This is a genomic window from Gemella sp. 27098_8_149, assembly GCF_041433745.1.
Classification (GTDB): Bacteria; Bacillota; Bacilli; order Staphylococcales; family Gemellaceae; genus Gemella.
Genome location: NZ_JAPWCB010000001.1, coordinates 115151 through 172821 on the forward strand (window position 1 = coordinate 115151; position 57671 = coordinate 172821).

Annotated in this window: 51 protein-coding genes and 2 tRNA genes (2 of these 53 running past the window's edge); 5 read left to right on the forward strand and 48 right to left on the reverse strand. The window is 31.4% G+C overall.

Features of this window, described 5'->3' with window-relative positions; translation table 11 throughout:
* The 10 genes from tkt to O3801_RS00615 all read right to left on the reverse strand — a co-directional run.
* Positions 1 to 180, reverse strand: partial view of a transketolase gene (tkt, locus tag O3801_RS00570; protein WP_371453528.1) — the beginning only. The gene continues 1797 nt to the left of window position 1, outside the view; only the first 180 of its 1977 coding nucleotides appear in the window; the start codon lies at positions 178 to 180; the stop codon falls past the left edge of the window.
* A gap of 16 nt (positions 181 to 196) precedes the next feature.
* Positions 197 to 793, reverse strand: a complete 597-nt coding sequence (gene recR, locus O3801_RS00575) for a recombination mediator RecR (protein WP_294682772.1) — start codon at positions 791 to 793, stop codon at positions 197 to 199.
* A gap of 1 nt (position 794) precedes the next feature.
* Positions 795 to 1112, reverse strand: coding sequence for a YbaB/EbfC family nucleoid-associated protein (locus O3801_RS00580; protein WP_003144870.1), 318 nt, complete (start codon positions 1110 to 1112; stop codon positions 795 to 797).
* Between the two features lie 114 nt (positions 1113 to 1226).
* Positions 1227 to 2936: a DNA polymerase III subunit gamma/tau gene (gene dnaX / locus O3801_RS00585; protein WP_371453530.1), complete on the reverse strand. Its 1710-nt coding sequence runs from the start codon at positions 2934 to 2936 to the stop codon at positions 1227 to 1229.
* A gap of 112 nt (positions 2937 to 3048) precedes the next feature.
* A complete protein-coding gene (locus O3801_RS00590) occupies positions 3049 to 3369 on the reverse strand; it encodes a hypothetical protein (RefSeq protein WP_371453532.1) in 321 nt (106 codons plus the stop codon).
* Positions 3370 to 3526: 157 nt separating this feature from the next.
* Complete coding sequence (locus tag O3801_RS00595; RefSeq protein ID WP_371453534.1) at positions 3527 to 4606, reverse strand: ABC transporter substrate-binding protein; 1080 nt, start codon at positions 4604 to 4606, stop codon at positions 3527 to 3529.
* A gap of 1 nt (position 4607) precedes the next feature.
* Complete coding sequence (locus O3801_RS00600; protein WP_371453537.1) at positions 4608 to 5408, reverse strand: ABC transporter permease; 801 nt, start codon at positions 5406 to 5408, stop codon at positions 4608 to 4610.
* Positions 5408 to 6226 carry an ABC transporter permease gene (locus O3801_RS00605; RefSeq protein WP_294682784.1) on the reverse strand — a complete coding sequence of 273 codons (819 nt, stop codon included), beginning with the start codon at positions 6224 to 6226 and terminating at the stop codon, positions 5408 to 5410. Before O3801_RS00605 ends, O3801_RS00600 begins: the two co-directional genes overlap by 1 nt.
* 3 nt (positions 6227 to 6229) lie before the next feature.
* Positions 6230 to 7318, reverse strand: a complete 1089-nt coding sequence (locus O3801_RS00610; RefSeq protein WP_003144999.1) for an ABC transporter ATP-binding protein — start codon at positions 7316 to 7318, stop codon at positions 6230 to 6232.
* Between the two features lie 10 nt (positions 7319 to 7328).
* Complete coding sequence (locus O3801_RS00615) at positions 7329 to 7874, reverse strand: helix-turn-helix domain-containing protein (RefSeq protein ID WP_294682788.1); 546 nt, start codon at positions 7872 to 7874, stop codon at positions 7329 to 7331.
* Positions 7875 to 8303: 429 nt separating this feature from the next.
* Here O3801_RS00615 and O3801_RS00620 point away from each other — a divergent pair, with 429 nt between their 5' ends.
* Entirely contained in the window at positions 8304 to 9059 is a 756-nt protein-coding gene (locus O3801_RS00620; RefSeq protein WP_371453540.1) for an RluA family pseudouridine synthase, read from the forward strand.
* Positions 9060 to 9111: 52 nt separating this feature from the next.
* Here O3801_RS00620 and O3801_RS00625 read toward each other — a convergent pair whose 3' ends face one another.
* The 6 genes from O3801_RS00625 to rpsB form a co-directional block, all read right to left on the reverse strand.
* Positions 9112 to 9357 carry a YneF family protein gene (locus O3801_RS00625; RefSeq protein ID WP_371453542.1) on the reverse strand — a complete coding sequence of 82 codons (246 nt, stop codon included), beginning with the start codon at positions 9355 to 9357 and terminating at the stop codon, positions 9112 to 9114.
* Between the two features lie 2 nt (positions 9358 to 9359).
* Positions 9360 to 9569, reverse strand: coding sequence for a DUF896 domain-containing protein (locus tag O3801_RS00630; RefSeq protein ID WP_048801953.1), 210 nt, complete (start codon positions 9567 to 9569; stop codon positions 9360 to 9362).
* 4 nt (positions 9570 to 9573) lie between these two features.
* Positions 9574 to 10131: a ribosome recycling factor gene (gene frr / locus O3801_RS00635; protein ID WP_294682796.1), complete on the reverse strand. Its 558-nt coding sequence runs from the start codon at positions 10129 to 10131 to the stop codon at positions 9574 to 9576.
* A gap of 24 nt (positions 10132 to 10155) precedes the next feature.
* Positions 10156 to 10869: a UMP kinase gene (gene pyrH / locus O3801_RS00640; protein ID WP_371453545.1), complete on the reverse strand. Its 714-nt coding sequence runs from the start codon at positions 10867 to 10869 to the stop codon at positions 10156 to 10158.
* 119 nt (positions 10870 to 10988) lie between these two features.
* Positions 10989 to 11876 carry a translation elongation factor Ts gene (gene tsf, locus O3801_RS00645; protein ID WP_371453547.1) on the reverse strand — a complete coding sequence of 296 codons (888 nt, stop codon included), beginning with the start codon at positions 11874 to 11876 and terminating at the stop codon, positions 10989 to 10991.
* Positions 11877 to 11933: 57 nt separating this feature from the next.
* Entirely contained in the window at positions 11934 to 12668 is a 735-nt protein-coding gene (gene rpsB, locus O3801_RS00650) for a 30S ribosomal protein S2 (protein ID WP_294682802.1), read from the reverse strand.
* 380 nt (positions 12669 to 13048) lie between these two features.
* On the opposite strand from rpsB, the gene O3801_RS00655 reads away from it, so the two are divergent.
* From O3801_RS00655 to O3801_RS00665, 3 genes are all read left to right on the forward strand, one after another.
* On the forward strand, positions 13049 to 14104 hold the full coding sequence (locus tag O3801_RS00655) for a metal ABC transporter solute-binding protein, Zn/Mn family (protein WP_294682804.1): 1056 nt from the start codon (positions 13049 to 13051) through the stop codon (positions 14102 to 14104).
* 125 nt (positions 14105 to 14229) lie between these two features.
* The gene (locus O3801_RS00660; RefSeq protein WP_294682806.1) at positions 14230 to 14940 is read left to right on the forward strand and encodes a metal ABC transporter ATP-binding protein; all 711 of its coding nucleotides are present in this window, start codon (positions 14230 to 14232) and stop codon (positions 14938 to 14940) included.
* Complete coding sequence (locus tag O3801_RS00665; RefSeq protein ID WP_294682808.1) at positions 14933 to 15727, forward strand: metal ABC transporter permease; 795 nt, start codon at positions 14933 to 14935, stop codon at positions 15725 to 15727. The genes O3801_RS00660 and O3801_RS00665 overlap by 8 nt, the downstream gene beginning before the upstream one ends.
* Before the next feature lie 126 nt (positions 15728 to 15853).
* Here the strand turns inward: O3801_RS00665 and O3801_RS00670 are convergent, their stop codons facing one another.
* The gene (locus O3801_RS00670) at positions 15854 to 17548 is read right to left on the reverse strand and encodes a septation ring formation regulator EzrA (protein WP_003145160.1); all 1695 of its coding nucleotides are present in this window, start codon (positions 17546 to 17548) and stop codon (positions 15854 to 15856) included.
* 317 nt (positions 17549 to 17865) lie between these two features.
* On the opposite strand from O3801_RS00670, the gene O3801_RS00675 reads away from it, so the two are divergent.
* The gene (locus tag O3801_RS00675; protein WP_371453551.1) at positions 17866 to 18333 is read left to right on the forward strand and encodes a GAF domain-containing protein; all 468 of its coding nucleotides are present in this window, start codon (positions 17866 to 17868) and stop codon (positions 18331 to 18333) included.
* Between the two features lie 50 nt (positions 18334 to 18383).
* Here O3801_RS00675 and O3801_RS00680 read toward each other — a convergent pair whose 3' ends face one another.
* The 31 genes from O3801_RS00680 to secA all read right to left on the reverse strand — a co-directional run.
* A complete protein-coding gene (locus tag O3801_RS00680) occupies positions 18384 to 19982 on the reverse strand; it encodes an ABC-F family ATP-binding cassette domain-containing protein (protein ID WP_003144861.1) in 1599 nt (532 codons plus the stop codon).
* Between the two features lie 246 nt (positions 19983 to 20228).
* Entirely contained in the window at positions 20229 to 20588 is a 360-nt protein-coding gene (gene rbfA / locus O3801_RS00685) for a 30S ribosome-binding factor RbfA (protein ID WP_003144962.1), read from the reverse strand.
* 12 nt (positions 20589 to 20600) lie between these two features.
* Positions 20601 to 22655 carry a translation initiation factor IF-2 gene (gene infB / locus O3801_RS00690; protein WP_371453554.1) on the reverse strand — a complete coding sequence of 685 codons (2055 nt, stop codon included), beginning with the start codon at positions 22653 to 22655 and terminating at the stop codon, positions 20601 to 20603.
* Complete coding sequence (locus tag O3801_RS00695) at positions 22655 to 22966, reverse strand: L7Ae/L30e/S12e/Gadd45 family ribosomal protein (protein WP_371453556.1); 312 nt, start codon at positions 22964 to 22966, stop codon at positions 22655 to 22657. Before O3801_RS00695 ends, infB begins: the two co-directional genes overlap by 1 nt.
* Entirely contained in the window at positions 22966 to 23253 is a 288-nt protein-coding gene (rnpM, locus tag O3801_RS00700; protein WP_003145486.1) for an RNase P modulator RnpM, read from the reverse strand. Before rnpM ends, O3801_RS00695 begins: the two co-directional genes overlap by 1 nt.
* A 13-nt stretch (positions 23254 to 23266) precedes the next feature.
* Positions 23267 to 24298 carry a transcription termination factor NusA gene (nusA, locus tag O3801_RS00705; RefSeq protein WP_371453558.1) on the reverse strand — a complete coding sequence of 344 codons (1032 nt, stop codon included), beginning with the start codon at positions 24296 to 24298 and terminating at the stop codon, positions 23267 to 23269.
* Positions 24299 to 24318: 20 nt separating this feature from the next.
* Complete coding sequence (gene rimP / locus O3801_RS00710; RefSeq protein WP_003145277.1) at positions 24319 to 24783, reverse strand: ribosome maturation factor RimP; 465 nt, start codon at positions 24781 to 24783, stop codon at positions 24319 to 24321.
* Between the two features lie 134 nt (positions 24784 to 24917).
* Positions 24918 to 25301: a lactoylglutathione lyase gene (gene gloA, locus O3801_RS00715; RefSeq protein WP_294683412.1), complete on the reverse strand. Its 384-nt coding sequence runs from the start codon at positions 25299 to 25301 to the stop codon at positions 24918 to 24920.
* A 21-nt stretch (positions 25302 to 25322) separates the two neighbouring features.
* Positions 25323 to 26180, reverse strand: a complete 858-nt coding sequence (locus O3801_RS00720; RefSeq protein WP_294683411.1) for a DegV family protein — start codon at positions 26178 to 26180, stop codon at positions 25323 to 25325.
* A gap of 37 nt (positions 26181 to 26217) precedes the next feature.
* Complete coding sequence (gene nusG / locus O3801_RS00725; protein WP_003144927.1) at positions 26218 to 26763, reverse strand: transcription termination/antitermination protein NusG; 546 nt, start codon at positions 26761 to 26763, stop codon at positions 26218 to 26220.
* Positions 26764 to 26774: 11 nt separating this feature from the next.
* Positions 26775 to 26948 carry a preprotein translocase subunit SecE gene (gene secE / locus O3801_RS00730; RefSeq protein WP_003145602.1) on the reverse strand — a complete coding sequence of 58 codons (174 nt, stop codon included), beginning with the start codon at positions 26946 to 26948 and terminating at the stop codon, positions 26775 to 26777.
* A gap of 181 nt (positions 26949 to 27129) precedes the next feature.
* Positions 27130 to 27981, reverse strand: a complete 852-nt coding sequence (locus tag O3801_RS00735; protein WP_294683410.1) for a bifunctional 5,10-methylenetetrahydrofolate dehydrogenase/5,10-methenyltetrahydrofolate cyclohydrolase — start codon at positions 27979 to 27981, stop codon at positions 27130 to 27132.
* Positions 27965 to 28588, reverse strand: coding sequence for a glycerol-3-phosphate 1-O-acyltransferase PlsY (gene plsY / locus O3801_RS00740; protein WP_060914772.1), 624 nt, complete (start codon positions 28586 to 28588; stop codon positions 27965 to 27967). The genes O3801_RS00735 and plsY overlap by 17 nt, the downstream gene beginning before the upstream one ends.
* 7 nt (positions 28589 to 28595) lie before the next feature.
* Positions 28596 to 30989: a phenylalanine--tRNA ligase subunit beta gene (pheT, locus tag O3801_RS00745; protein ID WP_294683409.1), complete on the reverse strand. Its 2394-nt coding sequence runs from the start codon at positions 30987 to 30989 to the stop codon at positions 28596 to 28598.
* A gap of 12 nt (positions 30990 to 31001) precedes the next feature.
* Positions 31002 to 32024 carry a phenylalanine--tRNA ligase subunit alpha gene (gene pheS / locus O3801_RS00750; RefSeq protein ID WP_294683408.1) on the reverse strand — a complete coding sequence of 341 codons (1023 nt, stop codon included), beginning with the start codon at positions 32022 to 32024 and terminating at the stop codon, positions 31002 to 31004.
* Positions 32025 to 32505: 481 nt separating this feature from the next.
* A complete protein-coding gene (gene ptsP / locus O3801_RS00755) occupies positions 32506 to 34218 on the reverse strand; it encodes a phosphoenolpyruvate--protein phosphotransferase (RefSeq protein WP_371453562.1) in 1713 nt (570 codons plus the stop codon).
* 1 nt (position 34219) lies between these two features.
* Positions 34220 to 34483, reverse strand: a complete 264-nt coding sequence (locus tag O3801_RS00760) for a phosphocarrier protein HPr (RefSeq protein WP_003145399.1) — start codon at positions 34481 to 34483, stop codon at positions 34220 to 34222.
* 335 nt (positions 34484 to 34818) lie between these two features.
* Positions 34819 to 35583: an epoxyqueuosine reductase QueH gene (locus O3801_RS00765; RefSeq protein WP_294683406.1), complete on the reverse strand. Its 765-nt coding sequence runs from the start codon at positions 35581 to 35583 to the stop codon at positions 34819 to 34821.
* Positions 35584 to 35771: 188 nt separating this feature from the next.
* On the reverse strand, positions 35772 to 36773 hold the full coding sequence (ruvB, locus tag O3801_RS00770) for a Holliday junction branch migration DNA helicase RuvB (protein WP_371453564.1): 1002 nt from the start codon (positions 36771 to 36773) through the stop codon (positions 35772 to 35774).
* Positions 36774 to 36788: 15 nt separating this feature from the next.
* Positions 36789 to 37373, reverse strand: a complete 585-nt coding sequence (ruvA, locus tag O3801_RS00775; RefSeq protein WP_371453566.1) for a Holliday junction branch migration protein RuvA — start codon at positions 37371 to 37373, stop codon at positions 36789 to 36791.
* Between the two features lie 135 nt (positions 37374 to 37508).
* Complete coding sequence (locus O3801_RS00780) at positions 37509 to 38396, reverse strand: phosphate/phosphite/phosphonate ABC transporter substrate-binding protein (protein ID WP_371453568.1); 888 nt, start codon at positions 38394 to 38396, stop codon at positions 37509 to 37511.
* A 241-nt stretch (positions 38397 to 38637) separates the two neighbouring features.
* Positions 38638 to 38711: transfer RNA gene (locus O3801_RS00785), tRNA-Cys, on the reverse strand.
* A gap of 19 nt (positions 38712 to 38730) precedes the next feature.
* Positions 38731 to 38806: transfer RNA gene (locus tag O3801_RS00790), tRNA-His, on the reverse strand.
* A gap of 125 nt (positions 38807 to 38931) precedes the next feature.
* Entirely contained in the window at positions 38932 to 44118 is a 5187-nt protein-coding gene (locus O3801_RS00795; RefSeq protein ID WP_371453570.1) for a S8 family serine peptidase, read from the reverse strand.
* 138 nt (positions 44119 to 44256) lie between these two features.
* A complete protein-coding gene (gene gloA2, locus O3801_RS00800; protein ID WP_371453572.1) occupies positions 44257 to 44640 on the reverse strand; it encodes an SMU1112c/YaeR family gloxylase I-like metalloprotein in 384 nt (127 codons plus the stop codon).
* A gap of 1 nt (position 44641) precedes the next feature.
* On the reverse strand, positions 44642 to 45397 hold the full coding sequence (locus tag O3801_RS00805; protein WP_294681916.1) for a copper homeostasis protein CutC: 756 nt from the start codon (positions 45395 to 45397) through the stop codon (positions 44642 to 44644).
* A 165-nt stretch (positions 45398 to 45562) separates the two neighbouring features.
* Positions 45563 to 51928: a ZmpA/ZmpB/ZmpC family metallo-endopeptidase gene (locus O3801_RS00810; RefSeq protein ID WP_371453574.1), complete on the reverse strand. Its 6366-nt coding sequence runs from the start codon at positions 51926 to 51928 to the stop codon at positions 45563 to 45565.
* Positions 51929 to 52197: 269 nt separating this feature from the next.
* Positions 52198 to 53937, reverse strand: a complete 1740-nt coding sequence (locus O3801_RS00815; protein WP_371453576.1) for an ABC transporter ATP-binding protein — start codon at positions 53935 to 53937, stop codon at positions 52198 to 52200.
* Complete coding sequence (locus tag O3801_RS00820) at positions 53924 to 55684, reverse strand: ABC transporter ATP-binding protein (RefSeq protein ID WP_371453578.1); 1761 nt, start codon at positions 55682 to 55684, stop codon at positions 53924 to 53926. Before O3801_RS00820 ends, O3801_RS00815 begins: the two co-directional genes overlap by 14 nt.
* Positions 55685 to 56431, reverse strand: coding sequence for an NAD-dependent protein deacylase (locus O3801_RS00825; RefSeq protein ID WP_371453580.1), 747 nt, complete (start codon positions 56429 to 56431; stop codon positions 55685 to 55687).
* An 82-nt stretch (positions 56432 to 56513) separates the two neighbouring features.
* On the reverse strand, positions 56514 to 57671 hold the end of the coding sequence (gene secA / locus O3801_RS00830; protein ID WP_371451574.1) for a preprotein translocase subunit SecA. The gene runs 1407 nt beyond the window's last position; the window shows 1158 of its 2565 coding nt (coding positions 1408-2565); its start codon lies beyond the right edge, outside the window; the stop codon is at positions 56514 to 56516.

Consider the following 57671-nt stretch of genomic DNA (forward strand, 5'->3'; position numbering starts at 1 on the left):
TAATACGAATCTATCTCTGTTTATCCAATCTGTTTTCTTAGGGTTTACTCTTAAATGTTTAGTAAATAAAGAATAAGCCATCGGTGCAGCACCCATTACTACTCCAGGGTGTCCTGATTTTGCTTTATTAATCGCATCAACACCTAAAACTTTTATCGCGTTAACTGATTTTTGTGACATAAAATGTCCTCCTAAATTATAATTCTATTCTGCCAGATATAGCTCTCGATAAAGTAACCTCATCCACGTATTCGATATCACTACCGAAAGAAATACCTTGAGCTATTCTAGTAACTCTTATATCTGTATTTTTTAAATATCTCGAAATAAAACTTGCTGTTCCTTCACCTTCAGGAGATGAATTTGTAGCAAGAATTATCTCTTTTACTGTTTCATCTTGTGCTCTTTCAAAAAGGGATTTTATATTAATATCTAACGGACCAATTCCATCCATCGGCGAAATTAACCCATCAAGCACATGATATACTCCCCTATATTGTTGCATATTCTCCATAGCAACTAGGTCATTATCATTGGCAACTACACAAATAGTCGACTTATCTCTACCAGGATCCGAACAAATATCACATACATGTTCTTCACTAAGTCTTCCACACACTTCACAATTAGTTAATTTTTCCTTAAGATTTACTAAACTGTCTGCAAAGTTTTTAATATCATTATCATTCATTTTTAAAGTGTGAAAAGCCAATCTTACAGCTGTCTTCTTCCCTATTCCTGGTAATAGAGAATAACTTTCTATTAAATCTAAAATTGGTTTTGGATATTGCATCTTATAGACCTGGGATACTTAATCCGTTTGTAAATTTACCTAATGTTTCTTCTTTTAGTTTAGTTGATTTTTCTAATGCATCATTTACTGCTGTTAACACTAAATCTTGAAGCATTTCGATATCTTCTGGATCAACTACTTCTTCTTTAATTTTAATATCTAAAATTTTACCATCACCATTAGCAATAGCAGTAACCATACCACCTGATACAGTTCCTTCAACTGTTTGATCTTTTAATCCTTCTTGGGCCTCTAGCATATCTTTTTGCATTTTTTGCATCTTTCTCATCATTTGTTGCATATTTCCCATTCCGCGCATAATATTTCCTCCTAATGTCTAATTATATTATAATTCTATTTAAAATTTCACAACTTGTCAATAATTTGCAATTCATTTCAAATTATTTCATTTTATTACATAGATATTTTCATCCTATTCAGTTTCTATAATAATATCACCAAATAATTCATCTATTTTTGTTAAGTTTTTTTCTTCAACTTCATCTTTCTCTTCATGTACTTCTTGTACTGGATTATCTAGTTCATCTTTTAGTATTTCATATTGATGATCTTGTATTGTATATATTTCATACTCAACACCAATAACTCGCTTAAATAAACTCTCTAAATATTTTTTATATTTAGAATTTGGAGCCATCTTAACCATATTATCCATTTCATTAAAGACTAATAAACCACCTTCTTTTGAAGACGCTATAAGTTTACATGATTTAAATAACTCTCTCATAGTATTTACTTCTGGATTATTTGTATTCAAACTCTCATTAATTATTTTTATAAATACATTAGATGCATAGTTTGTAAGATTAGGATTTGAATCCTGTATAAGTTTGATAATCTTACTTTTATCTTTTATTATTACTTCTTTAATTTCTTCTTTTGGTGTATTATCTACACCTGTATTTTGAAGTGTATTACTATTTGTACTATTTCGGATACTGTTAGTTTGAGATAGTTCCGTAATATTTTTTAGTTCTGTTCTTAATTGGAATAGCTTGTCTTCTAATAGTTTTACTCTGTTTTCTAACTCAATATTTCTTGTACTAGCCACAGAATTTTGTATACTATTGTTAGCTGAGTTATTTTGATCTGTACCTTCTTCTTTAGAACATATTTTCACTATACAGATTTGCATATAACTCATATATTCAGTTGAAAATCTAATGTGCTGTTCTGTTTGAGATAAGTACTCGATTATTTTATAGAAATAATCGAAATCTACACTATCTATTTCCGTTGAAATTTTTTCAACATTATAACCAGTATGCTTAGTATCTTTTAAATTTTTATATACTACAATATCTCTAGTTACATTTATTAAATCATTAAGTAGTAACTTAGTATCTTTGGCTTGAGCTACAAATTCATTATATTTTAATAGTGATTTTGTAACATCTCCCTGTAATAAACCTCTATAAAATTCTAGTATATCATCTTCGCTTATTGATGAAGTCACTTCTAATATATGATTCAAAGTTATCTCTTCAGCATAATTAGAAACTTGATCTAAAATACTAATCGCATCTCTTAACCCACCTTTTGCTAGTGTAGCAATTTTCTCTATCGCAGCTTCTTCAATAACTAAATTTTCTTCTTTTGCAATGTATTTTAATCTATCAATTAATTGTTCTTGAGATAAATTTTTAAATTCAAATCTCTGGCATCTTGATAAAATAGTTGCAGGTATTTTATGAATTTCAGTAGTAGCAAGTATAAAGATTACATGTGCTGGTGGTTCCTCTAGCGTTTTTAATAATGCATTAAACGCAGCAGTCGTAAGCATATGTACTTCATCTATGATATAGACTTTATATTTACCTTCAGTTGGTAGAAATTTAATAGCTTCTTTTATATCACGAACTTCATCAACACCATTGTTACTAGCTGCATCTATTTCAATTATGTCAACATTTTCTTTCTGATATATTTCATTACCATTAACCTCATTAGCAAATATCTTCGCTATAGAGGTTTTACCAGTTCCTCTTGATCCATAAAATAAATAGGCGTGACTTATTTGATCTTTGTCAATCGCATTTCTCAACACAGAAACTATATGATTTTGACCAACTATATCATTAAACGTTTGTGGTCGATATTTCCTATATAATGCTTGAAACATACAAACCTCCTAAATTATTTTAACCTATTAATTATACCATATTTTCGACAGTACTAATAGTAAAAGATAGCAGAGCAGACACATTATTAATAAAGTACACTACTCTATATTTTTACAAAACAACAAAATATATTCCCACAAGAAAACAAATTATACTCACTATCTGTAATATTCTCCCAGTTATTTTGCTGTCCTTTGCATACTTTTCAATATTTTCTGGCAACTTCGCTTCTTCATAACTTATGCTGATACCACTAATTAAATGAGCATTATCTCCTCTTAAAATGTATTTTGCTATAATAAATAATACGGCTGCAATATAAAACATTATAAGAGCTCCAGCATACTCTATATACTCACTAGGTAGAAAGATAGACGATATAATTAAGATTTCACAAGGTAACATCAGCAAAACTGCTGTACTTGTTTTCATAGTAATGCACCCCTTTTTGTACTTCACTTAGCTATTTTTTTTCAATTATATTATACATTAACAAAACAACGATGGTCAAAACTTACAAAAAAACTCTCCTCACTGAAATTTCTGTCAGTAAAGAGAGTCATTATTAATTCGATAATCTCGTTTTATTTTATTTTCTATTGTTAATTTTGAATTTTAAGAATAGATCGTTGTAGAATTGAATCATTTTTGGATCTAAGTCTTCATATACTTCAGCTCTATTTCCAAAGCTTTCTAAATCAGGATAGAATTGTTCGTCACTTGTTGTTTCTTCTGATAACAATTCTTTAGCTTTAGCATTAGGAGTTGCATAGCCGATAAATTCAGAGTTTTTCGCTGCATTTTCTGGTTTTAACATAAAATTAATAAATTTATATGCTGCATCTTCATTTTTAGAAGTTTTTGGTATTACTATATTGTCAAACCATAGGTTAGTACCTTCTTTAGGTAATGCATAAACCATATTTTCATTTTCTTCCATAATTGATTTAGCATCTCCCGAGAAAACTACCGATACCCATGCTTCATTGTTAATCATAAGCATTTTCTTCTCATCAGAGTTAATTGCTTTAATATTTGGGTGAAGTAGTTCTAATTTTCTTTCCGCTAAATTTAAATCTACTTCATTAGTATCATTTACCGAATTCCCTTCTGATTGAAGAGCAATTCCCATCATTTCACGTGCACCATCTATTAGTAATATATTATTTTCTAAGCGTGCATCCCAAAGGTCATTCCATTTTTCAAATTTAAGATCTTCTGGAACTTTAGTTTTATCATAAAGTATACCTAAAGTACCCCAGAAATAAGGAATTGAGTATTCATTATTTGGATCGAAACTTTTATTTCTAAATTGTTCTTCAATATTATCAAAACCTTCAATTTTACTGTGATCTAATTTCTTAAGTAGATTCAACTTCTTCATCTTTTTAATCATATAATCAGATGGTATTACAATATCGTACGGCGTAGAACCTGCTTGAATTTTTGTAAGCATTGCCTCATTAGAGTCAAATGTTTCATATACTACTGAAATCCCAGTTTCTTCTTCAAACTTTTTAATTAAATCTGGATCAATATATTCTCCCCAGTTGAAAATTGTTAAAGTTTGTTTATCACCACTATTTGAACTATCTATGAAATTGCGACTATAAAGTAAACCTAAACAAATAACTAAGATTGAAATTGCTGAAATAAGTAATTTTTTCATATTATCTTACCTCCCTTTTTAATTTACTAGTATTGATTACATAATAAATTAATACCGCTACAACAACAAAGATAGTTAAAACTGTAGATAAAGCATTAATCTGTAAGTTTATTCCTTGTCGAGCCATTGAGTAAATTTCAACAGAAAGTGTTTGGAATCCATTACCTGTAACAAAGAATGTTACTGCAAAGTCATCTAATGAATAAGTTAATCCCATAAAGAATCCTGCCCAAATCCCTGGTGTAATATAAGGAATTACAATCTTACTTAGTACTTGAGGATAAGTTGCTCCAAGGTCAATTGCTGCATCCACCATAGTTCTAGGCATTTCATATAGTTTAGGTAATACCATTAAAACAACAATAGGTATACTAAATGCGATATGTGATAATAATACAGACCAGAATCCTTGAATAGTGTCTAACCCTGTGTACTTAGAAATAAACGTAAACATTAATAAGAATGAACATCCAATGATAACGTCAGGACTTACAATAAGAATATTATTCCCTACTAAGAAAGAATTTTTCTGCTTATTTGATTTTAAAGAATATATACCTAATGCACCCAATGTTCCAAAAATAGCAGAAAATAATCCACAAAGTAATGCAACAACAATCGTGTTAATTACAATAACCATCATACGTGTATTTTTAAATAAATCAACATAATGTTTCCAAGAAAATCCTTCGAAATCGATCATTGTCTTACCTGAGTTAAATGAGTAGTATGCTAAGTAAATTAGAGGTATGTATAATATTGCAAAGATAACCCCTAAATATATTTTTGAAGTTAATTTCATTATTTTCTACCTCCAAAATTAGTTTTGTCTTTAGTATTTGTAAGAACCATTATAATCCCCATTACTACTATTAAGAATACTGCGATTGTTGAACCTACTCCCCAGTTTTGAGTAACTAAGAAATGTTCTTCAATAGCTGTTCCTAAGTTGATAATTTTGTTCCCAGCAACAAGTCGAGTAATCATGAATAATGACAGAGCTGGAATAAATGTTACCTGAATACCTGTTTTAACACCATTTATACTTAATGGTAATATTATTTTTAAGAATGTAGTTTTAAAATCTGCACCTAGATCATAAGACGCTTCTATTAAGTTCTTATTCATACCAGAAACCGAGTTATAAATAGGTAATAACATAAATGGTAAGAATATGTAACTTGATACAAAAATAAAACTAAATGAATTAAATAGTAAACTTTGAGAACCTATACCAATATACTCTAAGAAACTATTAATTGTTCCATATTCACCAAATAATCCTAAGAACGCATAAGTTTTTAATAAGATATTAATCCACGTTGGTAAGATAATTAATAGAAGTAATAATTCTTTATGTTTACTTTTATTAATAGCAAATGCTAATGGATAACTAATTACTAAACATATAAGTGTAATTAAAAACGCATACCAGAAACTATATAATGTCATTAATACATATGTGCTACTAAAAAATATCTTATAATTTTCAAGTGTAAAATTACCATCAATATCTCTAAATGAATGATAGAAGATAAGTAATATTGGAAATACTACAAAAAGTAACATCCACATTACATATGGAATCATAAAAAATGAACGTGTTTTTCTATTAAACATTTTTTATTCCTCCTCTTCATATGATTCAAGACGAGCATCAAATTCTTCTTCAGTTTCTCCAGGCACCATGATATGAATTGCTTCAGGATCAAAGTTTAAACTTACAGCTGCACCTGGTTTTGCTTGTTTTGTAGAGTGGACAATCCATTCATTGTATTGATCATCTAAACAACAGATTTCATAGTGAACTCCTCTAAATAACTGAGTATCTACTACTACGCTGATTTTACCTTTATCAGCACTTGTTATCTCTAAGTCCTCTGGACGAATAACTACTTCTACACGTTTATTTTTATCTAAACCAGCATCCACACATTCATACTGTTTACCATAGATTTCAACTAAATAGTCATCTAACATAACAGCATTAACAATATTAGATTCACCAATGAAATCAGCAACAAAACGGTTTACTGGCTCATCATAAATATCAGTTGGTGTCCCACTTTGTTCAATTTTCCCATGATTCATTACGAAGATATAGTCACTCATTGCTAGTGCTTCTTCTTGATCGTGAGTTACATAGATAAACGTAATTCCTGTTTGTTGTTGCAGTTCACGAAGTTCATATTGCATCTCTTGACGAAGTTTTAAATCAAGCGCTGAAAGTGATTCATCTAGCAGGATAATTTCAGGTTCATTAACAATTGCACGAGCTATAGCGACACGTTGTTTTTGTCCACCACTCATCTCACTTATATCACGATTTTCAAAACCAGCTAAGTTAACTTGCTTAAGAGCTTTTTTTACTTTTTTATTAATTACTTCTTTCTTTTCGTTTTTAATTTTTAATCCGAAAGCAACATTTTCAAATACATTCATGTGTGGGAATAATGCATAATCCTGGAACACAGTATTTACATGTCTCTTATTCGCAGGTAAATCATTCACTACTTTATCATCAAGTAGTACATCACCTGATGTTGGACTTAAAAATCCACCAATTAATTTTAAAATTGTACTTTTACCACATCCACTTGGTCCAAGTAATGTATAGAATTTTCCTTTTTCTATTTCTAAATCAATATTCTTTAATACATGTGTATTACCAAAAGACATTGATACATTTTTAAATTCAACAATATTTGCCATTATTTTCTCCTTATAAATACGAATTAGTCGCTACAATTAACACTTCACATTCTTCATCAAAAGGATTTGATATTCTATGTTCTGACGTAGCTAAAAAATAAAAACTTTCATGAGTAGAAGCTATAAACTCCTCATCACCTAATCTTAATTTACATTTTCCCTTCAGTACATAGCATAATGTTTCTGATTCAGAAGGATCAAATGTTTTATAGTTACTATTTTTATCAAGTTTCAATATAAGTGATTCCATCTCTTTCTCATTTGATTCTGGAACCAACCATGTAAGTTTATATCCTTCATCAGTTTCTTCATAACTAGTTTGATCTTCTAATGAATAATATACTTTCTGACTAGTACTCTCCTTATCAAAAAAATCTTTAGGAGCACATCCAAGAACTTGGAGTATATTAAAAAAAGTTTCCATTGATGGCGATGCTAAATCACGCTCAACTTGAGATATATACCCCTTACTAAGATCAGTACGTTCACCTAATTCTTCTTGGGTGAGGTTTTTTTGAATACGTAGTCTCTTTAATCTTTCACCTATAGAATACATAACTTCTCCTTTCTATAGTCAAGAAGTTAATATTGTTTTACAATATATAACTTTAAGTTAATTTTGTTTATTATTATCTAACAAAACGTTAATGTTGTTTACTATTAGTAAACTTATCGTTATTTAAGTTTATTAATAATAAACTCTTTGTTTAGTATGATTAAATCACAAGTTATATAATACTATATTTTCAAGTTAAAATCAAGTTAAAATCGACTTATTTTTCAACTTTTTAATAATTATAAATTCCCTCAATAAAGCTTATTATTCTTTATTATCTTAACGTTTTAGTATATAATGGTACTATTAATATAAGAAAGAAATCAAGGTACCATAATGAAATTTAAAATACTACAGCCCTTCACATCAGTTGAGGGTTATTTAAGTCAATTTTTAAAAGTGTCAAAAAAGAATATACATACTATTAGAATGCAAAGTCATCATGATAAAGAAACGATTAAAGTTAATGGAAAAGAAGCGGATTTAACATCAAGTTTATTTACAAATGATACACTAGAAGTAAATATAGATTTAGCGACATCTAAGTACTTATCAAACACAGCCGCTACAATAAACAAAGAATACGAGGATGATTATGTTCTTATCGTATCAAAACCATTCGGTATAAAAACTCATCCAAATGATATAGAAGATGAAAACGATACGCTAGTTAATTATTTAATAGCGGATTATAACTACCTAGAACCTATTCACAGACTTGATATAGATACTTGCGGTTTAGTGATTCTAGCAAAAACTCCTTTAATCAAAGCTAAGCTAGATCAAATGCTTGAACAAAGAGCAATTAAACGTTATTATACAGCACTAATAAAAAACAAGGTTAAACCACAAACTATTAGTACTAATATAGGAAGAGACAGTAAAGAGAAAAACAAAATGGCTGTAACTAGAAACGGAAAGAATGCTATTACTAATATACTTGAATGCAGTAAATTAGATCAAAATAGATTTGCAGTACTTATCTCTCTTGAAACAGGTAGAACTCACCAAATTCGAGTCCATTTATCTTCTTTAGGTGTTCCAATAATCGGAGATAAATTATATTCAAAAGACGGATATAAATACGAAAAAATGTATTTAGGAGCATTAAAAGTAGTTTTCCCACACCCTGTTACAGGAAACACTTTAGAAATCCAATCATCAATTGAAAAAGATTTTATATAATAATAAATGAAAAACAGATGTGCAGTATTATTACACATCTGTTTTATTTAAATTATTTTTTCATTTGTTTTTGCGCTTGTTTTTGCGCTTTTTTCATGTTGCTCATAACTTGATTGATTTTTTTACGAGATGGTTTTTGTCCCATTTGACTCATCATACTCATAACCATATCTTCGTTAATTTGAGGATTTTTTTCCATGTAGTTCATGAAATTACGTCTTGCTAGATAGAAACCTCCAACAACACCGATAAGTAAACAAATTGCTCCAACTAAAATTGTAACTGCAGTTTCACTCATTGTTAATTTCCTTTCTTTTTAGGAGTTATATCTTCTCCATTTTCATTAATTACTTTTGTATTATCTAATATGTTTCTCATATTAGCTTTAAAATTTTGTAAATATAATTGTCTATATTTAGCTAATTCTTCTGATTCCTCAGCAGTTAATTCACGCTCTTTTTTTGTAGCATTAAGTGAATTAATTTTAGCAATAACTTCTGTCATTTCCATATTATTATACACTCATTAACTCATCTTGTTTTTCTTTAGTAACTTTATCGATTTCAGCAACGAATTTATCAGTTACTTTTTGAATATCATCAGAATATCCTTTTAAATCGTCCTCAGTAATTTGAGAAGCTTTTTCTAATTTTTTCATAGCATCCATTGCATCACGACGAACATTACGTACAGCAACTTTAGCACCTTCAGATTCTTTACCTACTAATTTAGCAAGTTCTTTACGACGTTCCTCAGTTAAAGCTGGGAATACAATACGAATTACTGTCCCATCGTTGGCTGGATTTAATCCTAAATCAGATGCTTGAATAGCTTTTTCAATATCTCCTAATAAAGTTTTTTCGTATGGAGAAATTACAAGCATTTTAGGTTCTGGTACAGAAACCCCTGCAACTTGGTTAATCGGAGTTGGTACACCATAGTAATCAACTGTTAATCTATCTAAAACAGCAGCACTAGCTTTACCAGCTCTGATAGATGCTAATTCACGACGTAAACTAGCGATCGCTTTTTCCATTCTTTCGTTTAAATTATTCATTATTTGTTCAGGCATAATTGTAAACTCCTAATATAAATTTTATTCAATAATTGTTCCTAGATTTGCATCAGAAACAACTTTAACAATATTATCTGCATCATCTATTGAAAAGACAATAATTGGCAGGTGATTATCCATACAGAATGTAATTGCTGTAGAATCCATTATTGTTAACCCTTTGTTCATAATATCCATGTATGATAACTTATCATATTTAGTTGCTGTACTGTCCAGTTTTGGATCAGCAGAGTAAACACCGTCTACTCCATTTTTACCCATTAAAATAGCTTCAGCACCAATTTCTTTTGCACGTAATGCCGCTGTTGTATCTGTTGAGAAATATGGATTTCCAATTCCAGCCGCAAATATAGCAACACGACCTTTTTCTAAGTGTCTAATTGCACGTCTTCTAATATATGGTTCAGCCATTGCTTTCATTTCAACAGAAGTTAATACACGAGTATCAACACCTTTTTGTTCTAATGAATCTTGTAATGCTAATGAGTTCATAACCGTAGCTAACATCCCCATTGAATCAGCTGTAGCACGTTCCATCCCTAGTTCTTCACCAGTTTTTCCGCGCCAAATATTTCCTCCACCAACAACAATAGCAACTTCTACCCCTTGTTTTACTACCTCTACGATTTGAGAAGTTATTTTTGTAACAACTTCAGAATCAATACCGAATCCTTTTCCACCTGCTAGTGCTTCACCACTTAGCTTATATAAAACTCTTTTATATTTAGTAGCCATTTCTATCCTCCTAGTAAATTACAGACATTATTGTTTCTACTATACTAATTTTTTAAAAAAGCACACACAAGAAGTGTGTGCTTAACCTCTTTTAATAAAATATATTAAATAGAGAATTATTATTTGCTAGCGTTAACTTGGCTCATTACTTCTTCAGCAAAGTTATCTTCTTTTTTCTCGATACCTTCACCAACTTCGTAACGTACGAATTTAGCAAGTTTTCCACCTTTTGATGCTACGAATTTTTCAACAGTGAAACTATCGTCTTTAACGAATTTTTGTTTAACAACTGTGATTTCTTCTAAGAATTTGTTAATTCTTCCAACGATCATTTTTTCAACGATGTTAGCAGGTTTTCCTTCGTTTAATGCTTGCTCAGTTAATACTTTTTTCTCGTGCTCAAGTACATCAGCTGGTACTTCGCTTTCGTCTAAGTATTTAGGAGCTAAAGCAGCGATGTGCATTGCAACATCTTTAGCTGCTTCTTCATCAGTGCTTCCTTCAACAAGAGTAAGAACACCAATTCTTCCTCCCATGTGAGAGTATGCACCAAATGCATCAGCATCAGATTTAGTTACAACTTCAAATCTTCTTAATGAAAGTTTTTCACCAATTGTAGCGATACCTTCGTTAATTACTGCTTCAACAGTTCCACCTTGAGCTTCTACTTGAAGAGCTTCTTCTAAAGTTGCTGGTTCAGCTGCTAAGATAGCTTCTGCAACATTTTTTACTAAAGCAACGAATTTTTCGTTTTTAGCAACGAAGTCAGTTTCTGAGTTGATTTCTAAGATAACAGCTTTGTTACCTTTAACTTCGATGTAAGAAAGACCTTCTGCAGCGATTCTGTCAGCTTTTTTAGCTGCTTTAGCGATACCATTTTCTCTTAGGTAGTCGATTGCTGCATCGATATCTCCATCAGTTTGAGTTAGTGCTTTTTTACAGTCCATCATACCAGCACCAGTACGTTCTCTTAATTCTTTTACCAAACTAGCTGTAATTTGTGCCATTTTGATTTGCCTCCGTTATTTTATTATTAATTTTTTTATTTGTTTTATAATCTAAAATTATTCTTCAGTTGCTTCTACTTCTTCAGAAACTTCTTCAGTTTCTTCGATGTTACCTTCGTTGTAAGCTACAAAAGCGTCTGCCATTTTAGCTGTTAATAATTTAACTGCACGGATAGCGTCATCGTTTGCAGGGATTACGTAATCAACATCATCTGGATCACAGTTTGTATCTACGATACCTACTACAGGGATTCCTAATTTTTTAGCTTCAGCAATTGCGTTGTGCTCTTTTTTAGGATCTACTACGAAGATTGCATCTGGCATACCTTTCATTTCACGGATTCCACCTAAGAATTTAACTAATTTATCGTATTCTTTTCTTAATTCGATAACTTCTTTTTTAGGTAGTACTTCGAATACTCCATCAGCTTCCATTTTTTCGATTTCAGCGATTCTGTCAATACGTCCTTTAATAGTTTTGTAGTTAGTTAAAGTTCCACCTAACCAACGGTGATTGATGTAGTATTGACCACTTCTTTCAGCTTCTTCTTTAATAGCATCTTGTGCTTGTTTTTTAGTACCTACGAATAACATTTTTCCGCCTTGATCAGCTACTGATTTTACGAATTCGTATGCTTCATCAACTTTCTTAACTGTTTTTTGTAAGTCGATAATGTAGATACCGTTTCTTTCTGTGAAGATGTATTTATCCATTTTAGGGTTCCATCTTCTTGTTTGGTGACCGAAGTGTACACCAGCTTCTAATAATTGTTTCATTGAAATAACTGCCATAGTTATTTTCCTCCTTGGTTTTTTCCTCCGACATTCTCTAAGCTTACTGCAAACATAAATGCACCGAGCAGCTACTCAAATGTCGTGTGTTATATTTTTGTTGATTTTTACTCAACTTTATTAATTATATAGCATTACCAACTAAAAATCAAGTATTTTAATAAAAATCCTATTAACAATTATCTTCCATTAATACTATATAATTTTTAACTAATTCTTATTAATCATTCTTCTATATATATATATGTACATATTATGAAAATTATTTCTAATTTTTCACTTTAATCAAAATTATTTCGTTTAAGAACTTGATTTTTTTATAAAGTAGTATTATAATTTATTAGAACGTAATAATTACGAATAACGGAGGAATATTACAAATGAATAAATTTTTAAAATTAATATCAGTTGTTGCTGCGTTCGCCCTACTTTTAGTCGGATGTTCAAGCAAAACTAATTCTGGAGCTTCTAACTCTGGAAATAAAACGAAAATTGTTACTTCAGTAAACTTTTATGCAGAAGTAGCTAAGAGTATCGCAGGAGATAAAGCAGAAGTTTCTTCTATTATATCTTCTACTTCGGTAGATCCACACGATTTTGAACCAACTGCTCAAGATGCTAAAACTGTTGCTGATTCTAACATCGCTATCTTAAACGGTGGTGGGTACGATTCTTGGTTCGAAAAACTAACTGCTAATAGTAAAGACATTAAAAAAATTGACGGTGCTAAATTACTAGGTCTTAAAGATGGAGATAATGAACACATTTGGTACAACCCAGAAGTAATGAGTAAAGTTGCAGACGAACTTACTAAAGTCTTATCTGAAAAAGATTCTGCTAATAAAGATTTCTATGAAAAAAATAGAGATAACTACAAAAAAGAACTTTCAAAAATTACTGACAAAATTAATTCTTTAAAAGATAAAGCAAATGGAAAATCAGTATTAACAACTGAACCAGTTTTTGAATATGCAGTTGATGCTCTAGGATTCAAAACAACAGACCAAGTTAAAAAACTAGCTCAAGCTACTGAAGAAGGAAATGACCCTGCACCTCAAGATTTAAAAGCTATTCAAGAACAAATTAAATCTAAACAAATTTCATTAATCATCAACAATGTTCAAACAACTAATAAAACTATCGAAGGATTAATTAGTCTAGCTGAACAAAATAAAGTTCCAGTACTTAATGTAACAGAAACTCAACCTGATGGTAAAACTTACATCGAGTGGATGTTAGATCAATACAATAAACTTGAAGAAATTTTAAATGGTGGAGCTGGTGAAAAAGCTTATCATGTTGAAGGTGCTGATGAAGGACACTCTCATGATCACGGACACGAAGGTCATTCTCATGAAGGACACTCTCACAGTCATTCTCACGATGACAAAGATCATGATCATGACCACGATCACGAAAAAGAACATAAACATTAATACGAAGATTAAAAATTAGTCTTCACATATTATAAATATGTAGTATAATATAAAGAAGAGATTCTAAATCGTATCTCTTCTTTTTTATATTAAAAATAAAATTTTAAATTTACTTAGGAGATTTTATGGCTGAACTTAAAATAAAAAATCTCACTTATTCAATAGGAGATAAGACAATATTAGATAACATTACATTTTCTGTAACTTCAGGAGATGTTGTTGCTGTTGTTGGAAAAAATGGTGTTGGTAAAACTACATTATTAAACAACATTCTAGAAAAATTAAATAAAACTAGCCAGATTACACTTGTTGGAGAAAATCCAACTCTTGGATATGTTCCTCAGTTCAGACAAATAGATGAAGAACTTCCTCTATCTGCTACAGACTTTGTATCACTTCCTATTCAAAAAGGATTTCTTCCATGGCTTAGTAAAAAAGAAAAAGAAAGCATTAAAGAAGCATTAGAATTAACAAATTCTCTAAAACTTCAAAATAAATCTATAGGTACTCTCTCAGGTGGAGAAAAACAACGTGTATTTTTAGCACAAGCATTGGTAAATAGACCAAACTTACTACTACTTGATGAATTTACATCAAATTTAGATAAAACTAGTGAAATCGAATGTATGACTTTAGTAAAAGAAATTACAAAGAAAGAAAACATTATTACTCTATGTATAACGCATGAACTTTCACTCCTTGACGAAAAATACATTGATAAAATACTATATCTAGAAGAAGGTTGCTTCAAATTTATTAGTATTGAAGATTACAATATAGAAAAAAATAATCTAAAATTATGCAAACACTATGTAGGAGATAACAACCATGTTTAATTATGATTTTATGCAAAATGCTTTTATAGCTGGTACAATTGTTGCAATAATGGCAGGTTATATCGGTGTGTTTGTAATGGCTAGAAATATGTCATTTATCTCACATACCCTATCTCATGTCGGATTCGCAGGAGCAGCTTTCGCTGTTTTCTTAGGTATAAATCCAATTTACGGATTATTAATTTTCACTGTCACAATGTCATATTTAGTTGGACATCTAAGTGTGAAAGCATTTAGACGTGAGGCGACAGTAAGTGTAATGTTAGGAATATTCTTAGGATTAGGATTATTATTCTTATCATTAACACCTAAAAGTACAAGCTATGTTAACAACATACTATTCGGTAGTGTTGTTTCTATAACAAGAGACGATGTAAAATTAATATTTACACTAGCACTTGCTGTAATACTGCTACTTTCTATCTTTTATAGAAAAATTAAATTCGATTCTTTCGATGCAATTGGAGCGAAAGCATTAGGACTTAACGGAAAATTTATTTCAATATTTTTCTTAGTTTTACTTTCAGTTGCCACAAGTATTACAGTACCTGTAGTAGGAGCATTATTAATGTTCGTCCTACTGACAGTTCCTGCTAGTGCAGCGCGATATCTTACTAATAAAGTAGGGCTAATGATAGCAATATCGATATCGTTTGCTTTAATTGGTACTTGGGCAGGGATTACTCTTTCATATTACACTTCCCTTCCTACTACTTTCTTTATAGCAACTATCGAAGCACTATTCTACTTTTCTAGTCTAGGTTACTATAATCTAAAGAGAAAATAATAAAATATAAAATCAACTACTGTTACTATAACATTTTTAGTAACAGTAGTTTTTAATTACCCCTCAAAAAATATTATATAACTAAAAAAACACCCTAGTTTTATTTCTAAAACTAGGGCTTTTATATTATCTAGGTTTTACTGAATTTCTAATTCTTTCGTATGCACCTGGCTCAACTTTATCTAGAGAATTTCTAATAATTTCTAAAGTTTTGTTGTAACGATACTCTCTATAATATTGCTCAGCAACCGTTAATTGTTGGTGGAATTCAACATTATCTTTTCTGTATCTATTCGCATATCGAATAAGTTTTTCAATTAATTCAATATCAGTAAGAATGTTATTTACTTCAGATGCATAAATATCAAGTGATTCTTCAGCTTCAGCAACTGCACGTTTTAGTAAATCGATATTGATAGGTTCTTTTTTAAGTTCCTCAAGCGCATATCTATAACTATCGGTTACATCTTTATATAATACGATAAATCTATCACTGAATCCTGGAACACGTGAGTTATCTAATTTACGTTTAATAACTTCTTTCTCTTGATTAATGAAGATAAGTTTTTCACGAGCGTGACCTTCTTCTTCACGAAGACTTGTTAAGTATCTAGAATAATTTGTTTGGTCTTCTTCAATTTTTTCTAATCCTTGACCTAATAATTCTACTTTTTCTTTTAAGTCTTTATAGTTTAGTTTTGGCTGATTATTAATATATACATCAATATCATGTTTAACATCAAGTAAATCACTTAACTCATCGTAGTAGTTAGCAACCATTTCTTCATCTTTTTGATAAATTTGGTATCTGTTTTTGATTTCTTGAATGTTATTGTATAGAGCTTCATTTAATTTATCTTGTAATTCAAGCTTATTAGTTATTTCTCTATAGTTTTCTTCAATATATTTTTTATAATCAAGTTCTTTTTTAAGATCATTAGATACTTCATCGATAACATCATAAATACCATCAAGAATATTTTCGATTAGATCAATATCTCCAGATTTAACTTTTTCACGAGCATCGCTTAATTGCCAAACAATACTTTCAATTTTACTTGAAATTTCTAGGTGAGTAAGTTTAAATCCTTTTTTCTCCATTTCCTCAACTTTAAGTCTTAATGACTGAATTTGAGCTGGACAAGTCTTTTCAATTTCTTTTAACAGATCAGGCAGTACTTCCATTCTTTCTTTAAGATTATCAATTAATCCCTTAACAGTATTAATTTTATCTTGTGCTTCGATGTACTTACCAGTAGATGTTAGAAGTTTGAAATCATCAAGTTGTGGAGCTATTTCTTTGATATTTTGTTCAAATTGTTCTGCAGCTGCTCCGTATTGATGACGCTTAGCTAATAGTTCTCTATTAAGCTCTTTGTACTCAACTACGATTTCTTCATATAGTTCTCTATTTCTAGGTTCAACTTCTGTTAATTCTTTAATTTCTCTTCTTATTCCAGCGATTCTATCTTTAATATTTGCTATTAATTCACCACTGTTCATAATTACTTCATCAGCACGTTTGAAATTAAATTTATCAATATAAGTTTCTGCACTATAAAGATCTCTGTCAAGTTCTTCAATATCGATGCTTTGAATTTCGTACCATTCACTTTCCCATTGAGCATAAAGTTTTTCAGCTTTACCAGCAATTTCCAGCGCTTTTACTTTTTTCAAATCATCAGATAGTGTTTCTCTCTCTAGCTCATCTTTCATAACTAAAAGAGGGTATAAATCTTGTTTTTTCCTATTTCTAAAGACGAATAGTGCAACTACTCCTCCAAGAACAAGGATACACACAAATAAAAATATATATGTCATATATCTTCCCCCTGAAATATTATATTTAATTTTTTACGTTTATTTATACAATAACCTAACAAAATTATACCATTTTTATCACAAAAAACAAAGTGTTTCAATCATTTTTTTAATTTTTTTTCAATTTTTTTTATCTAGCAAATAACTAAATATTTTTTATTTATTGTTATTTTTTTACCATAGTAAATAATCATTAATATATAAATTAGATTCTAAACTTTCTAAACAATATTATTTAAAAACTATTATACTTATCACTTTATTTTTTGTTACTATTATGCGAAAATATAATAAAGTCTTTTTAACGAGGTAATTTAATGAACATAGTAGAAAATAAACAATTATTTATAAGTCAAGCGACTGCTTTAGTATCAGGAGAAGATAATTTAGTTACCAATTTATCAAACCTTTCAGCTTTATACAAAGAATACTTACCAAATACAAACTGGGTTGGTTTCTATTTATTAGATGAAATAAACAACAACTTAGTTTTAGGACCATTTCAAGGGAAAGTAGCTTGTACTCGAATACCATTTAATAAAGGTGTATGTGGACATTGCTATACAACTAGAGAAACTATTTATGTTGAAGATGTACATAAGTTTCAAGGACATATTGCATGTGACAGCGCAACTAACAGTGAATTAGTAGTTCCAATTATCAAAAATGATAAAGTAGTAGCTTTACTTGATATAGATTCTATAGAATTCAATAGATTTTCCCAAGAAGAAGTAGAAGCTTTCAGCGAAGTAACTAAACAAGTTTTTGAGAAAGTAATTTTTTAATAACAATATTAAAAGGAGATATACCCCAAAAGTATATCTCCTTCTTTTTATTAATCTATAATACCTTTGAATCTTAGGTAGTTTTCATAATCCATCTCTTTGTTGATTGCACCTTCTGGTGTTAATTCAACTACTCTATTCGCTATTGTTTGAATAAACTCATAGTCATGAGATGTGAAGAATACAGAACCTTTGAAAGCAATAATACCTTCATTGACAGCTGTAATAGATTCTAAGTCAAGGTGGTTTGTAGGTTCATCTAAAAGAATAACGTTAGCTTTAGATAACATCATCTTAGATAACATACAACGCATTTTTTCTCCCCCTGATAATACGTGGGCACGTTTAAGCGCTTCTTCACCAGAGAATAACATTCTTCCTAAGAATGAACGTAAGTATGCTTCACTTTCCTCTTCAGGAGAAGCATATTGACGAAGCCACTCTACTAATGAAAGTTTTAACCCTTCAAAATATTCAGAGTTATCTTTTGGCATATAACTTCTAGAAGTTGTAATACCCCATTTAACTGTACCGCTATCTGGTTCCATTTCACCAGCAAGAATTTTTAGTAATGTAGTTTTAGCAACTTCATCCCCTAGTAAGATAACTTTATCATTAGGATTTACAGTGAAGCTAACATTACTTAATACTTCTTTACCTTCTACAGTTTTGCTTACACCTTCAACGATAAGTAAGTCATTTCCGATTTCACGATCCGGTGTAAAACGAACGTATGGATAACGACGGCTACTTGGTTTAATATCGTCAAGAGTAATTTTATCAAGCATTTTCTTTCTACTTGTTGCTTGTTTAGATTTAGACGCATTCGCTGAGAAACGCGCGATAAACTCTTGTAATTCTTTAATTTTTTCTTCTTTTTTCTTGTTGTTATCTTCTGCCATTCTTCTAGCAAGTTGACTAGATTGGTACCAGAAGTCATAGTTACCAACGTAAAGTTGGATTTTACCAAAGTCTAAGTCACAAATGTGAGTACAAATATTATTTAAGAAGTGACGGTCGTGGCTGACTACGATAACTGTGTTCTCAAAGTTAATTAAGAACTCTTCTAGCCACTTGATTGCACTAATATCAAGACCGTTGGTAGGCTCATCCAGAAGAAGTACATCTGGATTACCGAATAATGCTTGGGCTAAAAGAACTTTAACCTTAATAGCATTATCAAGTTCTCCCATAAGCATTTCATGAAATTCTACAGGAATACCTAGACCTTCAAGAAGTTGTGCTGCATCACTTTCTGCAGTCCAACCATCCATTTCCGCAAACTCACCTTCAAGTTCAGCAGCGATGATTCCATCTTCTTCAGTAAATGGATCTTTCATATAAATTTCATTTTTACGGTTCATAACATCCCAAAGACGTTCGTGCCCCATCATTACAACATCAATAACTCTGTTTTCTTCATATGCGAAGTGGTTTTGACGAAGTACTGCAAGACGTTCACCTTTACCTAAAGAAACGTGCCCTTGTTGTGAATCTAATTCACCAGATAATAATTTTAAAAATGTTGTTTTACCTGCTCCATTAGCCCCGATTAAACCGTAGCAGTTACCATTTGTAAATTTTATATTTACATCTTCAAATAGCTTTCTATCTGCAAAACGTAAACCTAAATTTGTTACTTGTAACATTGTTTTCTCCTTTAATTCTTTAATTCTATAAAACTCTGTATATTACTTTATACTTAAAAGCTTTAAACTTAAACAATTAGATAATATAATTATTGATTAGGGATAATTCAATATGACAATTTCGAAAAAAATAATCTTATCGAATCAGCACATCAAATTCATTTAAAATACAATTAACCATATTGAGGCGACTTAATCAAAGTGACATTAAGACATCACCGTAATTAAGTCGCTCTTTTATTCTAATTATTCTTCGTTATTTTCCTTTTTACTAACACTAGCTATTAAACTTTCAATGTGTAAGGCATATTCAGCTGTAGTGTCATATTGGAAAATAAGTTCCGGAAATTTTCTAATTTTAATTTTCTTAGCAACTTCACTTTTTACGAAACCTTTAATTTTCTTAAATGCTTCTTTTGTTTTTTCTTTTTCACGTTCTCCACCTAAAACAGTGTAGAAAACTTTTGCTTGAGAATAATCTCCTGTCAAAGCAACTTCTGTTACAGTAACAAATCCTAAATCATGATTCTTAACTTTTGTAGCTAATACATATGTAATTTCTTTTTTAATTTGTTCTGCAAGTCTGTTAACTCTAAGTTCTGACATAAAGTTTGCCTCCTATTTTTTTACTTCTTCCATGATGTATACTTCGAAGACATCTCCTTCTTTAATATCATTGAAGTTTTCAACAGTCATACCACATTCATAACCGCTTTGTACTTCTTTAACATCATCTTTAAATCTTCTTAATGTGTCAATTTCACCTTCGTAAATTACTACACTATCACGAATTACACGTACTTTACCGTCACGTGATACTTTACCTTCAGTTACATAAGCACCAGCAATTGTACCAATTTTAGATACTTTATACACTTGACGTACTTCTGCAAGACCTATAACTTTTTCTACGAATTCTGGATCTAATAATCCTGTCATCGCAGCTTCGATTTCTTCAATAACTTTATAAATAATGCTGTGTAGACGAATATCTACTTGCTCAGTTTGAGCCATTTGTTTAGCATTGTTATCAGGACGTACGTTAAATCCGATTACTACAGCGTTAGATGCTACTGCTAATGTAATATCAGATTCGTTAATCGCACCAACACCAGTGTGGATAATACGTACGTTAACACCTTCAACATCGATTTTAGCTAATGACATAGCTAAAGCTTCAACAGAACCTTGAACGTCTGCTTTAATAATAATGTTAAGGTCTTTCATCTCACCTTGTTTCATTTGCTCGAATAATGTATCTAATGAAACAGCTGAATTTGCTTGGCGAGTAGTTTCAATATATTGTTGTTGACGTTTTTCACCAATTTGACGAGCTGTTTTCTCATCACCGAATACTACGAAACGATCTCCTGCGTTTGGAACATCTTGTAAACCTGTAATTTCAACTGGTGTAGATGGTTTAGCAGTTTGAATATTTTTACTACGATCGTTAATCATAGCACGAACACGACCAAATGTATTACCTACTACAAGTGGATCTCCAACATTTAAGCTACCATTTTGTACTAATAATGTAGCTACAGCTCCACGTCCTTTATCAAGTTTAGCTTCGATAACTGTACCTAAAGCAAGACGATTTGGATTAGCTTTTAATTCTTGCATTTCAGTTACTAATAAGATATTTTCTAATAGCTCATCAATACCTTCACCTTTAAGTGCTGAGATTGGTACGAAGATTGTATCTCCACCCCATTCTTCTGAGATTAGTCCGTATTCTACTAACTCATTCATAACTCTATCTGGGTTAGCTTGTGGTTTATCCATTTTGTTAACCGCAACGATAATTGGTACTTCAGCTGCTTTTGCGTGGTTAATAGCTTCGATTGTTTGAGGCATTACACCATCATCAGCTGCAACTACTAAGATAGTTACGTCTGTAATTTTCGCTCCACGTGCACGCATTGTAGTAAACGCTGCGTGTCCTGGTGTATCTAAGAATGTAATCTTTTTATCTTTCGCACGTACTTGATAAGCACCAATATGTTGTGTAATCCCACCTGCTTCTCCAGCAGTTACTCTTGAATTTCTAATTGTATCTAGTAATGTAGTTTTACCATGGTCAACGTGTCCCATGATAGTTACGATTGGTGCACGTTCTTTAAGATCTTTTTCAGCATCTTCAACTTCGAAGTAAAGATCTAAGTCTTCTTTATTAATTTCAACTTCTTCTTGGATTTCTTTACCGTAATCCATAGCGATTAACTCGATTTGCTCTAAAGTAAGAGACTGGTTAATATTCGCCATAATTTTAAGTTCCATAAATAATTTTTTAATAAGTTCAGTCGAACCTACACTTAGAACTTCTGATAACTCACCAACAGTCATTCCATCTTTAACCAAAATAGTATCTTCTGAAATTGTTTCTTCTGATGGAGCTTCAATAATTGCTGGTTGTTGTTTTTGAGCTTTTTTATTTTTCTCTTTTTTAATTTTTTTCTTTTTATTTTTCTTACCTTCATTATTTGAAGATTGATCATTTTGTGCCGCTTTCTCTTGTTTTTTGAAAACACTATCTAGCTTAGCTAACCCCTCTTCTGTTAACATTGACATGTGATTAGATACTTCAATATTAGCATCTTTTAAAACTGTAATAAGGTCTTTTGATTGTTTTCCTACTTCTTTAGCGTACTCATAAATTCTGACTTTTTTCATTACTGTTTTCCTCCTTCTTCTAATAATTGTTTGAATTTTTTTATAAATCCATCATCAGTTATTCCTACAGCAACACGATTATCTCTTCCAATCGCGATACTAATATTTTCAATCGTAGAAAATTCGATACATTTTACATTGTAGAAATTAGCCTTGTCTGTTAATTTCTTTTTCGTATTAACACCGCAATCTTCTGCAATAACTAACAATTTGATTTTATTATTTTTTAAATTTTTTGTGATTAAATCTTCACCTGTAATAAGTTTACCTGCTCTTTGCATTAAACCTAATAAATTATATGCTTTTATCATTATTTTTGTGGAATTGACTTTCTATAGATTAATCTAATTACCTCATTATAGATAGGTTCCATAACTTCTGGTGATGCAGAGAAAAACTTCTCTAATTGTTTCTTTTCCTGTGCAGCTTTAATAACTTCTAAATCAGCTACTACATATGCTCCACGTCCTGCTTTTTTACCAGTAGGATCCACAGAAATTTCTCCTTCTTTGTTCTTAACGATTCTTAATAAATCTTTTTTAGCGAACATTTCGTTTGTTAATATACATTTTCTTGTTGGTATTTTTCTTTTTTTCACAAACAACACCCCACTATTCTGCAGCTTTTATGTCGATTTTCCAACCTGTTAATTTAGCAGCTAGACGAACGTTTTGTCCTTTTTTACCAATTGCTAGAGAAAGTTGGTCATCTTTAACTTTAACATTTGCAATTTTTTCTTCTTCATCAATATTGATCTCTTCTACTTTAGCTGGAGCTAATGCATTTGTAATAAATTTAACTGGATCAGCATCCCAAGTAATGATATCAATTTTTTCACCGTTTAATTCTTCAACGATACGGTTAACACGTTCACCTTTGTTACCTACACAAGCTCCTACAGGATCAATATTTTTATCTTCAGCGTACACAGCTAATTTAGTTCTTTCACCTGCTTCACGTGATACGCTCTTAATTTCTACAGTACCACTGTAAATTTCCGGCACTTCAATTTCAAATAATCTTCTGATAAATTCAGGATGTGATCTTGAAGCTAATACGTGTGGTTTACTTCCACGAGTTGGGTTATCAACTTTAGCGATATAGACTTTAATTGGAGTTTGGGGCACGTATGTTTCACCTTTAACTCTTTCATTTTCACCTAAAATCGCTTCAATTTTTCCTAATTTAACATAAACATATCTAGAATCAATTCTATCTATTGCACCTGAAAGAATTTCACCTTCGTGCTCGATATATTCTTTATAAAGGATTTCTTTTTCAGCTTCACGAAGTCTTTGTAATAAAGCTTGTTTAGCTGCTTGTGCTCCAACGCGTCCGAAGTCACTTGGTAAATCAACTACTTCATAAATATCTCCAACTTCATATGCTGGATTAATTTTTAAAGCATCTTCAAGAGCAAATTCAATTCTATCGTCGTAAACTTCTTCAACAACATCTTTTCTAATGATAAATTTGTAATCACCAGTTGTTCTATTAAAATCTACTCTTACGTTTTTTGCAGCGTTAAAGTTCTTTTTATATGCTGATAGTAAAGCTAATTCAATAGCTTCTACTAGAATATCTTCTGCAATCCCTTTTTCTTGTTCAATTAATTTTATAGCTTTAAGCAAATCCTTGCTCATCTTTCTTTCTCCTTTAATAATTAAAATTTAACAGCTAATCTAATTTTAGCGATTTTACTATAGTTAATTGTTGATTTTTTAACTCTCGCTTTATCTTTGTATTCTACAGTAATTTCTTCACCTTCAACAGCTAAGATATCACCATAAAATTCTTTTTGATTATCAATTTTTTCATATGTTTTAATATAAACATGTTTACCAACAGAATTAGTAACTTCTTCTAGGTCTCTTAAGTCTCTTTCGATTCCTGGAGAAGATACCTCTAAATAGTATTTATCACTAATGAAATCTTCTTTATCAAGTTCTTCTGCTAGTTTTTCACTTAATAATACACAATCATCAAGTGTAAGACCACCATCTTTATCGAAGTAAATACGTAAGAAATACTCAGTTCCTTCTTTTACGTATTCTACATCATAAAGAGAAAATTCCGTATTTTCTGCTTGTTTTGTTGCTATTGCTTTAACTTTTTCTACAATACTCATACAGTCCACCTCTTTCTTAAGTTTTAATTGCAATATAAAAGAGCGGAGAACCTTTCAAAATTCACCACCCTTTCGGTAATTTATTTCAATGTATGTACATTATATCATATGATTATAAATAAATCAAATGATAACTACATTTTAGTACGAATTACCTCAATTTTGTATCCATCTGGATCTTTTATGAAGTAATATCCCGGCGGGAAACCTGGTAAACCTTTAAGTTCTGTTACATCATATCCTGCCGCTTTGTGTTTTTCATATAGACCTTCTAAATCTTCTACAGAAATAGCTATGTGGCCATATCCATCTCCAAGTTCATATGCACCGTGATCGTAGTTATAAGTTAATTCTAACTCATAGTTTGAACCTGGTAAAGTTAAGTATACTAATGTAAACTTGTACTCAGGAAAATCTCTTTTACGACTTACTACGAAGTCGAATGCTTCAGTATAAAATTTAACTGATTCTTTTAAATCTGCTACTCGGTAGCAAGTGTGTGCCATTGTTTGTACCATATTTTCCACCTCTTAATTTTTTTATAATATTGTCCACCCAAATCCAACTGCGCCTATTCCTAAGTGTGTAGAAATTACTGGACTAATACCATCAATTTCAACAGTTACATTTGAATAATTTTCTTCAATATATTTTTTTATTTCTTCAGCTTTATCCAATGCATCAACATGAAGTACACAAATTGTAATATGTTCATCTTCGTGCTGTTTATAAAACTCATCGAATAATTCATAAATTCTAGCTACAACTTTTTTATATGTTCGTATCTTTTGGAATGGAACTATAACTTTGTTATCAAAATGTAATAGCGGCTTAACTTGAAGTAAGCTTCCTACTACAGCCTGTGCTCCACTTAAACGTCCACTACGTTGTAGATGCGATAAATCATCAGCCATGAAATATGCATGTGATACTTTTTTCATCTCATTTAATGCTGAGATTATTTCTTTAGAATTTTTTCCTTCTTTAATTAACTTAGCTGCCTTAATCGCATAATATCCTTCAGGTCTACAAGAGACTTCAGAATCGAACGGATGAACATTCAACCCTTCTACCATAAGACCAGCTACAGAGTAAGACGTGAATGTACCACTAATTCCACTTGAAAGTGCAATAGCAATGACATCGGTATACCCTTCTTCTTTTAATTTTTCTAAGCAAGATACAACCTCACCTATAGCAGGTTGAGAAGTTGTAGGGAAGGAATTGTTAGGATTTTTTAGGTATTCATGATATTTATCAAGTGGCATATCGATAACTTCTTTATATGAATTATTATCAATAATTAGATTTAAATAAACAGTACGAATATCTAATTCTTTCTTTAAATCTTCTGATAAATATGCAGTTGAATCCATAATTATTGCAATCTTTTCCACATTCTATCCGACTATCATAAAGATAGCTTTTCCTTTCTTAGAATTTTTCGATATTATAAAGTTCAAGCTCCACTTTAGTTTCTCTACCCATAAGCTCGATCATAACATCAGCTTTGTAGTTATGTAAGTCTAAGTTTACAACTTTTCCTTCCATATCAACGAATGGACCAGAGATAACACGAACATAATCTCCAACTTCAATATCAATATCTACAACATTTGATAGACCCATTTGTTGTAAAATAAAGTTAATTTCTTCTGGTAATAATGGACTTGGTTTAGAACCACCACCGTGTGATCCTACAAATCCAGTTACACCAGGCGTATTTCTAACTACAAACCATGAATCATCTGTCATTACTAACTCAACAAGTACATATCCAGGGAATGTTTTTCTATTAACTTCTTTTTTCTTTCCTGTTGGAGTTAAGATTGTCTCTTTTTCTTCTGGAACAACGATTCTGAAAATTTTGTCTTCCATACCAAGAGACTCAACTCTTTTTTCAATATTATCTTTTACTTTGTTTTCATATCCAGAATACGTATGTATTACATACCACTCTTTACTTACTGTATCGCTCATAATAACCTCTCTTATCTACTGAAGTGTCTAATTCCAGCAGTTATTCCTAAATCTACCACGTAGCTAAATAACATTAATATTCCAACTACAACAATAACAATTAGTGTTTTTCTAACAAGTTCACTAAAAGTTGGCCAACTTACTTTACGCATTTCTGTGGCTACATTTTTCAAGAATCTAATCATTTATTAACAATCCTCCACATAAATTTCTTTACTCTCTACATTTTATAAATTATAACATAGTATAATTTATAAGTCTATATCTTTAAATATATTGCATTCTTGTACAATATATTATTGTATCATTAAATCAAAAACATTTCAATTAAATAAAGGCTCAAATAATATCTAGATTTTCTTGAAATTATTTTTCTAATAAATCATAAGTAGCAGTTAATGTATTTCTCATTAACATTGTGATTGTTAAAGGCCCTACTCCTCCAGGTACAGGAGAAATATAAGCAACTTTCTCTATAAACTCATCTAGATTTACATCTCCAACTAACTTACCATCTTTGTAGTTATTACCTACATCAATAATCGTACAAGTTGGTTTTACTTTTTCTTTTCCACTTAAGAAATGTGCAACTCCTACACAGCTTACAATAATATCAGCTTGCTCTATTAGCGTTTCTAAATCTTTAGTTCTAGAATGAGCAGTAATTACAGTTGCATTATTTTGAAGTAATAAAGTCGAAATAGGTTTACCTACAATATTACTTCTTCCAATTACTAGAGCAAGTTTCCCTGAGATTTCCTCACCAGTTGATTTTATCATTTCTAAAATCCCTAAAGGTGTACAAGGAATAAGTTTAGCTTCTCCAATCACTAACTTTCCAACATTTATAGGATGGAATCCATCTACATCTTTTGATGGAGTTACAGCATTCAGAACTTTTTCTGCATCTATGTGTTTTGGCAATGGTAATTGTACTAAAATTCCGTGAACCTTATCATCACTATTTAATTTTTCGATTTCATTTAATAAATCATCAGTAGAGATTTCTTCTGGTAACTCAATTTTTATAGAATTTATATTATTTTCTATACACGCTTTATGTTTAGAATTAACATAACTTCTTGATGCTTTATTATCTCCTACTAAAACAACTGCAAGTGTAGGCTCAACACCTTTTTCTCTTAAAGCAGCTGCTTCTTTTTTAATTTCTTCTCTTAACTCTTTCGCAAGTTGTGTTCCACTAATGATTTTCGTCATTCTTTTTTCCCTTTCCAATTTTTAATTTCGATTGATTTTCTGTCCCACTTATTAATCTCTGTATATTCTTTTTGTGCATATAAATAACAAAAATACACATCACTATCATAATCCACTTATCAAATCCAGTTTCAAACAGGCTAAGGTACCCAATGGCAGTTAAACTAATAAGTATGCTACCTAATGAAACATATCCTGTTAAAAATAGTGTTGAAAAGAATATAGCTAAAAGTAACAAGCTTAACATAGGATATAAGAAGATAAATACTCCTGAACCCGTAGCTACGGCTTTTCCACCTTTGAAGTTTGCAAAGATAGGAAAAACATGTCCTATCATTGCAAATGCTCCAAATATTGATAAAAAGTCTACTCTTCCTAGCATCAATGTTGGAAGAAATGTAGCGATTATCCCTTTAGATACATCACATATAAATACTGTAACTCCTGCCTTTTTTCCAAGACATCTAAAAGTATTTGTTGTACCTAAATTTCCACTTCCAAGTGTTCTAATATCAGTATTGTAAAATACTTTCCCTACTATTAATGCAAAAGGTATCGAACCAATTACATATGCTAAAACGCAAAATAATATTATCTGTGTAATCATAGACTACCTACCTAATAATAGCTCCGTACTCTGTAAGTGCAGAAAGTACTTTATCATGTACCGCTGTTACTTCTTCATCTGTTAAAGTTTTTTGTTTATCACTATATGTAATAGTTAAAGCTAGTGATTTCTTACCAACTAATAACTCAGCACCAACATATAAGTCGAATAATTCCACTTTAGTAATTAATTTACTATTTACTGATTCAATTACATTATAGATATTTTGATATTCATCTTTAACATCAACTAACATAGCGATATCTCTTGTAATTTCAGGATATTTAGTTACCTCTTCATACTTAGGTTTAACTTTACTTTCTGAAATAACTTCATCTAAATTAATTTCAAATACATATGTAGTATTTAATCCAAGCTTATCTGCAACTTGTGGGTGAACTTCTCCAATAAATCCAATACGTTTTCCACCTAAATATACCTCAGCGAAACGTCCTGGGTGCATACCTTCAAGTTTAGATTTTTTATATATAACTTTTTCATCTAAGCCTAAACGATCGAAAACAACTTCTAAGTACCCTTTAGCCGCGAAGAAGTCTAATGAGCTACTTTCTTTAAGCCATTTAGTTACTCTTTCTTCTCCAGTTAGCGCAGCACTTAAGTATAATGTTTCTTTAGGTTGGATATTATCATTTCCACTACCAAAGAATACACGTCCAATTTCAAGAAGTTTTAGATCTTTTTGTTTTCTAGCTACGTTGTATTGAACAGTGTTTAATAATCCTGGAACTAAACTTTGACGTAATGTCGAGTGAGTTTCAGTCATAGGCATTAATAATCTAACTTTGTGGTGATCTTCTAAAGTATACTGCGTAGCTTCTTCTTCTGATACTAATGAATAGTTAATAGTATCATTAAATCCTAAGCTAGCATATACTGCGCGCAGATCACGTACCATTCTTTGTGAATAAGTTAAACCACCTTTAGTAGTTTTAGAGAATTTTGGTAATGTTGAAGCTAGATTATCATATCCATAAATTCTAATAACTTCTTCAACTAAGTCTTGTTTAATTGAGATATCAGGTCTTCTAGTAGGTACTTTAACTACTAAGTTTTCTCCTGTTACTTCTACAGTAAAACTTAATCCTTCTAAAATAGCTGCAATCTCTTCAGTAGATAATGTAATTCCAAGGTAGTTGTTAATATATGAAGTAGTAATTTCTACAACTTTCTCTTCTTCTTTATTAACTACTCCAACTGAACTTTCAACTACGGCATTTGGACATAATTCTAAAATTAATTCTACTGCACGAGCAAGGGCTGCTTTTTGCATATTAGGATCAATACCTTTTTCAAATCTTGCAGAAGAATCACTTCTTAACCCATGAGCAGCTGAAGTACGACGAACTGATGTCGGATTAAAATATGCAGATTCTAAAATAATATTTTTAGTTTCTTCACTTACCTCTGTGTTTTTACCACCCATTACTCCTCCAAGAGCAATAGCGCGCGTTCCATCAGTAATTACTAAATCAGTTGTTTGTAATTTTCTCTCTTCTCCATCAAGAGTTTCTAGAACTTCACCTTCTTTAGCATCACGAACTACGATTTTATCTCCAACTAGATCTTTATCGAATGCATGCATTGGTTGACCAAATTCTAATAGTACGAAGTTTGTAATATCTACAATGTTGTTAATAGGACGAATTCCAGAGTTCATAAGTCTTGTTTGTAACCATAGTGGCGAAGATTTCACTTCAACATTTTTCACTACTTGACCTACATAGTTTCTACAAGAATCACTTTCAATAGCAACTTGTAACGAAGTAGCTTCGTAATTTTCTTCTTTTTCTACATCATTAAAGTCAACTTTGTTATTGTATAAAGCACCTAATTCATAAGTAAGACCACGCATACTTAATGCATCCGCTCTGTTAGGTGTAATTGATAAATCTAAGATGTAATCATTTAAACCAAGTACTTCAACAACATCAGAGCCTAACTCTTGTTCAGTTTCAAATACGTATATACCTTCTTGATAATTTTTAGGCACTACACTCTTACTTAATCCTAATTCAGCTAATGAACAAATCATACCTTGTGATTCTACACCACGAAGTTTAGCTTTTTTAATTTTAATTCCTGGTAATTTAGCTCCAACTTTAGCAACAATTACATATTGTCCAGCATCAACATTTGGTGCACCACAAACAATTTGCAGGTTTTCTTCTTCACCAACGTTTACTTGACATACATTTAATTTTTCAGCATCAGGGTGTTTTTCTTTAGATACAACATATCCAACTACGACGTTAGATATTTCATCTGCTAAATATTCAACACCTTCGACTTCAATACCACCACGTGTGATTTTTTCAGCTAATGCATTTGCATTAGCTTCAACATTCGTATATTGTTTTAACCAATTATAACTTACTAACATTACTACCTCCTATTAATCGTTTCTATCACTATTAAATTGTTGTAAGAATCTTACGTCATTTGTGTAGAAACTTCTAATATCGCTAATACCATATTTTAACATTGCAACACGTTCTGGTCCCATACCAAACGCAAACCCAGAGTATACCTCTGGATCAAAACCAGCCATTTTAAGAACGTTAGGGTGAACCATACCAGCTCCTAAAATTTCAAGCCATTTAATGTTTTCTTCATCATCTTCATTACCCCAAGATACATCAACCTCTACTGAAGGCTCAGTAAATGGGAAGAAACTTGGACGTAGACGGATTTTTTTATTTTCTCCGAATACAGCTTTAATAAAGTGCTCTAAAGTACCTTTTAAATCACTAAATGTGATATTTTTATCTACAACTAATCCTTCAATTTGAGTAAATTGGTGAGAGTGAGTAGCATCATCATTATCACGACGGAATACTTTACCAGGACAAATAATCTTGATAGGCCCTTCTCCATTAGCTTTTAACATTTCACGAGCTTGAACAGGAGAAGTTTGTGTTCTCATTAATAATTCATTCGTAATATAGAATGAGTCTTGCATATCACGAGCAGGGTGATCTTTAGGTAAGTTTAACATTTCAAAGTTAAATTTATCAGTTTCTACCTCAGGTCCTTCAGCAACTGAATATCCCATAGAGATAAAGATTTCTTCAATCTCTTCAATAATTTTATTTAATGGATTAATTCCACCTAATTCAACTTTTTTACTAGGCAGAGTAACATCAATATCCTCACTAGCTAATTTTAACTCTAATGCTGCTTTAGCTAATTCAGCTTTTTTCTCTTCTAAACTATCATTAATGAAAGTTTTAACCTCATTAACAAGTTTCCCGAATGTAGGTCTTTCTTCTGGTGATAAATCACGTGCACCTTTCATAACTTCTGTTAGTGCACCTTTTTTTCCTAAAAATTTAACTCTTAGGTCATAAAGTTTTTTTTCATCTTTAATTGTTTTAACTAATTCTAAATATTCTTTTCTTATATTCTCTAAAGTCATAAGTTCCTCCTTAAAAATTTAATATAAAGACATTGCTATAAGTTCTATTATTTATCCAAAATAAAAAGCCCCTCAAGACTTAGTCTCAAGGGACGAATATATCGTGGTACCACCCGTATTTTAAAGCATCTTCGCTTCCTTAACATAGTTGATAACGGGTACCACCCGATTGTACTCATAGTCTACTTATACAATTACTCATAAGCTGAAAATATATTCTCAGTTCATACAACTCTTTCAGTCACGGAGTTGCTCCCTGTTAAAAACATCCAATATACCGTCTTAATCATCGTTTTTTGAAAAATTTATACTTAAAATAATAATACAAATGCTCCCGAATGTCAACAGATAAGGCTATTTGAATAATAAATTTCTTCCTGTTTTTGTATTTTCATCTCTACAAAATTATAATAATATTTATTGCAAAAACTTACTTATCATAAATAAAGACTTCCGATTTTCATCGAAAGTCTTATAATAATTATTTAGTATATTCTGCAACTAATGCTAATACTTCTTCAGTTGTTGAACACATAATAGCTTTATCAACTAATTCTTTCATCTTATCTAATGATAAGTTTTTGATTTGGCTACGTGCTTGAAGAATTGAAGTAGCTGACATAGAGAACTCATCTAATCCCATACCTAATAGTAATGGAATAGCTAAGCTATCTCCAGCCATTTCTCCACACATTCCAGTCCATTTACCTTCTTTGTGAGAAGCTTCAATTACACTTTTCACAAGACGTAAGATTGCTGGGTTGTATGGTTGGTATAAGTATGATACTTTTTCACTCATACGGTCTGCAGCCATAGTGTATTGAACTAAGTCGTTAGTACCAATTGAGAAGAAATCTACTTCTTTAGCAAAGATATCAGCGATAACAGCAGTTGATGGAATTTCAACCATGATACCTAATTCGATATCGTTACTTACTGCAACACCTTCTGCTACTAGTTTTTCTTTTTCTTCTAAGAATAGTGCTTTAGCATCTCTGAATTCTTGAACTGTAGCGATCATTGGGAACATTACACAAAGTTTACCGTAAACAGATGCACGTAATAATGCTCTAAGTTGAGTTCTGAATAAGTCTTTTTCTTCTAGACAAAGACGAATTGCTCTAAATCCTAGGAATGGATTCATTTCTTTTGGTAAATCTAAGTATGGTAATTCTTTATCTCCACCAATGTCTAAAGTACGAACTACAACAGGTCTGTCACCCATTCCTTCTAATACAGCTTTGTAAGCTTCGAATTGTTCTTCTTCAGTTGGTAGCTGATCACGTCCCATGTATAAGAATTCTGTACGATATAACCCTACAGCTTCTCCACCGTTATTATTAACACCTTCTAAGTCAGCTGGTGTACCGATGTTTGCAGCTAAAAGTACTTCATGACCATCTTTAGTAACAGATTTTTCTGAAACTAATTTAGCCCATTCAGCTTTTTGCTCTTCAAATTTAACGTGTTTTTCTTTTAATTCAGCTGTAGTAGCTTCATCTGGATTTACATATACAACACCATCTAATCCATCAAGAATAAGAACATCTCCATTCTTAACTTCTTCAGTAATTGTACTAGTTCCTACTACTGCAGGAATTTCTAATGATCTTGCCATGATAGCAGAGTGAGAAGTACGTCCTCCAATGTTTGTAGCAAAACCTTTAACATATTGTTTGTTAAGTTGCGCAGTATCAGATGGAGTTAAGTCTTCTGCAATAACGATAACTTCTTCATCGATTAAGCTTGGGTTTGGTAAGTCTACACCTAGTAAGTGAGCTAAAATACGTTTAGAAACGTCACGAATATCAGCAGCACGTTCTTTCATGTAGTCATTGTCCATTGATTCAAACATTGAAACAAACATATCTGAAGTTTCTTTTAATGCATATTCAGCGTTAATTTCTTTTGATTGAATATCAGTTTTAACAGTTCCCATAAATTCTGGGTCTTCTAAAATTAATAAGTGAGCTTCGAAAATAGCTGCTTTATCTGCACCTAAGTTTTCATGAGCTTTATCTTTAATAATTGTTAATTCTTTTTTAGAAATTTCAATCGCATCTTCAAAACGTTTAACCTCAGCAACAACATCTTGAACTTTAACTTCTTTAACTGTTAAGTTTGGCTCAACAAAAATGTATGCTTTAGCAAAAGATATCCCTTGAGAGGCTGCAATACCTTTTAGTTGTAACATTTTATGCTAATCCTTCTTTCTTCATTGTTTCTTCTAATGCTGCTAATGCTTCTGCTTCGTCAGCTCCGTCAGCGTAAATTACGATATCAGCGTCTTTTCCAACTCCAAGACTCATAACACCCATAATTGATTTTAAGTTAACTTTACGTCCGTTGAATTCTAATTCAATGTTTGATTGGAATTTAGATGCAGCTTGTACTAATAAAGTAGCTGGTCTAGCGTGGATTCCTGTTTCATCGATAACTTTAAATTCTTTTTGTAACATAGTCATGTCTCCTTTTATTTAAAAAAATATTTACATTCAAATAATAACACATGAAAGCAATATTTACAAGTATTTTATACTTATCCTATACTAAGATTAATGCTTATTCTATAACAAAGAAAACAGTTTCTTATATATATAGTAAGCATTTACTACTCTTCTATTGAAAATAACGTGAAAACATTTTTTTCAGTGTTAACTAGCTTTTCAACCTAAAAATCATAAAAAAAGTATCTGCCACAAGGGAAGTAACGATACTTTTTTATATTATTTATATTAATTAAATTTAAAATTATTATGTTTTTATTTCTATACTGTAAACCTATTTATGAAAATTAAACTAATTCTCCACCTAGCTTAATTATAGATTTAAATTTCTCATAATCTTCATGATTTCTATTAAAGTCTCGAGCATTTTTGTTTACTTCTTTAAAATCAATACCTTGATCTTTAGCAGCAAATACACATCCACAGTAACATTGTCTATAAATATTATAGTCATTACACATTTCTACAGATCTTTTATAACCATTATTCTTTTTAAAATCTGACGGTAGGTAATATATAGAAACTTGTTCCTGAAGAACATATCCTGCTTCGTTTATTACAGTAGCATTTTTCTTAGGACTTAAAGTCAAAGCAGAGGCGAAATAATCGTAACCAAGCTCCTCAGCTTTTTGTGCAGAAGAGTCCAAACGCATTTCATAACAAATATGACATCTATCTCCACCTTCTCTATCTTCTTCGTGACCTTTTACAGCACTAATAAATTTACTTGGTGCATACTCATCAGCTAAAAATTTTATCTTTTTGTCATTTCTTTTATTGAATTCTTCGACAAAATCTTTTTGAACTAACATACGTTTAATATATTCTTCTTTTGGATGTATGTTAGAGTTCGAGAAAAATATTGTAATATCACTAATCTCAGATAAATATTCTAATACATATGTACTACAAGGAGCACAGCAAGAGTGAATAAGAATTTTCGGACGGAAATTAGTCTTCTCCCATTCTTTTATTAGTTCTTTTAATACATTATCATAATTAATTTTTTGATTTTTATGTCTAGTATTTATAAATTGTTTACTATCAATCATACAAATTTAATCCTTCTAAAATTTCTAATATTTTACTACACAAGTTTAATATACTTTAATTTATTTTACAATTAATATCATTTCTAATTAAAAGATATTATCAATAACTCCTTTAAACAATTATAAAAATAGGTTCCGAAAAATGAAATTTTAACATTTCAAACTTATCGAAACCCATTGTTTATTAATTATTCAACTTTATACGCTATCCCTAAATGTTGATATGCTTTAGGTGTTGCGCGACGTCCTCTCGGAGTACGTTCTATAAATCCTTCTTTTACAAGATATGGTTCATAAACATCTTCTATAGTGATACTTTCTTCACCAATAGTCACAGCAATTGTTTCAAGACCAACAGCACGACCATCATAACGTTTAATCAAACATTCAAGTATTTTATAGTCGATATTATCAAGACCTTTTGCATCTACTTGCAGTAAATCTAATGACTCAACAGCTAAATTCTTAGCTATAACACCATCATTTTTCACTTGAGCAAAGTCTCTTACACGTTTAAGAAGTCTATTCGCTATACGAGGTGTTCCACGAGATCTCATCGCTATCTCATATGAACTCTCCTCATCTATATCACATTCAAATATATCAGATGTTCTTTCTATAATATTTTGTAGTTCAGAAATAGTATAGAATTCTAGACGACAATGCACACCGAATCTATCTCGAAGTGGTGCAGTCAAAGCTCCAGCTCTTGTAGTTGCCCCCACCAATGTAAATGGTGGTAGTTCAATTCTAATACTGCGTGATTCTTCACCTTTTCCAATTACAATATCAAGATAAAAATCTTCCATCGCAGAATACAGTATCTCTTCGATAGACCTACTTATTCTGTGAATCTCATCGATAAATAGAACATCACCTGGTTCAAGACTAGTTAATATAGCAGCTAAATCTCCAGATTTCTCTATTGCAGGCCCTGAAGTATATTTAATCCCCACTTCCATCTCATTAGCGATAATTGTCGCTAGTGTAGTCTTCCCTAATCCAGGAGGTCCGTATAGTAGGCAGTGATCCAGAACTTCACCACGAAGTTTTGCGGCTTCTATAAATATTTTTAAATTGCTTTTTATCTGTTCTTGACCTATATATTGGCTAAGAAACTTCGGTCTTAAAGACTGTTCCTCACGCTCTTCACCAAAATTTTGGCTTGCAGATACCATTCTATCTTCCATAATTTCCTCCTTTCATCAATTAGCATTCATTAATAATTTTAATCCTTGTTTTACATATTCATCAACACCAGCGAAGTCAAATGCCGATAATTTTTTCTCGATTTTTGTAAGTTCTTTTTTACTATATCCTAGAGCTTCCAATGCTAACATTGCATCACTTAGATAATTATTAACTACTGTTGGCGCACTACTAATATTAGTCATACTAAAATCAACTTTATCTTGTAAATCAAGGATAATTTGTTGAGCAGATTTTTTCCCAATTCCTGGAAACTTCATTAAATATTTTACATCTTGATTTTCAATAGCTCCAATAATTTCTTCACTAGTTCCCCCAGCTAATATAGCTAAAGCACTCTTTGGTCCTACACCTTTTACCTTTAATAATAGTAAAAATACTTTTTTCTGATCTTTATTAGAAAATCCATAAAGTATATTAGAATCTTCTCTTACCTGTTGACTTATAAAAACTATTTTTTCTTCATTTAATTGATATTCATATGGATTAGCAACAACTACTTCATAGCCAATTCCATTGTTATCTACAACGATATTCGTCGGATTTATCTCCGAAATTTTTCCTTTAATATATGCGTACATTACATTCACACTCCTGATTGATTATTTAATTATAAAATTAAACGTAAAAAATCTCAAGTGTTTTATTTATTCAAAATAATTACTTTCATAAAAGGTATAAAAAAACTTGGCACATTATGTACCAAGTTCATATTTCTATTTTACTTTATCTAAATCAACATTCATAACTTTTGCAGTTGCTTCTACTTTTTTATATGCATCTTGATCCACATCAGTAAATCCAGTGATACTGAACATTTTTGTGAATAATTCTTTCATTTTTGGATCATTTTCAACATCGCGAAGAGCTTTTTCTAATTTCTCTTGTAACTCTTTATCCATTTTACTAGAAGTTGTAACCATAATACCAGGAATCATATCACTAGTTGCTAATTTTTGAATATCAGTTTTTGCTTGAGGGAAATCTTTAGCATATCTATCTTCCACTCCATCAAATGTCGCAATTACATCAACATCTTTGTTAAGAAGTAGTTGTAAGCTCTTATCATGTCCACCACTAAATTGATAACTAATATCTTTATCTAAGTTAAGACCTGCTTCAACTAACATAGCACCTGGATAAATATATCCTGATGAAGATGAAGGATCTACGAATGCTACTTTTTTACCTTTAACATCTTGAAGTGATTTAATACCAGAATCTTTTCTTACATATAATTCAGCAGTGTATCCAGGTTTTCCTGTTTTACCTTTAGATGTTAGTATAGGTTTTGCACTACTTTGCTTCTGAGCTAGTAGTGATGAAAATGGAGGAATGATACCAAAGTCAACACTTCCACTACCTAAACCTTCAACTACACCAATATAGTTACTAGCTGTGAAAGCTTCTACTTTTACTCCTAATCTTTCAGAAAGATAATCAGAAATTGGTTTAAGATCTTCAACAAGTTTCTCACTATTTTTCAGAGGAACAAATCCCATTTTAATAACTTTTTCTTCTTTTTTCGTTTCAGTCTTTGCAGTACATCCAACTATAGAGAAGACAAAAATAAAACTAAATAACGCCAATAATATTTTCTTCATATTATTTCCTCCTCGATATTTTAAAAATAAATTTGATATAATTTTAACACAAAAAAAACAATATATCTAGCTTTTAAAGTGAAATAATAACATTTTTCAATAAGAATTTTACATATTATCAAAATAATGTTCGGTAATTACTAATAAATTTTCGAATATTTTCATAATACGAGAAGAAAAACTCAATATAAACCGTAATTTAGGCATAAAAAAAACACCTTATAAAAAGATGAGTAAAAATTGGAGGCGGCTACCGGATTTGAACCGGTGATCAAGGTTTTGCAGACCCGTGCCTTACCACTTGGCTAAGCCGCCTAAAGATATTAAATTTTAATGGGGCGGCTGAGGGGAATCGAACCCCCGAATGTCGGAACCACAATCCGATGCGTTAACCACTTCGCCACAGCCGCCATATCAAGAACAATATTTATTATACATTTTTCATCAAATTATGTCAAGAACTTTTTTAATAATTTTAAAATAAAGAAATAATTCCCTTTAACGCAATCGTTAAAGAGAATTATTTAGTAATTTATTATTTAGTATTTTTTCTTCTTCTTAGTACATATACTAAACAAATTAATGCAAATCCTACAAAAGTTGTAGGTAAAGCTAATGTTCCTGTTTTAGCTAATAGAGAATTTGATTTACCAACAGTTCCAAGATTTACTTGAGAATCGTTCGCCACCATTCCTTGATCTTTAGCTACATCTGCTAAACGAACACTTGTTTTATCTTTATCCTTATCTTTCTTAAATACCTCGCTAAGTAATGATGATATTTTAGATTTTTCTTTACTTACTTTTTCTGATGCTTTTTTAAGAGTTTCTAATGCATTGTTTACTTCATCTTGTTTTGCATTTGCATTAGATAATACTAAATTAGCTACTTTAAGAGCTTCTTTATATTCATTCTTAGCTGTTTCATCTGCATCTTTGAAGCTGTCTTGTGATACAAGGTCACCATTTTTCTCTACCTCAGCCGCAAGCTCTTTTTTATCTACACTTGGAACTTCTGCTTTTGGTTGTTCCACTTTGCCAGTATATTCTTTAGGAGCTTCTGCTTTCGCAGGATCAACAACTGCACCAGCTTGTACACCTGTGAATTCTTTTGGTTCTTCTGCTTTCGCAGGATCAACTACTGCACCTGCTTGCACCCCTGTGTATTCTTTAGGACCTTCCACTTTCTCTGGATCTACCACTGCTCCTGCTTGTACTCCTGTGTACTCTTTTGGTGCTTCTGTTTTTTCTGGTTCTACAATCGCTCCTGCTTGTACTCCAGTATATTCTTTTGGAGCTTCTACTTTTTCTGGCTCACCTTTTGCTTCTTGCGGTTTAACACCAGTAAGTTTAGAGATAGCTGCATTTAACTCTTCAACAGCTTTATTTACTTCTTCTTGTGTTGCATGTTCATCTTCTAATAGTTGTTTAGCTTTATTAATTGCTTTGTTGTACGCCTCTTTAGCATCTAATGAAGCATATTCATACTTATCACTATCTGTTGTAGCTTTAAAATTATCAGAAGCTAGTTTCAATTGACTCTTATCTACTTTAACCTCTTCTTTAGGCGCATTTTTCTCTACAAGAGCCACAAAATTACTAAATCCATCTACTGTAAAGACGAACTTACCATCTACTACTTCACCATTAACCGGTTCAATTGTTCCATCTTTTTTCTCATGACCAAATTTTGCTGGCATTTTATCTAATGATAAAGTAACTTTTCTAGTTCCATCAACTTCTACAACTTTATTATTTCTATCTTCTAAATGGATATCATAAAATACTACATCATATTTAGTTAAATCAATCTTACTATCAGTTAACTGTTTAAGTATTTTTTCCTTGCTAGCTTTTTCTACATCACTAACTACAAGTTTATAATCATTATAAAGTTTAGCTTCACCAAACTCAACTGTTGCTGGTGTAGTTGCACCTTCAGCAGTTGTTACGCTAGCTACTTTTTGAGCAACACTTAATTGTAATTCTTTTGTATTACGACCGTTTCCTACAACAAGTTCAAAATTATTTTCAGAAGATCTATATCCCTCAGGTAACACTACTTCAACAGTATATTTACCATTGTTTAATCGTTTTTGGAATTCTTTCTCACTATATAAACTTCTAGACAATTCTGTTTTTTCACCTTGCTCATTTGTAACAAATACTTTTGCTCCAGCAGGTATAACTTTATCAAACTTAATTATTGTCGTATTTCTCTTTTGTTCTTCGAATGTGAATTCTACTGTTTTAGTTGAATCATCTTTAGTAATTTCAAAAGCAACTTCTTTAGGACTAGTTAATTTAAGAGCTTCATCAGTTAAAACTACTTGTACAGTATATTTACCATATGGCAGTGCTGTTAGGTTCTTACCATTCTTCGTGAAGTCTTCTCCAACTAACTCACCTTTTTCATTTTTTATAGCATATCTTACGTTAGTAGAATAATCACCTGTTCCATCTTTAGCTGTAGTTTTGACTTCTACAGTACCTTTTTCAGTGTTTTGAACTTTTGAAATTCCAACACTATCTTTGTTCCCTGCAAAGTCAGCCACTTCATAAGTAAATTTATCTAGAGATACTTTTTCTGGAAGAGTGAATGTACCATCAATATTTGGTTCAACCACAACTTCTTGCTCTACAGTTTTACCGTCTTTACCTTTTTTAGTCACTTTATAGCTTAATTTCTTATAAAGCACTCCACTTCCGTTTTCTTTTACAGCATAAGGTTTAAATGTTCTAGTTTTTTCATCATAAACTCCACCTGTACCAACAATTTGTGGTGCAACTCTATCTAATGTAACGTTAAACGCTGTTTCTTGCATTTTCGCACCTGTTGCAACAGGACTATAGCTAACTACATACTGATATTCACCGTCTGGTAATGGATTTCCATCCTTATCTTGACCTTTCCAGTTTGTTTCAGTAACTAACACAGCTTTTTTATTCGTAGCTTTGTTATGGAAGAAGTTCTTTTTACCAGAAACATTACCATTTTCATATAATGGATTTTTACGTTCAACATCATCTTTAGCATAAACTGATAATTTAAGGTTTTCATAGTTTCTTAAGAAAGTTGCTTTAAATCCAATTTCATCGTGCTGTCTATCACCATTTGGAGAAAATGCTAATTTACCAAAATAATTAGACTTACTCTTAGGATCAGTATACTCTCCTAAAACTTTAATATGTTTATCTTCACCATTTACATCAACAGTAACTAATGAAGTAAAGTTATTTTTATCATCACGCTCTGTTGTATTAGGTTTATAGTAATAGAATGGTTTCTCATTTCCTTTAAATTCATATATTGGTTTTTCAACTACAGGAAGATTTTGGAACTCACCTTTAAAACCAACATATGGAATTCCAGCAACTGCTGTATTCGTATCTTTAGGATCAAAGAATCTTACAAATCCTTCAAGATAATAACCATTTGGCATTTGCCCTTCTAATTCATTTCTAAATTGTGTAGCATCTACAGTAATCGTAACAGATTTTTCTCCTTTAGCAGGAACAACTACTGTTTCTCCTCCATTACTTTCTGATAATTGTCTTGGTTTTAGTGTAATTTGTCCATTTTCTACACCATCAGTATTTAAATAAGACTTGTAGACAAGTTCTTTAGGTTGATCTGATAAGTTATGTAGTACTACATTAAACTTAAATGTATCTTGTACATTACCAAGAGAAATGCTTCCATAATCATTGTCTCCAGTTACATATAAATCACCAAAAGCTGCTTTAGATACATCAATAACTCCTGCTCCTTGTTGTCTAGGTGACGTAAATGCTTTTGTTTCATTATTATAATTTGGAATCGCAGTACTCATTAGTAGATGTTTTATTAATTTCTGTAATTCTTCACCTTGTAGGTCTGGATATCTTTCTTGGAATACTTGTCTTATTAAAGATACAGCACCAGCTACGTGAGGTGAAGCCATACTTGTTCCACTATCTAGTCCGTATGTTCCGTTATTAAATGATGAATAAACATCACCACCAGGTGCCGTTACATCTGGCTTGAACAGTCCATCTCCAGTTACACCCCAACTTGTAAAATCAGCAAGTTGATTGGCTTGTGGGTGAGGTCTCTTACTAAAATGTCCAGTGAATTTTAATTTGTAATAATCCGGATAAGTCGCTAATAAATTACCGAATTTATATCCAACGAACACTACAGGGAAGTCACTATCGTAATTGTTTAATGCAACGTTAAGTAACTCTTCTCCACCTTCTTTAGTATTGTATAAAACAGCACCAGCAGCTCCTGCTTTTTTAGCAGCTGCTACTTTATCCGCAAAGGTATTTCCACCTCCACGCATCATCACTGCAACTTTACCTTTTACATCTTGATTTTTAAAATCATTTTCTAAACCATATCCAGCATTAAAGTATGAGTATTCAGTTTTCGGATTAAATCTTTTAGCAAATGGTCTTATTGTAGCTTCACCATTATCCCATTCTTCATTTCCTTCTAATCCTACAACAGTCATTACCTCAGTATTCATAACACTATTATTTATAGCTGCTACAGCTATTGAGTCAGGTGTTACAGATGGTGTTCCGATTAATCCATAATCTGGGTTTGATGCACTTGGTTTGCTCTGACCATTTCCAAATACATTATCATTACCAGCTGCAACTACAACATTGACTCCCGCTTTTTTAGCAAGTGCAATTGCATCGATAGTACCTTGTCCAACTTCTGTTACCGCTCCTGCAGTAGCACCTAGACTCATATTAATAGAATCAGCTCCTAATTTAACAGCATCTTCTATAGCTTTAACATATAAAAACGTACTTGTTTTTGCTCCACCTTGTTTATCTGAGAAAACTCTCATAAAGATTAATTGTGATTCTGGAGCAACACCTGCTACATACTCATTATTCGGTGCTTTTTTCGTTGGATTACCTACTGAAGTACCAACAACGTGCATACCGTGAGATTTATCTTTTTTCTCTTTTAAGTTATTATCCCAATCGTAGTAGTTAAATGCATAAATCAGTTTATCACTATACCATTTACCATAGTCAATTCCAGCTTTTTCTCTTACGGCTTCTAGTTCTGCTTTATTTTTATATTTAGCTTTACTAGCATCAGTTAAATGTAGAATATCATGATTAGGATCTAAACCTGAGTCAATAACCGCTACGACTCTTCCTTGACCTTTATAACCTTTATCCCAAAGACCTTGAACACCTATTATTCTATTACTATCAATAACTGTGTTTTTTAATGCAGTATCATCTTCATCATTTTTAGTCGTAGTTTCAGGAACTTCATAGTCAACACTCACTTCAACACTATTTACAAAATCCATAGCTTGAATTTTTTTAGCATCTGCATAAGAAGTTTCTAGAGAAAATCCATTTAAAAGCGTATCATATTCAAATAATACTTTATAATCAACACCTTTATTTTTAATTTCTTTTAATGCTCTTTCACGAGGTTCTTTAGTACTTTTCTCACGTTCTTTTCTACCTTCTTCAGTTTTCAAAGAATTAGGATCTACTTTGTCCTCTTTTAAAGAAACAATAATTTTAACTTTGTCCTCATCTTTAAAAGTATGTGCAGAAGCATTAGATACGGCTTCAGCCTTTCCATTCTCTTCAGCATATACCCAATTTTTTTGTAAATTATTAAAATCCATTACATGTAGATTCGTAAGTAGTAATGTAGCTGTTACGAACGATACAGCAGCTTTTTTTCTAAATTGCATTATTCCTCTCCTTTTTTAAGTTTATTTTAATTACATTTCTCTATTTAAACATATATTTTCTGTAAAATCAATACATTTTTCTGTTTAATTATAAAAAAATAAAGAAAAAACTCAGTTTCCTAAGTTTCTTCTTTATTTTTATTCATGTATTTCTAACGGTAAACCATCTGGATCAAAGAAAAATGCCATTTTTTTATTATCGAAGTCATCGTATCTCAACTCTTCATGAGGAATATCTAATTTATCGAATTCCTTTAGAACCGCTTTTACATCATCTACTTTAAAAGCTAAATGTCTTAATCCACTATGTTCCGGATTTGGCATCTTAGGTCTCAACGGAGCATCCTCTTTAATAAAAATTTCTAAAACAAGATTTCCTTGTCTTACATTCAATATTATATCATTCTTCTCTGAGCGATTATATTCACTAATAACCTCAAAGCCTAACTTATCTACGTAAAATTCCTTTGTTTTATTATAGTTTGTTCCTATAATCGCTATATGATGCACATTTTTAAACATTTTAATACATTTCCTTATTTAATTTTTTTACTATATCTATTGCCATAGCAAGCTCCTGAGGATTCACTTCTTCATAGTCACCTTTGTCAGTATATCTATAAGTTACATCTACTCCTGTCGTCGTCGGATCAATTCCATACTTTTTAAAAGTTCCATGAACTTGAGTAACTCCTGTTTCTTTAATAATATATTCAATATTCTCAGTTGTAATCCCCGCACCTGCAAGAATCTCAATTTTTTCTCCAAACTTTTCTTGAAGTTGTTTTAAAAGTTTTACACCCTTATTCACATTTGCACCTAGTCCACTAGTCAAAACTCTTGTACAACCTAATTCAATTAAACGTTGAATATTGTATTCTGGTTCATCTGAACAATCAAATGCTCTATGAAAGACACTTTCCGCTTCAAAACTTTTACATAGGTTTATCATCTTCTCTGTATCTTTCCAGTCAATTTTTCTATCTTCACTTAGAAAACCAAAAACTATTCCTTTTGCACCATGTTCAAGTAGTTCTCTAGCTTCTCTAAACATTTGTTCTTTTTCTATTTCAGAATAGCAAAATCCCCCTCCCCTAGGTCTTACCATCGCCATTATAGGTATCTCAACACCATTTTCAAGTGCCATATCTAGAACTGTCAATGTTGGTGTTAAACCACCTAGATAACTTGCACTGATTAATTCTATTCTATCTGCACCTTCATTTTGTGCCACTAAACAATCCTGTACACTATTAGCACATACTTCAATTTTAATCATTTCAAATTCTCCTTCAATTTCTATAATTAATTATAACATAAATCCAAATAACTCGGATAGCTTACACCCTATTAAATAATTCATTTTTATTAACCTTTAAAAGTTAAATAAGGATATGCGAACTATACTCACATATCCTTATTTATATCTACATTGTAGATTATATTATTTTCCACCAAATATAGAAGTTCTAAAATCTTTAGTTTGATCTAGATAAGCCTTAAATATAGCTTTCTTAAGTTTAAGAACTCTACTATTTGTATCAGGGTATACTTGTGCTGTGAAATCTGCAGCATCTTCTCTAACCGCTGTTTCAATCATTTTCTCAAGTACACTTATATCATTAACTGTTACATTTTTTTGTCGTCCCCATGGATCATTAGGATTAAAGAAGTTAATTCTATTTAATTTACTGAATTGTTCTACTCTTTCTTTATACATATCTTTCTTGAATTCAACCCAAGATTTATATTTTTTATTAAACACTTTCTCAAGTACTAAATCATCAGTAACCAATCCTATTTCTTTACCATAAGAATTAATCTTACTTCCTCTATCTTTCGCTTCTTTTTCATATTGATTAGAAATGTATGGAACCATACCTTCTTTATATCCTTTAGCGGCTAATAGTTCAAATGCCATACGGCGTCCCATTAAGTCACCCGGAGTTCCTATTTTACTACTTAAAGCAGAATAAATTGGTGAAAATAGATTAAGTGTGTGGTATCCATTTCTTTCATACTCACCTTGGTCTATATATCCTCTTCTTGTAATAACATCATTTTCAATTAATTTATCGAATGAAGTTAAATTATTAATTTCATCAGAAGTTAATCTACGAACAGCATTTGTTGCATAAACATAATTTCCATCAGGATCTTTCTTGTATACATTCTCAATTTTTCTTAATAAGTCGTTTTTCTCATTGTAACCTAATTTAGCTACAGCACGACCTTCTAATATTTCAAGAGTATATATTAAATCAAACATATTATGCATATAACTTTGTAAATCTTCTGCATTAGTGAATCTTTGAGTTGGATCTGCCACTTGAAGTCTCGTTGATTCTTCTGATTTATCATATTTCAAAACAGAGTTAATTGTTATTGTTGGATCGTATGGGTGGTCAGGAGCTTGTAGTAATCCTTTTGCATAAAACTCAGGTCCTAATCCGCTTCTTCTTCCATATCCTCCAAGATAAATCTCTCTATCAGAGTTATGTGTCATTTCATGAGTATATGTTACCGCACCAGATTTATCTAGCATACGATAAGCCATATAGTAGAATGCATCACCTGTAGCATAAGCACCGTGTTTGTTGTGAACAACATTGTTTCCAGCTGGTCCAAAGAAGTTTTTTATAACCGGATTATTAGTTTCAAAATTCGCTTCTTGTGTCTCTTTATTTTTATCATTACCAAATCTGAATGCATCATATACTAGAACACTTCTAAATAATTTTTCTTTATTATCATTATCTAGAATTTTATACCAATAATCATAATGATCTCTAAATCGTTTAGCAGCTTCTTGTGCATTATCTTCAACAAATTTATTTAATTTTTCTCCCTTAGGATATTCATTACTTCTATATCTATCATAAGCTCCAAATCCTATAGTTGAAATATTGGCAATCATAAATATCATTTTTTCTTCTGGTAATGTTAATAATGGTAAGACCATACTTTGATATTTCCATGAAGGACTAGTTAATCTATCATAAACACCTATAGAATGTTCAGTTCCTTGTTCTGATTGTTTAGAACTTACTTCGGGAATAGTAGATTTTTCTTCAACAATATAAGCTTTTGATTGTTTTTTGAACCAATCGTTATTAGTTGTATTTGGTAGGAATACTTTTCTATAACCTTCTAAAGCTTTAAATAAACTTTCAGTTCCATAATTTTTCGATAATAATACATTATAAGTAATTACATTATTTTTAGCTAATAAATTGTTAAATCCAGATTTACCTAGCTCAATAACATTATCTAATGCAGAACTATTAGATTTACCAAAGAAGTCCAAATGATATAATACTAAATCTTTTGCACTTGCATTATCATATTTAAAATTATACCAACGTTCTAGATAAGTTAATCCTAGAAGTAAAGCTTCTTTATTATTCTTAATTTTTTCTATTACATAATTGTCTATTATTGAATTATTATTTTCAGCTATCGCCGCATCAGCAGAAAGAAGTTTTGATAAACTATCTTCAATGTTTAATTGTGTTTTAGTAAATTGTTCATCTAGATATAATTCTGTTAATTTTATATCATTTGAAATATCTAATATTTTTCTAACAGCACCTGAATCATATTGAACAGATTTCAGATCATTTAAAACAGCTTTTACAATATTATTATAACTATGTAATAATGTATTAGGTGTGTATATTAGTTTTGTATTAGCTATTTCATATTCTGCTACTTTAGAGAAATCTTGTTGGTATTTTACATCCAATGTTTGAGATGAATTATCTGAATAATGTAGTAATAGTTTATTAATAGTAGCTTTATTTTTATTAATATCTGTGATTACTTCTTTGTCATGCAGCGGAACTACAGACACAAGATCTTTAGTATATAAAGCATTATTAGTATCCACTAAATTACCATACTTGACTATTGTTTCTCTATTATAAAACGGTAGTAGTTTTTCTATATTCTTATATACTCTTAATCTAGAAATATCAGCATCTTTTAAGTTTCTATAATTCGTTTCATATTTAGAAGAGAAGTTAAAGTCTTCTATCTTAGTATTTGTCTTAGGAACAAGTTCAGTTTTCTTCTCAAGAACTTTATTATTTTCTAATACCATTCCTCTTTGTTCTTCTGAATCTCTGCTGAGTACTTCGTCATCTACTTGAACTACTTTTACTACTTTATTATTCTTATTACTATAAGTATTAGTTGCTCTTATACCTCTAAAGTCATAACCAGCAATAGCATTACCATTCGTTACATTAACATCACTTAAGACGTTTGTAAGGTTACCCGAGTTACTTACCTCTGAAGTTTCCTTATCCCAAAGATTACCTACAACTCCACCAACTTTACCAAAAGGCTTCACATTATTAAGATTACCTTCAGTATAACTATTACTAATCGTTGCTTTTTTATCAACAACACCTGCTATACCACCAACAACCTGATCTCCTGTATTAGCATTCGTAGCCATATCAATAGATGAAACTGATCTATCGATTAAAGCACCAGTACCTGAAAGTTTACCAACTAAACCACCTATTTGATAAGTAGCCCTTGTGTCATAAGTATTAGTTATTCTACCAGTATAACTACTATTCAAGATTTTAGAATCGGTAACTTGAGAAACTAAACCACCAATGCTATGTTCACCAGCAATTACACCAGATGAATGAACATTAGTAATGTTAGTACCATTTTTCGCCTCTTTAGCAATTGTGGCAGCATCTTCTTTAGAAGAAACATTTGCATCTTTTATTGAAAGATCTTTAATAGTAGCATGGTTTAAAACACTAAATAACGGTTTTTTCAGGTTATATATAGCATAGTTCTTACCATTGGTTGCTCCTATTAATGTACCACTAAACTCTTTATTAATATAGCTTTCTTGACCATCTGGAAGTTCTACTTCACGAGCATCCATAGTTGCTCCTAGAGTATATGTACCATGTGGATTAATATTCATAGCATCTACCAGATTTTTAAATGATGTATAAACTCCATTTTCACTTCTTACCGTCTTAGGTAGGTAGTAAGTATAATTTTCTAAAGTACTATTGTTTTCGTGTTGAATTAAATCAGTAGCTTGTCCTACGATTTTGTAAACATCTTGATTATCTTTTCTAGCACTCTCAATACTCTTAACTGGTAACATAACATCTTTAAAGTTCTCTGATTTTACTTTCATAAAGTAATTTGTTGGATTAGATGGAACACTAGCAAGTGAAGTTACATGTCGATACTTATTATTTTCTATAGTATACAATTCCACATTAGAAATATTTCTAAGTTCTAATTTCTTATCAACTTGCTTATCTTCTTTTATATCGTCTTTTTTCTCATCTTTATGACGCTCTAAAGCATCATAGTTAGGTGTAATTTCTTTACCTTTTATTATACTTCTAATCCAATCTAATTGTGTTGGAGAAAGTATTAATCCACCTGAACGGTTCTCGGCACCATTTTGATGAAGTCCGATCACTTCTCCTTTAGAGTTAAAGATTCCTCCACCACTCATACCAGCTTTTCCACCTTTGTACTGAACACCATAAGTATTATTCGCGTATTTTTGTTTCATTTCAACAGTAGTATCTTTTAAGTGAGTATACTCTCCTCTAGGATATCCATAAACATTTAACTTATCATTAACATTTACTTTCGAGTAATTTTCTACTAAGTTCGCATGTTGTCTTCTTGTAGATTGAGGTAATGTAATAACTGCTAAATCGTAGATGAATCCTTTTGGATAATCTTTTTTATTATAAAAGTGAATATCATCTGAAGTAAATGAACCTTTTTCCCCATCTGGTGTTTGCCATTCATATGTATTTTTAGCCTTATCTCCTCTAAATTCTCCCTTACTGTTATCTGAAGAATTATTAATGAAATTGTGTGCTACTGTTAACAATACATTAGGCGCAATAAATGTAGCTGAACCAGTTCCAGATAATGCTTGATTACCTTTAACAAAATTCATTCTAAGCAGTGCACTAGAATTTTTTTGGACATTATTTACTTCTGTTTCATTGTTAGTTTCTACTGTAGGTTTTGGACTTTCTGTTTTCAGCGGTTCGATTTTTCCAGTATATTCCTTCGGTAGCTCTACTTTCTCTGGCTCGACTATTGCACCAGCTTGTACTCCTGTGTATTCCTTCGGCGGTTGTACCTTTTCTGGTTCCACTATCGCTCCAGCCTGTATTCCTGTGTATTCTTTCGGTGCTTCTACCTTTTCTGGTTCCACTATCGCTCCAGCTTGCACTCCTGTGTATTCCTTCGGCGCTTCCACTTTTTCTGGTTCTACTATTGATCCGGCCTGTACTCCTGTGTATTCTTTCGGTGGCTCTACCTTTTCCGGTTCTACCAGAGCACCAGAAGTGACTCCACCATATTGAGGCTCTACTTTTTCTGGTTCTACTATTGCTCCAGCTTGTACTCCTGTGTACTCTTTCGGTGCTTCTGCTGTAGCTGGTTCTACTATCGCTCCAGCTTGCACTCCTGTGTATTCTTTCGGTGCTTCTGCTGTTGCTGGTTCTACTATCGCTCCAGCTTGTACTCCTGTGTACTCTTTCGGTGCTTCTGCTGTAGCTGGTTCGACTATCGCTCCAGCTTGTACTCCTGTGTACTCATTCGCTGCTTCTGCTGTTGCTGGTTCGACTACCGCTCCGGCTTGTACTCCTGTGTACTCTGGCTTAACTTCTACTGCAGGTTTTACAAGTTTTTCACCCTTAGTAACAACATTACTTACTGCTTTTTTTGTTCCTTTTTCAACTACTTCTGAAATCGGATCTTCTGTTTTTGTAGAAAGTAACTCTCTAGAAACTTCTTTCCCCTCTACGGTAAACACCCTTACAACTTCAGTTTTCTTACCTGCTTTTCCTTGTTGTTTTACTCTTGTTGTTCCTTCAGGTAGTTCTGCATTATATTCTATAGTTTGACTATAATGTAATGGTGTTTCTATTTTTTTATCTGAGTATAGTAATTCAGGTCTAGTCAGTATTCCAGCTAACACCTCATCTTGTGGATTTACAGTATTCACACCCTGTACTTTTTTCTCATCTTTTTTATTAATATTTTCTTTTAATTTCTTATCTTCTTTTTTATCTGAAATTTTTAGTGTTGTTTTATTTTCTTGTTTATTTTCTATTACATTTTTATTTGTATTTTCTTTTAATTCTGGTTGTTTTTTATTATATTGTTGCGAAGCAATATGTTCTTTAACTTCTTCATTTTCTTTTTTAGTCGCATCTTCATTTTTAATAAATCCGACAAAGCTATATCCAGGAATTAAAGAAATTTCTGGCAACTTATCTCCTACTTTTAAATTATAATCCATGTTATAGACTGATAACTGTAAATCCTCCATGGCTCTAACAGGCAACTCTAGAGTAGTTGCACCTAGACTCGTTACTAAAAGGATTGATAGTATTTTACGTGATTTATTTTTACCTTTTGCTACAACGACTACTACCAGACCAAGCATACCGCCTAGAAGCATACTTCCTATTCCATAATTTAAACCTGTATTTGGTAATTTGTTCAGATGTGTTGTTTTAGTTGGTTTAAATACTAAGTAATATGTTTCTTCTGTACTATTTACAACGCTTGGTACTTCTTTTCTTATTAATTCCTTTTCTTTATCAGTAAGATTGTCTTCTCCTACATATTTATAGTGAACAATTGCATTATCTGCTGCCTTCACTACATAATCTTCAGGTTGAACAGTCGACACTAAGAAAAAAGATCCTATTGTCATCGAACAAACTCCAACAGTCAATTTTCTTAACGAAAACTTATTATATTTTTCCCCTAAATATTTTCTCAACTTTATATCCTTCTTTCATATATGATACTAAGATTAATTTCGTCTATAATTAATACATTAATTGTAAGCTTTTTCTTCGTCAAATGCAAGAAATTCAGACAGAATATTATATAGTTAAGTATAGTAAATTATCTAATATTTTTAAGTCAATTTTTTAAAATAATTAAAATATTTAACACTTTAAATTTATGTTAACCGTTACTAGATATAACTAATTTTTATCCTCATAAAAAAACTGGAAGCAAATTTATTCACTTCCAGTTTAAAATTTATTTATTTAACATACCTGCTTGAAGTTGGTACATTTTGTAATAATTACCTTTTAACGCTATTAATTCATCATGTGTTCCAGATTCAATAATCTCACCTTTATCTAGTACGTAGATACAGTTAGAATCTTGAATCGTAGATAATCTATGAGCAATAGCTATCGTTGTTCTACCTTTTCTCATTTTTTCAAGAGAATGTTGGATCAACTCTTCTGTTTCAGAGTCGATATTTGCAGTAGCTTCATCAAGAATCAGGATCTTCGGCTTGCTTGCTATAGTTCTAGCAAATGTTAGAAGTTGTCTTTCTCCAGATGAGAACGTTGAACCTCTTTCTGTAACTACACTATCATACTTATCTTCTAATTTATCGATAAAATTATGCGCATCAACAAACTTCGCCGCTTCAATAACATCTTCTCTTGTTAAACTTTCATTATACATCTTAATATTAGACTCTACAGTTCCATGATATAAGAATGGATCTTGAAGCACTAGTCCAACACTATTTCTTAATTCCTTAGAACTATAATCTTTAATATTAACTCCATCGATTAAGATTTCTCCTCTATCATAATCATAGAATCTTAGGAATAGATTCATAATAGAAGATTTACCGGAACCAGTAGCTCCAACAAACGCTATACTCTCTCCATTTTTAACACTAAATGAAATATTTTTAAGAACATCTCGTTTACCATCGTAAGAGAAGCTAACATTTTTAAACTCGATATCACCACGAGAAATTTTATAATCACTCTCTTTTTGCTCAGGCTCATACTCCTCATTATCTATAAGTGTGAAAACACGTCCCGCAGAAATTATCGAAGTTTGAAGAATTGAGAAGTTTTGCATAAGTTCAATTAATGGATTGAATAACTGATTCGTATATTGAATGAACGCATAAATTATACCAGCTGTAAACCCAGCACTTTCAAAACTTAGTCCAAAATACATTACGATAACACCATACGCTAATACTTTAAATAAAGCCATAGCTGGTCTTAATAATAAACTATCAACTTTTAATGATTTAGTGTAATAACGAAGGTGTTCATTATTAACCTCTCCAAATTCATCAATTAGACGTTGTTCCTGATTAAATGCTTGGATAATCTTCATACCTTCAATTGATTCAGATAATTTAGTATTCATTTCACTAATTTTCGCACGAGAAATTTCTACTAATCTACTAGAAAGCTTCTGGTATAAGTATACCGAACCAACCATTACAGGAATAAAAAGTATCATGTAAATTGTTAATTGCCAACTTAGAGCAATCATCGCAGAAAGTGTTACTACAAACATAAGTATAGTATTTAAGAAACTTGAGAAAATTGTTCCAAACATATCCGCAACAGCCTGTGTATCATTAGTTAATCTTGATACGACAGAACCAACCGGAGTCTTATCGAAGTAAGACATACCTAGTTTTTGCAAGTTAGCAAAACTATCATTTCGTAAATCTCTAACTATACTGTGCGCTACTTTTGCGAAGTAATATTCACCTAAAAATGTAAACACAACTCTTAGAATAAATAATCCAAAATAAATTATTAATATATATAATCCAGCTTTAGCAATATTTTTTGTAATATAGTTATCAATATAATATTGAGCTAAAAGAGGAATTGCTGTTGCGACTATCGAAGTCATTAATATGAATAATAGTGCTAAAATCGATAATCCTTTATAGCGCAACATATAGCGCATTAATCTAAAAAACGTCTTACTTTTCGACATCTTCACTTCCTCCTTTCAAGCTTTCTTCCATTTGTTGGCTTTCATAAGTCTCTTTATACCAACCATTATTGGCGATAAGTTCATCATGAGTCCCTTTTTCAATAATCGTATTATCACCTAAAACAATTATTAAATCAGCTTCCACTACTGCAGAAAGTCTATGTGCAGTAATGATATTAGTTTGACCACTACGTTGTTCTTTCAAGTTCTCTAAAATCACGTGTTCAGTCTTAGCATCAACTGCAGATAATGAATCATCAAGTATTAAAATCTCAGGATTAATAATTAAAGCACGACTCATTGCTAAACGTTGTTTTTGACCACCTGAAAGACTAACACCTTTCTCACCGACAATCGTATCAAACTTCTCTGGCATCGCCATAATATCATCATACAAACCACAAATTTTAGTAATTTCTTCTACCTTCTTATCATCAATTAAAGGATTAGCAAAACGGATATTCTCTTTAATCGACATTGCAAATAGTACCTGATCTTGAGGTACATATCCGATAAGTTTTCTAAGGTCATTAATACTATATTCGGCAATATCTCTGTTGTTAAGCATAATATTACCAGATTTAATATTAAATTCTCTTAATAATAACCTTAATAATGTAGTTTTACCTGCTCCAGTAACACCTACGATACCAAGTGTTTGACCTTTTTCAATAGCGAACTTAATGTCTCTTAGGACGCTCTTACCTTCTTCAAATTCGAAGTTGTTGATATTATACTCAAGTCTACCATTTTCAGCTTTAACTTTACTATCTAAGTTAGTGTTTACCTCATTAACTTCAGCTAATAAACTCTCAATACGTTTATAAGATACTTCACCACGTTGTGATATATTATATAACCAACCAATCGCTTGAAGTGGCCATACTAACATATCAAGATAGGTCACGAAAGTAACTAACTCACCAACAGATAAATCACCATTAGAGATAAAAATTCCACCGAAGACAAGAGTAAGTGTATAAGATAATCCAACGAAGATTAATACCATTGGATCAAATAATGAGTTATACTTAGCAGCGATAACATTCTTACCAAATACTTTGTTATTAACTTCTCTAAAACTCTTTATCTCATCATTACCATAACCAAATGATTTAGTAACCTTTATCCCAGAAGCACTCTCTTGAACTTTATTGTTCAAGTCAGAAAATGACTCCTGTGCTTCCTCAAAACTCTCATAGTTTTTATCCCCAATATAATTAGTAGCATACGCTAAAAATGGTAAAGGAATAATAGCTATTAAAGTTAGCTTGAAATCAATTAAAAATATCATCGTAAATAATGTCACTAATGCTGTAATACTTGCATCAACCGCTGACATTACTCCACCACCAGCAACCATCGCTACAGAGTTTATATCATTCGTTGCATGGGCCATTAAATCACCTGTACGGTATTTTTGGAAGAACGATGGAGACATCTTAGTAAAGTGTTCAAATAATCTTGACCTTAAGATTCTTCCTAAGTTATATGCTGCTCCAAAAATATAAACACGCCAAACATAACGAAGTGCATACATCGCTAGTGCCGCTAGTACAAGATAACCAACATTTAAGAATAACTCTCCATTAGTTAAATTTCCAGCCTCAATTTTATCAATAACAGTCCCGATAACTTTCGGTGGAATTAAGTTGAAAATACTTACTAAGATAAGGGCAATTATTCCAATAAGATAACGTCTTTTTTCTAGCTTCATAAACCAAGCTAATTTTCTAAATAAATACATCTACACATCACCTAACCTTTCTCCTAATTTTGAAAATACTTCTCCGATTTTACCATTAATTACTAGATCAGCCATATTGTCCTGAGGAGTAGACGATTTATTAATAACAACTAAATGTTTTCCTCTAAAATAATGCAAAAGATTTGCAGCTGGATAAACACTTAATGAAGTTCCTCCGATAATCAGCACATCAGCTCTTTCAATAAAGCTAATCGCAGCGTTAAATACCGTCATATCTAATTCTTCTTCATATAATGTAACATACGGTTTAATAATTCCACCACATTTATCACAACTCGGTATTTCTTCAGTTTTAGCTAAGAAATCTTCTAAGTTGTAAAAACTTTTACACTTAGTACAATAGTTAGCATCAACACTTCCATGAAGTTTCAAAACATTTTTACTACCTGCTTGTTCATGTAAAGTATCAATATTTTGTGTAATTACCGCTTTAAGTTTTCCTTGTTTTTCTAAATCAGCTAAATAAAAATGAGCTCTATTCGGTTTAGCATCAGGATAAACTAGATGCTTTTGATAAAAATCAAAGAAATCAATAGGATACTTCACAAACATCGTTCTAGAAACAAGTTGTTCCGGAGTAAAGTGACGATTTAGTTTAACATTAAACACACCATTCGCACTTCTAAAATCTGGAATATCAGATTCAGTAGAAACACCTGCTCCACCAAAAAAGACAATATTATCATTTGATTCTATTATTTCTCTTAGTTTCTCTATATTATTCATAATACTTACCTCCTTATAAAATATTATAAAAGCCATGAAAAGAAGGAAACCTTTATATAAGTCTCCTTCTTTCAATTAACTACTAATTAGTTTCTTTATCTTTTTGAGCTTTTAACTCTTTAATACGTTGCTTACGCTCTTCGATACGAGCTTTTTTCTCTTCACGAGATGCACTCTTAACAGGACCACGAGCGATATGTTCTTTACTATCGTTAGTTACAAGGTTAGTTGGTTCTTGTTTCATTTCGATTTCTTCATGACGTTCTACTCTAATACGCATTAAGTTAGTAACAACTTCTACCTGAATATCATCGATCATGTCCTCGAACATTTGGTAACCTTCTGTTTTGTACTCACGAAGTGGATCAATTTGTCCATAAGAACGAAGGAAAATCCCTTTTCTAAGTTGATCCATTTGGTCGATGTGATCAGTCCACCTATCATCGATAGCGTTAAGAAGAATGTATTTCTCGAATGAATTCATAGTTTCATCACCAAGTAACTCACGTTTCTCAGCTAACTCAAGATTAATTCTGTGTAATACAAGCTCACGAATTTCATCATCAGACATAACATCTGAGTATTCACTTTCAGTAATAGGTTTTTGACCTAAGAACTTCTCATTAAGTGATTTGATGATTTCTTCAGTTTCTTCTTTTTCACTGTGTGCTTCTAAGTTTTCAGTGATAAATGCCATAGTTTTATCTACTGCTTCACCAATCATCTCTTGAATAATATCAGTAACTACATCATTTTCTAACACTTCATTTCTTTCAGCGTACATGATTTCACGTTGTTTACGTAATACATCATCATATTGAAGTACTTGTTTACGTGAGTCATAGTTATTACCTTCAACACGTTTTTGAGCACTTTCAACAGATCTACTAACCATTCTACTTTCAAGTGGTGTATCAACATCTTTACCCATGATTTTTTGTAATCTATCAGCTCCGAAACGAACCATAAGTTCATCTTCTAGAGATAGATAGAATCTACTGTAACCTGGATCCCCTTGACGTCCTGAACGACCACGTAATTGGTTGTCAATACGACGAGATTCGTGACGTTCTGTACCGATAACGGCAAGACCACCTAATTCACGAACACCTTCTCCAAGTTTAATATCCGTACCACGACCAGCCATGTTAGTCGCGATAGTTACTGAACCACGTTGTCCAGCTTGTTTAATAATTTCAGCTTCACTTTCATTTTGCTTAGCATTAAGTACTTTATGAGG

Excerpts from the sequence above, each read along its gene's own strand:
- recR (WP_294682772.1), bottom strand. The coding sequence starts at position 793 with ATGCAATATCCAAAACCAATTTTAGATTTAATAGAAAGTTATTCTCTA.
- O3801_RS00580 (WP_003144870.1), bottom strand. The coding sequence starts at position 1,112 with ATGCGCGGAATGGGAAATATGCAACAAATGATGAGAAAGATGCAAAAA.
- dnaX (WP_371453530.1), bottom strand. The coding sequence starts at position 2,936 with ATGTTTCAAGCATTATATAGGAAATATCGACCACAAACGTTTAATGAT.
- O3801_RS00590 (WP_371453532.1), bottom strand. The coding sequence starts at position 3,369 with ATGAAAACAAGTACAGCAGTTTTGCTGATGTTACCTTGTGAAATCTTA.
- O3801_RS00595 (WP_371453534.1), bottom strand. The coding sequence starts at position 4,606 with ATGAAAAAATTACTTATTTCAGCAATTTCAATCTTAGTTATTTGTTTA.
- O3801_RS00600 (WP_371453537.1), bottom strand. The coding sequence starts at position 5,408 with ATGAAATTAACTTCAAAAATATATTTAGGGGTTATCTTTGCAATATTA.
- O3801_RS00605 (WP_294682784.1), bottom strand. The coding sequence starts at position 6,226 with ATGTTTAATAGAAAAACACGTTCATTTTTTATGATTCCATATGTAATG.
- O3801_RS00610 (WP_003144999.1), bottom strand. The coding sequence starts at position 7,318 with ATGGCAAATATTGTTGAATTTAAAAATGTATCAATGTCTTTTGGTAAT.
- O3801_RS00615 (WP_294682788.1), bottom strand. The coding sequence starts at position 7,874 with ATGTATTCTATAGGTGAAAGATTAAAGAGACTACGTATTCAAAAAAAC.
- O3801_RS00620 (WP_371453540.1), top strand. The coding sequence starts at position 8,304 with ATGCAAAGTCATCATGATAAAGAAACGATTAAAGTTAATGGAAAAGAA.
- O3801_RS00625 (WP_371453542.1), bottom strand. The coding sequence starts at position 9,357 with ATGAGTGAAACTGCAGTTACAATTTTAGTTGGAGCAATTTGTTTACTT.
- O3801_RS00630 (WP_048801953.1), bottom strand. The coding sequence starts at position 9,569 with ATGGAAATGACAGAAGTTATTGCTAAAATTAATTCACTTAATGCTACA.
- frr (WP_294682796.1), bottom strand. The coding sequence starts at position 10,131 with ATGCCTGAACAAATAATGAATAATTTAAACGAAAGAATGGAAAAAGCG.
- pyrH (WP_371453545.1), bottom strand. The coding sequence starts at position 10,869 with ATGGCTACTAAATATAAAAGAGTTTTATATAAGCTAAGTGGTGAAGCA.
- tsf (WP_371453547.1), bottom strand. The coding sequence starts at position 11,876 with ATGGCACAAATTACAGCTAGTTTGGTAAAAGAATTAAGAGAACGTACT.
- rpsB (WP_294682802.1), bottom strand. The coding sequence starts at position 12,668 with ATGGCAGTTATTTCAATGAAACAATTATTAGAAGCTGGTGTACACTTC.
- O3801_RS00655 (WP_294682804.1), top strand. The coding sequence starts at position 13,049 with ATGAATAAATTTTTAAAATTAATATCAGTTGTTGCTGCGTTCGCCCTA.
- O3801_RS00660 (WP_294682806.1), top strand. The coding sequence starts at position 14,230 with ATGGCTGAACTTAAAATAAAAAATCTCACTTATTCAATAGGAGATAAG.
- O3801_RS00665 (WP_294682808.1), top strand. The coding sequence starts at position 14,933 with ATGTTTAATTATGATTTTATGCAAAATGCTTTTATAGCTGGTACAATT.
- O3801_RS00670 (WP_003145160.1), bottom strand. The coding sequence starts at position 17,548 with ATGACATATATATTTTTATTTGTGTGTATCCTTGTTCTTGGAGGAGTA.
- O3801_RS00675 (WP_371453551.1), top strand. The coding sequence starts at position 17,866 with ATGAACATAGTAGAAAATAAACAATTATTTATAAGTCAAGCGACTGCT.
- O3801_RS00680 (WP_003144861.1), bottom strand. The coding sequence starts at position 19,982 with ATGTTACAAGTAACAAATTTAGGTTTACGTTTTGCAGATAGAAAGCTA.
- rbfA (WP_003144962.1), bottom strand. The coding sequence starts at position 20,588 with ATGTCAGAACTTAGAGTTAACAGACTTGCAGAACAAATTAAAAAAGAA.
- infB (WP_371453554.1), bottom strand. The coding sequence starts at position 22,655 with ATGAAAAAAGTCAGAATTTATGAGTACGCTAAAGAAGTAGGAAAACAA.
- O3801_RS00695 (WP_371453556.1), bottom strand. The coding sequence starts at position 22,966 with ATGATAAAAGCATATAATTTATTAGGTTTAATGCAAAGAGCAGGTAAA.
- nusA (WP_371453558.1), bottom strand. The coding sequence starts at position 24,298 with ATGAGCAAGGATTTGCTTAAAGCTATAAAATTAATTGAACAAGAAAAA.
- rimP (WP_003145277.1), bottom strand. The coding sequence starts at position 24,783 with ATGAGTATTGTAGAAAAAGTTAAAGCAATAGCAACAAAACAAGCAGAA.
- gloA (WP_294683412.1), bottom strand. The coding sequence starts at position 25,301 with ATGGTACAAACAATGGCACACACTTGCTACCGAGTAGCAGATTTAAAA.
- nusG (WP_003144927.1), bottom strand. The coding sequence starts at position 26,763 with ATGAGCGATACAGTAAGTAAAGAGTGGTATGTAATACATACGTATTCT.
- secE (WP_003145602.1), bottom strand. The coding sequence starts at position 26,948 with ATGATTAGATTCTTGAAAAATGTAGCCACAGAAATGCGTAAAGTAAGT.
- O3801_RS00735 (WP_294683410.1), bottom strand. The coding sequence starts at position 27,981 with ATGACGAAAATCATTAGTGGAACACAACTTGCGAAAGAGTTAAGAGAA.
- plsY (WP_060914772.1), bottom strand. The coding sequence starts at position 28,588 with ATGATTACACAGATAATATTATTTTGCGTTTTAGCATATGTAATTGGT.
- pheT (WP_294683409.1), bottom strand. The coding sequence starts at position 30,989 with ATGTTAGTAAGTTATAATTGGTTAAAACAATATACGAATGTTGAAGCT.
- pheS (WP_294683408.1), bottom strand. The coding sequence starts at position 32,024 with ATGACTTTAGAGAATATAAGAAAAGAATATTTAGAATTAGTTAAAACA.
- ptsP (WP_371453562.1), bottom strand. The coding sequence starts at position 34,218 with ATGTTACAACTAAAAGGTATTGCAGCCTCTCAAGGGATATCTTTTGCT.
- O3801_RS00760 (WP_003145399.1), bottom strand. The coding sequence starts at position 34,483 with ATGTTACAAAAAGAATTTAAAGTTATCGATGAAACAGGAATCCACGCT.
- O3801_RS00765 (WP_294683406.1), bottom strand. The coding sequence starts at position 35,583 with ATGATTGATAGTAAACAATTTATAAATACTAGACATAAAAATCAAAAA.
- ruvB (WP_371453564.1), bottom strand. The coding sequence starts at position 36,773 with ATGGAAGATAGAATGGTATCTGCAAGCCAAAATTTTGGTGAAGAGCGT.
- ruvA (WP_371453566.1), bottom strand. The coding sequence starts at position 37,373 with ATGTACGCATATATTAAAGGAAAAATTTCGGAGATAAATCCGACGAAT.
- O3801_RS00780 (WP_371453568.1), bottom strand. The coding sequence starts at position 38,396 with ATGAAGAAAATATTATTGGCGTTATTTAGTTTTATTTTTGTCTTCTCT.
- O3801_RS00795 (WP_371453570.1), bottom strand. The coding sequence starts at position 44,118 with ATGCAATTTAGAAAAAAAGCTGCTGTATCGTTCGTAACAGCTACATTA.
- gloA2 (WP_371453572.1), bottom strand. The coding sequence starts at position 44,640 with ATGTTTAAAAATGTGCATCATATAGCGATTATAGGAACAAACTATAAT.
- O3801_RS00805 (WP_294681916.1), bottom strand. The coding sequence starts at position 45,397 with ATGATTAAAATTGAAGTATGTGCTAATAGTGTACAGGATTGTTTAGTG.
- O3801_RS00815 (WP_371453576.1), bottom strand. The coding sequence starts at position 53,937 with ATGTCGAAAAGTAAGACGTTTTTTAGATTAATGCGCTATATGTTGCGC.
- O3801_RS00820 (WP_371453578.1), bottom strand. The coding sequence starts at position 55,684 with ATGTATTTATTTAGAAAATTAGCTTGGTTTATGAAGCTAGAAAAAAGA.
- O3801_RS00825 (WP_371453580.1), bottom strand. The coding sequence starts at position 56,431 with ATGAATAATATAGAGAAACTAAGAGAAATAATAGAATCAAATGATAAT.